The 57,290-nt window shown below is 71.1% G+C and carries 46 protein-coding genes and 1 riboswitch (1 of these 47 running past the window's edge); of the genes, 22 read left to right on the top strand and 24 right to left on the bottom strand.

Going from position 1 to position 57,290, the window contains the following annotated elements; genetic code table 11:
- The first annotated feature begins 104 nt into the window (after positions 1 to 104).
- From RS86_RS09410 to RS86_RS09365, 10 genes are all read left to right on the top strand, one after another.
- A complete protein-coding gene (locus RS86_RS09410; RefSeq protein ID WP_045271978.1) occupies positions 105 to 1,667 on the top strand; it encodes a DNA-3-methyladenine glycosylase 2 family protein in 1,563 nt (520 codons plus the stop codon).
- Entirely contained in the window at positions 1,664 to 2,170 is a 507-nt protein-coding gene (locus tag RS86_RS09405) for a methylated-DNA--[protein]-cysteine S-methyltransferase (RefSeq protein ID WP_045271977.1), read from the top strand. The genes RS86_RS09410 and RS86_RS09405 overlap by 4 nt, the downstream gene beginning before the upstream one ends.
- A 108-nt stretch (positions 2,171 to 2,278) precedes the next feature.
- Entirely contained in the window at positions 2,279 to 3,658 is a 1,380-nt protein-coding gene (locus tag RS86_RS09400) for a serine hydrolase domain-containing protein (protein WP_045271976.1), read from the top strand.
- The gene (locus RS86_RS09395; RefSeq protein ID WP_045271975.1) at positions 3,655 to 4,707 is read left to right on the top strand and encodes a dipeptidase; all 1,053 of its coding nucleotides are present in this window, start codon (positions 3,655 to 3,657) and stop codon (positions 4,705 to 4,707) included. Before RS86_RS09400 ends, RS86_RS09395 begins: the two co-directional genes overlap by 4 nt.
- A gap of 149 nt (positions 4,708 to 4,856) precedes the next feature.
- Entirely contained in the window at positions 4,857 to 6,914 is a 2,058-nt protein-coding gene (locus RS86_RS09390; protein ID WP_200892781.1) for an ABC transporter ATP-binding protein, read from the top strand.
- On the top strand, positions 6,911 to 7,861 hold the full coding sequence (locus tag RS86_RS09385) for an ABC transporter permease (protein ID WP_045271973.1): 951 nt from the start codon (positions 6,911 to 6,913) through the stop codon (positions 7,859 to 7,861). The genes RS86_RS09390 and RS86_RS09385 overlap by 4 nt, the downstream gene beginning before the upstream one ends.
- Positions 7,858 to 8,763 (top strand): ABC transporter permease, encoded by a 906-nt coding sequence (locus RS86_RS09380; protein ID WP_045271972.1) that lies wholly within the window; start codon positions 7,858 to 7,860, stop codon positions 8,761 to 8,763. Before RS86_RS09385 ends, RS86_RS09380 begins: the two co-directional genes overlap by 4 nt.
- A 185-nt stretch (positions 8,764 to 8,948) precedes the next feature.
- Positions 8,949 to 10,802 carry an ABC transporter substrate-binding protein gene (locus tag RS86_RS09375; protein ID WP_045271971.1) on the top strand — a complete coding sequence of 618 codons (1,854 nt, stop codon included), beginning with the start codon at positions 8,949 to 8,951 and terminating at the stop codon, positions 10,800 to 10,802.
- Between the two features lie 63 nt (positions 10,803 to 10,865).
- Positions 10,866 to 12,119: an erythromycin esterase family protein gene (locus RS86_RS09370; protein ID WP_052680187.1), complete on the top strand. Its 1,254-nt coding sequence runs from the start codon at positions 10,866 to 10,868 to the stop codon at positions 12,117 to 12,119.
- Entirely contained in the window at positions 12,116 to 14,194 is a 2,079-nt protein-coding gene (locus RS86_RS09365; RefSeq protein ID WP_045271970.1) for a prolyl oligopeptidase family serine peptidase, read from the top strand. Before RS86_RS09370 ends, RS86_RS09365 begins: the two co-directional genes overlap by 4 nt.
- On the opposite strand, the gene RS86_RS09360 is transcribed toward RS86_RS09365, so the two are convergent.
- The 4 genes from RS86_RS09360 to RS86_RS09345 are packed head-to-tail and all read right to left on the bottom strand — an operon-like array spanning position 14,178 to position 19,000.
- Positions 14,178 to 15,788, bottom strand: coding sequence for a PucR family transcriptional regulator (locus tag RS86_RS09360; protein WP_045271969.1), 1,611 nt, complete (start codon positions 15,786 to 15,788; stop codon positions 14,178 to 14,180). The genes RS86_RS09365 and RS86_RS09360 overlap by 17 nt on opposite strands.
- A gap of 19 nt (positions 15,789 to 15,807) precedes the next feature.
- The gene (gene menC, locus RS86_RS09355) at positions 15,808 to 16,935 is read right to left on the bottom strand and encodes an o-succinylbenzoate synthase (RefSeq protein ID WP_045271968.1); all 1,128 of its coding nucleotides are present in this window, start codon (positions 16,933 to 16,935) and stop codon (positions 15,808 to 15,810) included.
- Positions 16,932 to 17,840 (bottom strand): GNAT family N-acetyltransferase, encoded by a 909-nt coding sequence (locus RS86_RS09350; protein ID WP_200892780.1) that lies wholly within the window; start codon positions 17,838 to 17,840, stop codon positions 16,932 to 16,934. Before RS86_RS09350 ends, menC begins: the two co-directional genes overlap by 4 nt.
- Entirely contained in the window at positions 17,837 to 19,000 is a 1,164-nt protein-coding gene (locus RS86_RS09345; RefSeq protein WP_045271967.1) for a M20/M25/M40 family metallo-hydrolase, read from the bottom strand. Before RS86_RS09345 ends, RS86_RS09350 begins: the two co-directional genes overlap by 4 nt.
- Positions 19,001 to 19,625: 625 nt before the next feature.
- Here RS86_RS09345 and RS86_RS09340 point away from each other — a divergent pair.
- The 3 genes from RS86_RS09340 (at position 19,626) to RS86_RS09330 (ending at position 24,333) form a co-directional block, all read left to right on the top strand.
- The gene (locus RS86_RS09340; RefSeq protein WP_045271966.1) at positions 19,626 to 21,569 is read left to right on the top strand and encodes an ABC transporter ATP-binding protein; all 1,944 of its coding nucleotides are present in this window, start codon (positions 19,626 to 19,628) and stop codon (positions 21,567 to 21,569) included.
- Positions 21,566 to 23,374: an ABC transporter ATP-binding protein gene (locus RS86_RS09335; RefSeq protein WP_045271965.1), complete on the top strand. Its 1,809-nt coding sequence runs from the start codon at positions 21,566 to 21,568 to the stop codon at positions 23,372 to 23,374. The genes RS86_RS09340 and RS86_RS09335 overlap by 4 nt, the downstream gene beginning before the upstream one ends.
- 113 nt (positions 23,375 to 23,487) lie before the next feature.
- Positions 23,488 to 24,333, top strand: a complete 846-nt coding sequence (locus RS86_RS09330; protein WP_045271964.1) for a hypothetical protein — start codon at positions 23,488 to 23,490, stop codon at positions 24,331 to 24,333.
- Positions 24,334 to 24,511: 178 nt separating this feature from the next.
- Here the strand turns inward: RS86_RS09330 and RS86_RS09325 are convergent, their stop codons facing one another.
- Positions 24,512 to 24,964 (bottom strand): GNAT family N-acetyltransferase, encoded by a 453-nt coding sequence (locus tag RS86_RS09325; RefSeq protein ID WP_045271963.1) that lies wholly within the window; start codon positions 24,962 to 24,964, stop codon positions 24,512 to 24,514.
- A 230-nt stretch (positions 24,965 to 25,194) separates the two neighbouring features.
- Here RS86_RS09325 and RS86_RS09320 point away from each other — a divergent pair, with 230 nt between their 5' ends.
- On the top strand, positions 25,195 to 27,417 hold the full coding sequence (locus RS86_RS09320) for an NADP-dependent isocitrate dehydrogenase (RefSeq protein WP_045271962.1): 2,223 nt from the start codon (positions 25,195 to 25,197) through the stop codon (positions 27,415 to 27,417).
- Between the two features lie 145 nt (positions 27,418 to 27,562).
- Here the strand turns inward: RS86_RS09320 and RS86_RS09315 are convergent, their stop codons facing one another.
- Positions 27,563 to 29,041, bottom strand: coding sequence for a L,D-transpeptidase family protein (locus RS86_RS09315; protein WP_160299683.1), 1,479 nt, complete (start codon positions 29,039 to 29,041; stop codon positions 27,563 to 27,565).
- Positions 29,042 to 29,324: 283 nt separating this feature from the next.
- On the opposite strand from RS86_RS09315, the gene RS86_RS09310 reads away from it, so the two are divergent.
- From RS86_RS09310 to nagB, 3 genes are all read left to right on the top strand, one after another.
- Positions 29,325 to 30,476: an ROK family transcriptional regulator gene (locus RS86_RS09310; RefSeq protein WP_045271961.1), complete on the top strand. Its 1,152-nt coding sequence runs from the start codon at positions 29,325 to 29,327 to the stop codon at positions 30,474 to 30,476.
- Between the two features lie 5 nt (positions 30,477 to 30,481).
- Positions 30,482 to 31,399, top strand: a complete 918-nt coding sequence (locus RS86_RS09305) for an ROK family protein (RefSeq protein WP_045272104.1) — start codon at positions 30,482 to 30,484, stop codon at positions 31,397 to 31,399.
- Between the two features lie 64 nt (positions 31,400 to 31,463).
- Positions 31,464 to 32,243: a glucosamine-6-phosphate deaminase gene (gene nagB / locus RS86_RS09300; protein ID WP_045271960.1), complete on the top strand. Its 780-nt coding sequence runs from the start codon at positions 31,464 to 31,466 to the stop codon at positions 32,241 to 32,243.
- Between the two features lie 148 nt (positions 32,244 to 32,391).
- Here the strand turns inward: nagB and RS86_RS09295 are convergent, their stop codons facing one another.
- The 6 genes from RS86_RS09295 to RS86_RS09270 form a co-directional block, all read right to left on the bottom strand.
- Positions 32,392 to 32,805 carry an NUDIX hydrolase gene (locus RS86_RS09295; protein ID WP_045271959.1) on the bottom strand — a complete coding sequence of 138 codons (414 nt, stop codon included), beginning with the start codon at positions 32,803 to 32,805 and terminating at the stop codon, positions 32,392 to 32,394.
- A complete protein-coding gene (locus tag RS86_RS09290) occupies positions 32,798 to 34,216 on the bottom strand; it encodes an FAD-binding oxidoreductase (RefSeq protein WP_045271958.1) in 1,419 nt (472 codons plus the stop codon). The genes RS86_RS09295 and RS86_RS09290 overlap by 8 nt, the downstream gene beginning before the upstream one ends.
- Positions 34,217 to 34,223: 7 nt before the next feature.
- Complete coding sequence (locus RS86_RS09285) at positions 34,224 to 34,625, bottom strand: YrdB family protein (protein ID WP_045271957.1); 402 nt, start codon at positions 34,623 to 34,625, stop codon at positions 34,224 to 34,226.
- Between the two features lie 10 nt (positions 34,626 to 34,635).
- Positions 34,636 to 36,648, bottom strand: a complete 2,013-nt coding sequence (locus RS86_RS19880) for a sigma-70 family RNA polymerase sigma factor (protein ID WP_052680185.1) — start codon at positions 36,646 to 36,648, stop codon at positions 34,636 to 34,638.
- Between the two features lie 465 nt (positions 36,649 to 37,113).
- Positions 37,114 to 38,289, bottom strand: a complete 1,176-nt coding sequence (gene nagA / locus RS86_RS09275; protein ID WP_045271956.1) for an N-acetylglucosamine-6-phosphate deacetylase — start codon at positions 38,287 to 38,289, stop codon at positions 37,114 to 37,116.
- On the bottom strand, positions 38,286 to 39,884 hold the full coding sequence (locus tag RS86_RS09270; protein WP_082076707.1) for a beta-N-acetylhexosaminidase: 1,599 nt from the start codon (positions 39,882 to 39,884) through the stop codon (positions 38,286 to 38,288). The genes nagA and RS86_RS09270 overlap by 4 nt, the downstream gene beginning before the upstream one ends.
- 85 nt (positions 39,885 to 39,969) lie before the next feature.
- Positions 39,970 to 40,052, top strand: a riboswitch (ZMP/ZTP riboswitch).
- Between the two features lie 35 nt (positions 40,053 to 40,087).
- On the opposite strand from RS86_RS09270, the gene glyA reads away from it, so the two are divergent.
- Entirely contained in the window at positions 40,088 to 41,377 is a 1,290-nt protein-coding gene (gene glyA, locus RS86_RS09265; RefSeq protein ID WP_045271955.1) for a serine hydroxymethyltransferase, read from the top strand.
- A gap of 129 nt (positions 41,378 to 41,506) precedes the next feature.
- Entirely contained in the window at positions 41,507 to 42,388 is an 882-nt protein-coding gene (locus RS86_RS09260; protein WP_045271954.1) for a bifunctional methylenetetrahydrofolate dehydrogenase/methenyltetrahydrofolate cyclohydrolase, read from the top strand.
- 72 nt (positions 42,389 to 42,460) lie between these two features.
- On the opposite strand, the gene RS86_RS09255 is transcribed toward RS86_RS09260, so the two are convergent.
- A complete protein-coding gene (locus RS86_RS09255) occupies positions 42,461 to 43,009 on the bottom strand; it encodes a hypothetical protein (RefSeq protein WP_045271953.1) in 549 nt (182 codons plus the stop codon).
- A gap of 82 nt (positions 43,010 to 43,091) precedes the next feature.
- On the opposite strand from RS86_RS09255, the gene RS86_RS09250 reads away from it, so the two are divergent.
- A complete protein-coding gene (locus RS86_RS09250) occupies positions 43,092 to 44,471 on the top strand; it encodes an anaerobic C4-dicarboxylate transporter (RefSeq protein ID WP_235281728.1) in 1,380 nt (459 codons plus the stop codon).
- Between the two features lie 34 nt (positions 44,472 to 44,505).
- Here RS86_RS09250 and RS86_RS09245 read toward each other — a convergent pair whose 3' ends face one another.
- Entirely contained in the window at positions 44,506 to 45,594 is a 1,089-nt protein-coding gene (locus RS86_RS09245) for an N-formylglutamate amidohydrolase (RefSeq protein WP_045271952.1), read from the bottom strand.
- A 36-nt stretch (positions 45,595 to 45,630) separates the two neighbouring features.
- Positions 45,631 to 46,215, bottom strand: a complete 585-nt coding sequence (locus tag RS86_RS09240) for a TetR/AcrR family transcriptional regulator (protein WP_052680184.1) — start codon at positions 46,213 to 46,215, stop codon at positions 45,631 to 45,633.
- 67 nt (positions 46,216 to 46,282) lie between these two features.
- Between RS86_RS09240 and RS86_RS09235 the strand changes: the two genes are divergently transcribed.
- Entirely contained in the window at positions 46,283 to 46,759 is a 477-nt protein-coding gene (locus RS86_RS09235; RefSeq protein WP_045271950.1) for a DUF4188 domain-containing protein, read from the top strand.
- A 30-nt stretch (positions 46,760 to 46,789) separates the two neighbouring features.
- On the opposite strand, the gene RS86_RS09230 is transcribed toward RS86_RS09235, so the two are convergent.
- From RS86_RS09230 to RS86_RS09190, 9 genes are all read right to left on the bottom strand, one after another.
- Complete coding sequence (locus RS86_RS09230; protein ID WP_045271949.1) at positions 46,790 to 47,992, bottom strand: HupE/UreJ family protein; 1,203 nt, start codon at positions 47,990 to 47,992, stop codon at positions 46,790 to 46,792.
- A 25-nt stretch (positions 47,993 to 48,017) separates the two neighbouring features.
- Entirely contained in the window at positions 48,018 to 48,749 is a 732-nt protein-coding gene (locus tag RS86_RS09225) for a DUF6882 domain-containing protein (RefSeq protein ID WP_045271948.1), read from the bottom strand.
- Between the two features lie 37 nt (positions 48,750 to 48,786).
- Complete coding sequence (locus RS86_RS09220; protein ID WP_052680183.1) at positions 48,787 to 50,034, bottom strand: MFS transporter; 1,248 nt, start codon at positions 50,032 to 50,034, stop codon at positions 48,787 to 48,789.
- Between the two features lie 254 nt (positions 50,035 to 50,288).
- Positions 50,289 to 51,092, bottom strand: a complete 804-nt coding sequence (locus tag RS86_RS09215; RefSeq protein ID WP_045271946.1) for an HpcH/HpaI aldolase family protein — start codon at positions 51,090 to 51,092, stop codon at positions 50,289 to 50,291.
- A complete protein-coding gene (locus tag RS86_RS09210; protein WP_045271945.1) occupies positions 51,077 to 51,862 on the bottom strand; it encodes a fumarylacetoacetate hydrolase family protein in 786 nt (261 codons plus the stop codon). Before RS86_RS09210 ends, RS86_RS09215 begins: the two co-directional genes overlap by 16 nt.
- A gap of 139 nt (positions 51,863 to 52,001) precedes the next feature.
- The gene (gene hpaD / locus RS86_RS09205) at positions 52,002 to 53,165 is read right to left on the bottom strand and encodes a 3,4-dihydroxyphenylacetate 2,3-dioxygenase (RefSeq protein ID WP_045271944.1); all 1,164 of its coding nucleotides are present in this window, start codon (positions 53,163 to 53,165) and stop codon (positions 52,002 to 52,004) included.
- 35 nt (positions 53,166 to 53,200) lie between these two features.
- The gene (gene hpaE, locus RS86_RS09200) at positions 53,201 to 54,739 is read right to left on the bottom strand and encodes a 5-carboxymethyl-2-hydroxymuconate semialdehyde dehydrogenase (RefSeq protein ID WP_045272100.1); all 1,539 of its coding nucleotides are present in this window, start codon (positions 54,737 to 54,739) and stop codon (positions 53,201 to 53,203) included.
- Positions 54,740 to 54,782: 43 nt separating this feature from the next.
- Complete coding sequence (locus RS86_RS09195; protein ID WP_045271943.1) at positions 54,783 to 55,448, bottom strand: GntR family transcriptional regulator; 666 nt, start codon at positions 55,446 to 55,448, stop codon at positions 54,783 to 54,785.
- A complete protein-coding gene (locus tag RS86_RS09190) occupies positions 55,448 to 56,971 on the bottom strand; it encodes a fumarylacetoacetate hydrolase family protein (protein ID WP_045272099.1) in 1,524 nt (507 codons plus the stop codon). Before RS86_RS09190 ends, RS86_RS09195 begins: the two co-directional genes overlap by 1 nt.
- Before the next feature lie 184 nt (positions 56,972 to 57,155).
- On the opposite strand from RS86_RS09190, the gene RS86_RS09185 reads away from it, so the two are divergent.
- A protein-coding gene (locus RS86_RS09185) for an MFS transporter (RefSeq protein ID WP_045271942.1) crosses the window boundary here: on the top strand, positions 57,156 to 57,290 show its start. Its footprint extends 1,245 nt past the window's final position; the window shows 135 of its 1,380 coding nt (coding positions 1-135); the start codon lies at positions 57,156 to 57,158; the stop codon falls past the right edge of the window.

Here is a 57,290-nt window from a genome sequence, read left to right as displayed (position 1 = left end):
GCCGTCCTCCGGGTCGCGCTGCGTGAGCGCGGCCCGGAACGGGCGCACACTGTCGTGTCCGATTTCCGCGAGCCTGCGGGTTTCGGACGTGCCAGAGTGGGGGCATGAGCTTCCCCGGAATGACCTTCGACGAGCGGTACCGCGCGATCGACGCGCGCGACACCCGCTTCGACGGGCAGTTCGTCACGGCCGTGCACTCGACCGGGATCTACTGCCGCCCGAGCTGCCCGGCCCGCACCCCCAAGCCCGAGAACGTCACGTTCTTCCCCACCAGCGCCGCCGCGCACGAGGCCGGCTACCGCGCCTGCAAGCGCTGCCTGCCGGAGGCCGCCCCCGGTTCTCCGGAGTGGAATCTGCGGGGCGACGTCGCCGCGCGTGCGATGCGCCTCATCGCGGACGGCGTCGTCGAGCGCGAGGGCGTTCCCGGACTCGCTGCACGACTCGGATACTCCTCCCGGCACCTCACCCGGCTGCTCGCAGGAGAGCTCGGAGCAGGACCGCTCGCGCTCGCCCGCGCCCACCGTGCGCACACCGCCCGGATGCTCCTGGTCGGCACCGACCTGCCGATCGCCGACGTCGCGTTCTCCGCGGGATTCGCGAGCGTGCGCCAGTTCAACGACACCGTGCGGGAGGTGTTCGGCCTCGCGCCGGGCGAGCTGCGCGCCCGGCGACACGGCCGCGATGCGCTGGCCGCCGCGACCGCGGTGCCCGGTGAGATCGACCTGCTGCTGCCGTATCGCAAGCCGTTCGACGCGGAGGGCCTGTTCGCGTGGATGCGCGCGCGGGCGCTTCCCGGCGTCGAGGAGGTGGGGGAGCGCCGCTTCTCACGGCACCTGCGGCTCGGCGGCGGGCCCGGTTGGTTCGAGCTGAGCCTCGACGACGCCGATCGCCTGCACCTGCGCGCCCGTCTGGCGCAGCTCGGCGATCTCGCGCCCCTCGTCGCCCGCGCACGGCGGCTGTTCGACCTCGACGCGGATCCGCTGGCCGTCGACGCCGCGCTCTCCGCGCATGAGCACCTCGCGCCGCTGGTCGCCCGTGTCCCCGGCATCAGGGTGCCGGGAGCGGCGGATCCGCACGAGATGCTCATCCGCGCGATGATCGGGCAGCAGATCACGGTCGCTGCGGCGCGCACCGCATTGACGCTGCTCGCGCAGGAACTCGGGGAGCGGGTCGGATCCGTCGACGACGCCCAGGGGGAAGGGATCCTGTTCCCCACCATGGCAGCGATCGCCGAGCACGGGCACGAGGTGCTGCGAGGTCCCGCGGCGCGGATCAGGGCCGTCACCGGTGCCGCGGCGGCCCTCGCCGACGGCTCCCTGCGGCTGACGCTCGGCGACGACGGCGAGGCGCAGCGCGCCGCGCTGCTGGCGATGCCGGGGATCGGGCCGTGGACGGCGGACTACGTGCGGATGCGCGTGCTCGGCGATCCCGACGTGTTCCTGCCCGGCGACGTCGCCGCCCGTGCGGGCGCCGGCGGCGCGGGGCTCCCCGCCGAGGCCGGGCCCCTGGACGCGTGGGCCGCGCGCACGGCGCCCTGGCGCAGCTACCTCACCGCGCACCTCTGGCGCGCGGTCCCGGCGAAGACGACGAAGACCACGAAGACTCCGAAGACCACGAAGACCACGAAGACCACTCAGACCATCTCGATCACGGAAGGCTCGAAATGACCGCCATCATCCAGACCATCGACACCCCAGACGGCCCGTTCACGATCCTCGCCGACGAACAGGACCGCGTGCTCGCTTCCGGATGGACCACCGACCACGAGGCGATCCTGCATCGCATCGCCGAGAAGAACCGTCCGGCGGAGGTCGCCGAGGGCGCCACCGCCGCGGCGGACGCCGTCGCCGCGTACTACGCGGGCGACCTCGCGGCGATCGACGCGGTCGAGGTGCGCCAGTTCGGCACCGAGATGCAGGGCGCCGGATGGGAGGCGCTCCGTCGGATCACCCCCGGCGAGCCGCTCACCTACACCGAGTTCGCCGTCGCCCTCGGCAAGCCCGGCGCCGTGCGCCCCGCCGCCTCGATCTGTGCGCGCAACGCACCGGCCCTGTTCGTGCCCTGCCATCGCGTGCTGCGCGTCGACGGCACCCTGGGTGGCTTCGCCTGGGGCGAGGACGTCAAGCGCCGCCTGCTGGACCGGGAGGCCGCGCACGCGATCGCCGCGTGAGCGGTCTGGCGACCCGCACCATCCGAGCGCATCGGACTGGTGCCGATCGACGAATCGGACGGCCGGGCCGCGCTCTAGCCTCGAGGTGAGTCGACGTCGAGGAGGACCATGCCGCAGCTCGCCACCGTCCAGGCCTGGGTCCAGGAGCACATCCCCGCGCTGATGGCGAGGCACCGTGTGCCGGCCGTCTCGCTCGCGATCGGCGTCGGCGACGAGACGTTCGCCTACGCCGCGGGGGTCCTCCATCGCGGCACCGACGTCGCGGCGGACACCGGATCCATCTTCCAGATCGGGTCCATCACCAAGGTCTTCACCGCGACGCTGGTCATGCAACTCGTCGAGGAGGGCCTGCTCGACCTGGACGCGCCGGTGCGGCACGTGCTCCCCGACTTCCGCGTCGCCGATGAGGAGTCCTCCGCCGCGATCACGCCACGGCACCTGCTCAGCCACACCGCCGGCTTCGAGGGCGATGTCTTCGTCGACACCGGCGAGGGGGACGATGCCCTGGCGCGGTACCTCGGGGTCCTCGCCGAGACGCCGCAGCTCTTCGCCCCCGGCGAGATGTTCTCCTACAACAACGCAGGGTTCTCGACCCTCGGCCGCATCGTCGAGGTGCTCCGCGGGGCTCCGTACGAGAGGGTGCTGCGCGAGCGACTGCTGAACCGGCTCGGGCTGCGGCACGCCGCCGTGGACGCGTCGGAGGCGATCCTGCACCGCGCGGCCGTCGGCCATCTCCGGCAGGACGACGGCGAGTTCGCGCCGACGACCGTGTGGGCCATGGAGCGGGCAGGAGGGCCTGCGGGATCGCGGTTGGCGATGAGTGCGGGTGATCTGCTCGCGTTCGCCCGCCTCCATCTCGCGGGCGGGCTCGCTTCCGACGGCTCCCGCCTGCTCTCCCGTGCGACGGTCGAGGCGATGCGCACATCGCAGATCGTGCTTCCCGACATCGACCAGGGCGCCGCCTGGGGTCTCGGCTGGGAGCTGTTCGCCCGCGAGGGGCGCACGATCCCGGGCCACGACGGCAACACGATCGGTCAGTCCGCGAGCCTGCGAGTGCTGCCGGAGCAGGGTGTGGCCGTCGCGGTTCTCGCGAACGGCGGGGAACCGCATCCGATCTTCACGGCGCTCGTCGACGCCGTGCTGGAGCAGTTCGCCGGGATCGCTGCGGCACCCGCCCCGGCCCCGGCCGGCTCCCCGCCCGCGCACGCCGACCGCTTCGTCGGCCGCTACGCCTCGAGCACGGCCCTGACCACGATCAGCCGGACCGCGGAGGGGCGGGTCTGGCTCGACCGCGTCCCGCACGGCGTCGTCGCCGATCTCGGCGACCTGCCGTTCCGGACCGAGCTCGTCGGCTGGCGTGGCGACGTGCTGCTCCCCGTCGAGGCGGAGGGCGGGGTCCGCCAGCCGGTCGCCTTCCTCGGCGACGACGGCACGGGCAGGGCGCTGTTCCTGCATACCGGCAGGGCGGATCGGCGGGTGGACTCATGACCGCGCTGTCCTTCGCGGGAGCGCTGCATCGCCGTGCCGTGGTCGCGGACGCCCACAACGACTTGCTCTGCGCGGTCGTGGCGCGCCCGCCCGAGCGCTGGGGGAGCTTCTTCCGGGAGCGCTGGATGCCGCAGCTCGAGGCGGGCGGGGTGGACCTGCAGGTGCTCCCGGTGTTCATCGAGGATCCGTACCGCCCAGAGGCCGCCCTGCGGCGCACCCTGCTCATGATCGAGGCCGCGCATCGTCTCGCCGAGGAGAATGCCGGACGCGTCGCACTGTGCCGCACCGGTGAGGATATCGACCGGACGATCGCGGACGGGCGCATCGCCCTCGTGCTGGCGCTCGAGGGCATGCCGGGTCTCGACGCCGACGTCGAGCTGATCACGACCATGCACCGCCTCGGCGTGCGCGTCGGCTCACTGACCCATTTCGGCCGCGGCGCCTTCGCGGACGGGTCCGGCGAGGATGCCGCCCGCAGCCGGCTCACCGGCGCCGGCATCGCGGCGGTGCGCGAGATGGAGCGAGTCGGCATGCTCGTCGACCTCAGCCACCTCGGCGCCGCGGGCGTCTCGCACGTGCTGGAGATCGCGGCGCGCCCCGTCATCGCGACGCACTCCTCGGCGCGGGCGCTGCGCGACCACCATCGCAATCTCTCGGACGAGCACCTCGCCGCGATCGCCGCGGGCGGCGGCGTGATCTGCGCGAACTTCTTCGCGCCGTTCCTGGACGACGAGCCCGCCACGATCGACCGGCTCGTGGATCATCTCGAGCACATCGCGGCGATTGCGGGGAGCGAGCACGTGGGCCTCGGACCGGACTTCGTGCGGGAGGTCATCGGCGAGACCACGCCGCCGTGCTGCGTGGTCACCGAGGTGCAGGGCGTCCCCGCCGACGTGTACCTTCCCGGGCTCGAGGGGCCGGAGGGCCTGCCTCTCGTCACCGAGGCGCTGCTGCGCCGAGGGTGGGCCGAGGCCGATGTCCTCGGCGTGCTCGGCGGCAACCTGCAGCGGCTGTTCCGAGGGCAGCTCGGACGGCCCTCGGTCCGCTGAGGCTGCTCCGGGCGGCGCGAATCGTCCCAGAGGACGAAGGGGGAATGCTCCGTTCGATCGAGCGGACGAACCGGGCGCGACCGCGGTGTCGCAGGATCATGGAAGAACAGGGCCGGTCGCGTGGAGCGGCGGGCGCAAGGGAGCGCGCAATGCTGACGATTCGAGACCTCTCGGTCGAGATCCGCACGGGAGAACGGACCGTGCGTCCGATCACCGGCGTCGACCTCGACCTCGCCCGCGGCGAGACCCTCGGCATCGTCGGTGAGACCGGATCCGGCAAATCGATGACAGGCCTGTCGATCATGGGGATGCTGCCGAGCGGATCCACGATCACGAGCGGCTCCATCCGCTTCGACGGCGAGGAACTCGCAGGGATGGATCCGCACGCGTACCGGGCGCTGCGCGGACGCCGGATCTCGATGGTGTTCCAGGACTCGCTGACGGCGCTGAACCCCACCCAGCGCGTGGGCGACCAGGTCGCTGAGCCGCTGCTGCTGCACGGCCTCGCGCGCAGATCGGAGGCGCTGCGCCGGGCCGAGGAGATGCTCGCGCTCGTCGGCATCCCGCGTCCGTCCGAGCGCATGCGCGACTATCCGCACCAGCTCTCCGGCGGCATGCGTCAGCGCGTGATGATCGCGATGGCGCTCATCGCGGAGCCCGATCTGCTGATCGCCGACGAGCCGACGACCGCTCTCGACGTGACGATCCAGGCGGAGATCCTGGAGCTGCTCGGCCGGCTCAAGGAGCAGCTCGGCATGGCGATGATCCTTGTCACGCACGACATGGGCGTGGTGGCCCGGCACGCCGACCGGGTCGGCGTCATGTACGCCGGACGACTCGTGGAGACCGGACCGACCCGTTCCCTCTTCAGGAGCACGAGGCATCGCTACACCCGCGCGCTGCTCGACTCGATCCCGTCGCTCGCCCAGGACCGCGGTCTCGAGCTGTTCTCGATCCCCGGCTCCCCGCCGGATCCCGCCGAGATGGTTCCGGGATGCCGGTTCGCGCCGCGCTGCGCGGCCGCCACGGAGCGCTGCCGGACCGAGCGTCCGCCGCTCGAGGGCGACGGCGGGCATGTCTTCGCGTGCTGGAACCCTGTCATGGGGGCGACGGCGGTGGCCCAGCGGCGCGCGCTTCCGCTCGCGCACGCCGTGCCGGCATCGGCGGAGCCCCGGCTCGAGGTCGTCGATCTCGTGCAGGAGCATCCCGTCTCGGGCTGGGCGCCGAAGGGGCGACGGCGCACCGTGAAGGCGGTCTCCAGGGTGAGCTTCGCGGTGCGGGCGGGGGAGACTCTCGGCCTCGTCGGGGAGTCCGGATGCGGCAAGTCGTCGCTCGGGCGCATGCTCGTCGCCATGGATCGGCCCACCGCCGGTGAGGTGCGTCTCGAAGGGGCGAAGGTCTCCGGTGTGCGGCGGCGCGAGCTCGGCGCCCGCAGGGCGAAGCTGCAGATGATGTTCCAGGACTCCGGCGCCGCCCTCGACCCGAAGATGACGATCGGCACGATCCTGCGCGAGCCCCTCGCGATCCAGGGCGTCGGCACCCCGGCCGAGCGCACCGAGCGCGCGATCGCGCTGCTCGACAGCGTCGGTCTCGGCCCGTCCATCCTTGAGCGGTATCCGCACGAGCTCTCCGGCGGGCAGCGTCAGCGCATCGGCCTCGCCAGGGCTCTCGCGCTCGACCCCGACGTCCTCGTCGCCGATGAGCCGGTGAGCGCCCTGGACGTCTCGATCCGCTCGCAGGTGCTCAACCTCATGCGCGCCCAGCAGCGCGAACGCGGGCTGAGCAGCGTCGTGATCTCGCACGACCTCGCGGTCATCCGCTACCTCTCCGACCGGGTCGGGGTGATGTACCTCGGCAAGATCGTCGAGGTCGGCGCGACCGACGACGTCTACGAGCGGCCCGCGCACCCGTACACGGCCGGTCTGCTCGCGGCGGTGCCGATCGCGGATCCGGATGCTCCGGCGCCGGCCGGTGCCGAGCGCGTGCGCGGGGAGCTGCCCAGTCCGCTGGATCCTCCCAGCGGCTGCCGGTTCCGGACGCGATGCCCGCTCGCGACCGAGCTGTGCGCGACGGTGGAGCCGACGCTGGAGGCTGTCGGCACCGGTCACGACGTCGCCTGCCACTTCCCGCTGCAGCCGAAGACCGCGGAGAAGGTCGGTGTCCAGACCGCGGATGCGGACCGGACCGAGACGGAGGCGACGGCATGATCTCCTACCTGCTGCGGCGGATCCTGATCTCGCTGCTCGTGCTGATCGGCATCTCGATCGTGATCTTCGTGATGCTGCATCTCATCTCCGACAGTCCTGGTCGGGTCGTGCTCGGGCCGCAGGCCTCGGCGGCCGCGGTCGAGGCGTTCAACCGCGAGAACGGCTTCGATCGCCCGCTCTTCGCGCAGTACGTCGACTACGTCGTGCAGTTGCTGCACGGCGACCTCGGGCGCTCCTACAAGCTGAACGAGGAGGTTTCGGTACTGTTCGCACAGAACGCCGGACGCAGCGCCGTGCTCTCGCTGTCCGGCCTCGTGATCGCGTTGCTCATCGCGATCCCGCTCGGCATCCTGCAAGCGGTCCGGCGGAACACCGTCGTCGACCGCGCAGCCACCGGCATCGCCTACCTGCTCTATGCGACGCCGTCTTTTCTCGTCGCGCTCCTGCTGATCGCGCTACTCAGCCAGCTCGTGCCGCTCTTCCCCGCGGAGGCCTCGCAATCCACCTCGCCCTGGGTCGTGTTCACGGATCCGCGCGCGATGGCTCTGCCGCTGATCACGCTCGCCCTCACGAACGTGGTCGTCTTCTCGCAGTACCAGCGCTCCGCGGCGCTCGAGCAGCTCGGCATGGACTACATCAAGGTCGCCCGCGCCAAGGGAGCCCCGGAGCGGGTCGTGCTGATGCGGCACCTACTGCGCAATGCCTGCATCCCGCTCATCACGCTCGTCGGCGTCATGATCCCCACGCTGCTGGCGGGCAACCTCATCGTCGAGTCGGTGTTCAACTACCCCGGGCTCGGCCTCCTGTTCCTGAACAGCCTGCACCGCGAGGACTATCCGGTGCTGCTGGCGTACACGCTCATCGGTGGCGCGCTCACCGTGCTGGGCAACCTCCTCGCCGACCTCGTGGTCGCACGCGCGGACCGACGGATCGAGCTGAGCAGATGACCACCGCACACCCGGAGATGTCGGAGAAGACCGACGTCATCGTCCAGACCGCGACGGCGGCGCGCCCCCTCGCCGCCGGCGCCGTCCTGCGCGCGCTGCGGCGCAGCCCGATGGCCGTGGCGGGAGCGTCGATGCTCGTGCTGCTCGTCCTGTTCAGCTTCGCGGGGCCTCTGCTGTATCCGACGAACCAGACCGACGTGAACCTGCTCGACGCGCTCCTGCCGCCCGGCGAGGGCTACCCGCTCGGCACCGATCCGAACGGTTTCGACGTGCTCGGCCGGCTCATGCTGGGCGGGCAGGTGTCACTCGAGATCGGTCTGCTCGCCGCGGTCTTCGCGACGACTCTCGGCACGGTCTACGGCGCGGTGGCGGGTCTCGCAGGCGGCGTCGTCGACGGGATCATGATGCGGTTCGTGGATGTCCTGCTCGCGATCCCCTTCCTGTTCTTCGTGCTCATCATCGCGGCGCGCTTCACGGCGACGCCCCTCACGCTGAGCCTGGTCATCGGAGGCTTCTCCTGGCTCGTGTCTGCGAGGCTCATCCGCGGCGAAGTGCTGTCATTGAGGGTGCGCGAGTTCGTGCAGGCCGCGCGCCTCATGGGCGCGAGGGATCGCAGGATCATCTTCACGCACCTCATCCCGAACACGTTCGGCGTGATCATCGTGAACCTCACGTTCCAGGTGGCCGATGCGATCCTCGTGATCGCGGCGCTCGGATTCCTCGGCTTCGGGCTGAGCTATCCGGTCACCGACTGGGGCAGCCAACTCTCGAGCGGCGTCGTATACATCACCGCGGGGAACTGGTGGCTCATCTACCCCGCCGGCCTGTGCATCGTGCTCGTCGTGCTCGGGCTGAATCTGCTCGGCGACGCCCTGCGCGACGTGCTCGACCGGCGCCGATGACTCCGCGCGGGGGTGTGTCCGACCAGACAGGAGCGCCGCGCGGAAACTGTCCGGATCTCTGAACGGGCCGCGTCGGGCGTCCTGCACTCTCGAAGCACCGGATCCGACCCGCGGCGGGCCCCGGATCCCGAACACCCGAAACGGCCCGCCCGACGAATCCCGACCACCCGAAGAAGGAGCACAGCATGAACGCGCAGGTTCCCCGGAGGCGAAGAAGCCTCCTGATCGCGCTCACGGTCGCGGCCGCGCTGATCACGACCGGCTGCACGGCCGGCGCCGCGAAGGTCGACCCCTCCCAGTACCGCACGATCCCGGCGGCGAGCGGCAAGAGTGTCGACGGCGGCGTCGTCACGATCGCGATGACGCCCGGTCTCGCGCCGAACTACATCTTCCCGTACCCGCCGGCGGAGGCGAACGGCGCGGTGATCGGCAACGACCTGATGTGGCGGACGCTGTATCGGGCCGATGCCGATGGCAAGAGCAATGCGGACACGAGCCTCGCCACGGCGCCGTCCTACAGCGACGACGACCGCACGGTGACGATCTCGATGAAGAAGAACAGCTGGTCCAACGGCAAGCCGGTCACCGCCGGCGACGTGGTCTTCTCGCTCGGCATCCTCAAAGCCGCCGTCGCCCAGAGCGCGGCCAACTGGGCGTTCTACACGCCGGGGCAGTTCCCGGACGGGGTGACCGCGACCGCGCAGGGATCCGACACCGTCGTGCTCACGCTCGAGAAGGCGTACAACCCCGCCTACCTGGAGTCGCTCCTGCAGCAGCTCGTCGTCATCCCCTCGGCGGACTGGAGCATCGCGACGACGGGAGGACCCGTCCTGGACTACACGGATCCCGCGAACGCGAGCGCGATCTACACGTTCCTCACCGGTCAGTCCTCGGACCAGGCCACGTTCGCCACGAACCCGCTGTGGCAGGTCGTGAACGGCCCGTACTCGCTCAAGAGCTTCGAGCCGACGACCGGCTCGTTCTCGCTCGCGCCCAACAAGGCCTACGCCGGGCCGGGGAAGCACACGCTCACGCAGGTGGACTTCAAGGCGTTCACCTCGGCCGCAGCGATCTACAACCAGTACCAGGCCGGCACGATCACGGTCGGTCGCCTCGACTCGAGCTACTCCGCCAAGATCGAGGACCTGCGCAAGAAGGGCTACAACGTCTACGCGGCCCCGGCCCCCGCGCGGTCGGATCCGCTCGTGATCAACTTCGCGAACACGACCGGCGGCTTCGACAAGATCATCGCTCAGCCCTACATGCGCCAGGCCCTGCAGCACCTCGTCGACCAGCCCGGCTACATCAAGAGCCGCGGCGTCTACAACGGCGCCGCGAGCGAGAACTACGCCACCGTCGGTCTCGGCTCGGCATTCCCGCCCGACTTCGGCGACAAGGCGCCGTACCCGTTCGATCCGAAGGCGGCGGAGAAGCTGCTGACCGCGCACGGCTGGAAGGTCGACAAGGCAGGCACGACGTGCGAGAAGCCGGGATCGGGATCCGATCAGTGCGGCGAGGGGATCGCGCAGGGACAGAAGATCTCGTTCACGCTCGCCTCGGCGAGCTCGCCGAGCTACGTCGGAGCGCGCGACCTCGCGTTCTCCTCGGAGGCGAAGAAGATCGGGATCGACGTGAAGGTCGTCTCGAAGTCGCTCAACTACATGTACGAGAACTACACGAACCCCGGAGCACCGGCGAACACGAACGAGTGGGCCATGCAGGACACGGGCCCCCTGGTCATGACCTCGTATCCCACCGCGAACGGCGCCTTCAACACGGACGGCAGCTTCAACCTCGGCAGCTACAGCGACACCGCGGCGGACAAGGCGATCGAGGCGAGCGTGTTCGGATCCGATCCGAAGGCGCTGAGCGCGGAGACGACGCTCCTGTCGAAGGATCTGCCCGTGCTGTTCCTGCCCACCCCCGACAACCTCATCGTGTGGAAGAGCGCTCTCTCGGGCCCGCCGGACACGTTCGAGGGACTGCTGAAGTTCATCTACTCCCCGGAGCAGTGGTACTTCACCGAGAAGCAGAAATAGCGGATCCGTGGACGGGGCCGGTCGGATCAGGCCGGTCCCGTCGCGGTGAGAGGATCATCCCCGATGCGTGAAACCCCCCTGACGTACCTCCGCCCGTTGGCGGCCCCTGGCGAGCCCTGGGATCCGGAGTCGGTGCGGGCCCTCGTCGGCGACGCGCGCATCGTGCTGGTCGGCGAGGGCGCGCACGGGATCGATGATTTCGCCCGGCTCGGCGACGGGTTGTTCCGCACGCTCGCGACCGAGCTCGGCTTCACGGCCTTCGTGCGCGAGTCGGGTTTCGCGGAGGGGCTGGCCGTCGACGCGTGGGTCCAGGGCGGTCCGGGCGAGGTCGAGGACGTCGCCCGGACGGGGATCACCTACGGCTTCGGCGCATCCGAGGCCGTCCGGAGCCAGCTCGCGTGGATGCGCGCCGAGAACCTCCGCCGCCGCAGTCCTGGGCGTGTACCGCTGCACTTCTGGGGCATGGACCTGCCGGGATCGTCGACCTCGCCGGGCGTCGCAGTGCGGGTGTGCCTTGAGCGCATTCCCGCTCACGACGGCGACGAGGAGTTGCGGCGCATCACCGACCTCGGCGGGCGCACCGAGGCGGCGATCGCCTGGGACGGCCTGGACGACGCGGCGCGGGCGACCCTCCGCGATGGCATCGCCGACCTGTGTGCACGTGTCGACCGCGAGGGCGACGACGTCGCGCGGCGCAGCGCGGCGACCCTCCGCGCGTTCCTCGCGGAGCTCGCCTGGGACGGCGCGCCCGGCGCCTATCCGCGCGAGCAGCTCATGGCCGACACCGTCGCGTGGATCGCGGAGCGCGAGGAGCGGATCCTGGTCTTCGCGCACAACGCCCACGTGCGCCGCGAGCCGCTGCACGGCCGCCCCGCCATGGGCACGTTGCTGCACGACGGATTCGGCGACGCGCTGCGCGTGATCGGCATGACCTACGGCCACGGCCCCGTCGTGTCGTTCGCGGAGCGCTCGTCGCGGCCCTTCGACTGGGAGACGACGCTCTCGGAGCGCGAGCCCGCCCCGGACTCGCTCGAACACGCCCTGGACCGGCTCGGCGACGTGCTCGTCGACCTTCGTGCGGCGCCCTCGGGGCTGTGGGACGACGTCGCGGGCACGCACGCGGGCGGAGGGATGGATCCCCTCGCCGACGTGACCGTCGCATTCGACGCGGTCGCCCATCGGCACAGGGCCTCGCTCGTGCCGGGCCATCTCGACCGGCTGCGGGCGGAGTTCGGGCCGGGCGTCCCTGAGCTCGACGCCGTGCCGCACCGTTCCGAGACCACGGTCGCCACCGTCTCACAAAAGGATCTCGGATGAGCGCCGCACCGGACACCCGCACGCAGGACACGGTCGAGATCGTCGCCGGCATCGCGGTGCCGGATCCCTACCGCTGGCTCGAGGACGACGCCGCGGTGCCGGGCGAGGTCGCCGACTGGCAGCGGGCGCAGGCCACGTATGCCGAGGAGACCATCTGGGCGGGACGCGACCGCGACGCCGTGCGCGCCGTGGTCGAGCGCAGCCACGCGGGCGCCTGGCCGGAGCTGCCCCGCAGCGGCGGCGCGCACTGGTTCCGGGTCGAGGGGCGGAAGCTGCAGGTCGCGGACGAGCCCTACGGCCCCGGGCGGAGCCTCGTGGATCTCGCCCGCTTCGACGGGCCGGGACGCACCGCGGTGCTCAGCTGGTTCGCCCCCTCGCCGGATGGCACGGTGCTCGCTCTCGGCGTGTGCACGGACGGCAGTGAGCACAACAGGGTGGAGCTCGTCGACGTACGGACCGGCACTCGCCGCGACGACGCACCACCGGAGCTGCTGCACAGCTCCTGGGGCGGCGGGATCTCATGGTTCCCCGACAGCACGGGCTTCGCGTTCCTCGGCCTCGGCGGCACCGCCCACGACTTCCGCCAGGTCGTCTACCGGCGCAGCCTCGGCGATCACGGGCCCTCCGCGATCGAGGACGTCCCGGTCCCGGAAGGCTCCCGCGAGTACACCAGGATCCAGTTCTCCGCAGATGGACGCTGGGCGGTCGCGGCACACCGCGTAGGCACGCCGTTCCCGGTCGCCGTGCGAGATCTCACCGATCCCGGCGCCGGCTGGCGGCCGTTCCTCGCGTCAGGGCCGGAGACCGTCGTAGGGCACATCGTGGGCGACAGGTACGTCGCCGTCACCGATCTGGACGCGCCGCGGCGCCGGCTCGTCGCGATCCCCTTGGATGCCGCGGATCCGGCGGATCCGTCCTGCTGGACCGAGCTCGTGGCGGAGAGCGACACGGTGCTGCGCGCGGTACTCCCGGTCGGTGACGCGCTCTACCTCAGCGAGTTCCACCGCACCGCCGCGCGGGTGCGGATCCTGGACGCGGACGGAGCCCCACGGGGCGTGGTTCCTCTGCCAGGGGAGGGCGCGCTCGCCGCCCCGTTCTTCCCACTCACCGGGCTCTCCGCCGAAAGCCGGGACGGATCCTTCCTCTTCGCCTTCTCGACGCTCACCACGTCGTGGGGCGTCTACCGGCATCGCCCCGGCGGCGCGCTCGAGATCCTGCAGGAGCCGGAGATCGCGATCGACGCGACCGCGGAGATGCGCGAGGCGATCGCCGAGGACGGCACCCCGATCCCCTACCACGTCGTCCGTCCGCACGGCTCCGCGGGCCAGGCCCCCGCCCTGATCACCGCCTACGGCGCCGCGGGCATCCCCACTCTTCCGCAGTACCAGCCGGATCTGGCGGCGTTCCTCGCCTCGGGCGGCACCGTCGTGCAGGCGTACCTGCGCGGAGGCGGAGAGTTCGGCAGCGCATGGTTCCGCGCCGCGGATCGGGAGCATCGCGGCACCCGCGACGGAGACCTGATCGCCGTGGCCGAGCACGTGCTCGCCGAGGGCGTCGCGGCCCCGGGCCGGCTCGCCCTCACGGGAGGCTCCGACGGCGGCCTGATGTGCGGCAATGCGATCACCGCGCGCCCTGAGCTGTGGGCCGCGGTGCTGCCGCGCGCCCCGCTGCTCGACCTCGTCGGCGGCTTCCGCAATCCCTATCTGGAGTTCGTGATCCGCAAGGCCTGGGGTGATCCAGAGGATCCGGTCGACGTCGCCCGCATGATCTCGCTCTCGCCCTACGAGCGGGTGCGCCCGGCGGAGTATCCGTTGCTCTACGTCGAGGCGGGGGCGAACGACCCCCGTTGCCCGCCGTGGCAGGCGCGCAAGTTCGTCGCGCGGATGCAGGCGGCCCAGCGCGGGGAAGCGCCGATCCTGCTGCACGTGTACGAGAACGCGGGACACGGATCCGGAACCGGGCACGACGTGATCGTCGCGCAGGACGCGGCCTGGCTGGCGTGTCTCCTGGGATCGCTGGGCCTGCCGGACCCCGTGGTCGCGGATCCGGCGGCGGAGTTCAGCGCTCGGGATTGATGGCGCGCAGCCGCAGCTGCATCATCGCGCCGAAGCGGGCATTCGGATCGTCGAGGTCGATGCGGCCGACCTCGGCCACGCGGCGCAGCCGGTAGCGGAACGTATTGGGGTGCACGAACTTCGCGGCGGCGGCGACGCCGACGTCGCCGAATGCGTCGAGCCAGGCCTCGAACGTCTCGGTGAGGCTGCTGCCGTGCGTCTCGTCGTAGGCGAGCAGGCGCGCGAGCGGTCCGGACGGGATGTCCCGCGCGGGGCCGGTGAGCTCGAGCAGCAGGGCCTCGGCATGCACCTCGTCGAGGCGGGCGACCTGCCGGTCCACGATCCCGGCGCGCAGCACCCGCAGCGCGCGGTCCGCGCTCGCCCGGGACCGGGGGAGGAGCGCAGTCTCCGCCACCACGACCCCGACGCCGATGAGCGGCCGCAGCGCCGAGCGCATCCTGGCCAGGAACTCCGTCGCGACGCGCACGGCGCTGTCGCCCTCATCGTCGGCGTCGGCTGCGGACGCGAGCGGCAGCACTCCGTAGGCGACATCGCCGACGAGGCCCGAGACGGAGCGCGGGTGCGCGAAAGACAGATGCACGGCGAACGCGTCGGCCACGCGCTTGCGTTCCGCGGCGAGGTGCGCGTGCGACAGCTGTTCGGCGGCGGGGTCGTGCAGCGTGAGCGCGAGCACGACACCGGTCTCCTCGCGGAGGCCGAGGCGGTGCACGGCCTCTCCCGCCGAGGGGCCGCCTCCGAGCGCGGTGCGCAGCAGGTCCGCACGCAGTCGGCGCTCGACGTCGGCGTCCGTGCGCTGCCAGACCATGTGCATGGCCACGAGCTTCGCGGCGTCGTGCAGGGATGCGCTCCGCTCGGCGGTGAGCGAACCCGCGGTCCAGATCGTGCCGAGCACCTCGTCCCCCGCGCGCACGGCGATCGCGGTGCGCACCTCGTCGCCGTCGGCTCCCATGGCGACCTCGACGGGCCACTCGCTCCGGGCGATCTGCGCGAGCGTTCCGCTCTCCTCCAGCGCACGCGCATCCTGAGACGGCAGCGGCCGCGCGCGGATGCCGGGAGCGCGCTGCTGCTCGGGGCCGTTCGAGAAGGCCAGCAGCTGCGCGTTGCGGTCCTCGATCGTGACCGGCGACTCCAGGAGCGCCGCGATCGCGTCCGCCACGGCGAACAGGTCGCCTGCGAGGATTCCACCGAACGTGACCGGCCGCGCCTCGTCCGGGTCCCCCGGCGTCATGAGCGAGCGGAGCATGCCGGCCAGGTGCGCCCAGGTGGTGCTCGGGTTCAGCGCGAGCACCACGACGCCCGTGGCTTCGGCTTCGGCGCGCAGGACGTCGTCGGCGGCGAAGGGCGCGCGCACGACGAGCGCGGTGACGCCGGCCTGCGCGAGCAGGGGGAGCAGGCGTCGCACGAGCGCCGGATCCTCGACGCCGACCCCCATCACGAGCGAGTTGCGCGGGGCGTCCGGCTCGTCGCGGGGGTCGTGGATCACGATCGCCTCGACCGTGCGCTCCCGGACGACCGTGCCGCACACGACGGTGAGCAGGGTGGTGTCCAGCGCCTCGAGCACGCGCACCAGCGTGACCTGCGGACGATGGTTCATCGGGGGCACCTTCGCGACGCTAGCACGCGCCGGAGACGGCCCCCGCGAGCGGGATCCAGGCGCGGGAGACGGTCACCTCATCGAGCACGGCCGCATCCGGCGTCACGCCGATGCCGGCGCCCGTCGGCACGGTCATGTGCCCGTCCTCGAGGCGGAACGGCGGCGTCATATCCGTCTCGTAGTAACGCTCGGAGGCCGAGGTGTCGCCGGGCAGGGTGAAGCCGGGAAGGGCGGCCAAGGCGAGGTTGGCGGCGCGGCCGATGCCCGTCTCGAGCATTCCTCCGCACCACACAGGCACGCCGTGCGCGACGCAGAGGTCGTGGATCCGGCGGGACTCGAGGTAACCGCCGACGCGACCCGGTTTGATGTTCACGATGCGGCAGGCGCCGAGCTCGATCGCGTGCGCGGCGTGCGCGGCGGACAGGATCGACTCGTCCAGGCAGATCGGCGTGCTGATCCGCCGGGCGAGCATCGCATGCCCGCCGAGGTCGTCGGCGGAGAGGGGCTGCTCGAGCAGGGAAAGGTCGAACGCGTCCAGCTTCGCAAGGTGCTCGATGTCGGCTCGGCCGTAGGCCGCATTCGCGTCGACCTGGAGCAGGATGTCTCCGAAGCGCTCACGCACGGCGCGCACGGGCTCCAGATCCCATCCGTGCTCGATCTTCAGCTTGATCCGGACGTATCCGTCGGCGAGATATCCGTCGACAGCGTCGAGGAGCGCGGGGATGGTCGGGGTGATGCCCACCGAGACGCCGCACGCGACCCGGTCCTTCACCGCCCCCAGGTGGTAGGACAGCGGCACGTCGCGTGCGCGGAGGTCCGCGTCCAGGATCGCTGTCTCGAGGGCGGCCTTCGCCTGGCGGTGTCCCTTGAACGGCGAGAGGATCCCGGCGACCCGGTGGGGATCCAAGTCGCCGCGGCCTCCGAGCGCCGGCACGAGCACATCGGCGAGCAGCGCGGCCGCGGCCGGTGTGTACTCCGAGCTGTAGAGAGGCAGGGCACTCGCGCCGCACTCGCCCCAGCCCTCGCCGTCGGCGCCGACCGCTCGCACGAGCACCGCCTCGCGCACCGTCTCGGTGCCGAACGAGGTGCGGAACGGCGACACCAGCGGCATCCGGATGGTGTGGATCTCCACGCCTTCGAGCTTCATGACTTCTCCTGTCCGTCGATGATGTACCAGCCCGCGCGGTCGAAGCCGCGCACGGTCGCGCCTTCCGCGAGCAGCCCGCCCATGACGTCGCGCAGCGCGATGCGCCAGTCGGCCGCGCGCCGCGGATCCGTTTCGCGCATGCTCTCGATGTCGGCCGGGACGCCGACCAGCACCGTGCCTGCGCCGAGCGCTCCGCGTCGCGGCGCTTCGGAGTCGTCGGGCCGCAAGGCGATGCCCGCGCCCGCCGCGCGGGCCGCTGCGGCGTCGACCAGGTGCGGGCGGTGCGCTGCCGCGCCGACGACCTGCGGGGAGCGCAGCTCCCACCGCACGAGGATCCGGTCCGTCTCGTCGCCGCGGTTGATGCTGTCGTCCAGGGAGCCGTAGAGCCGCGGCAGATACGTGCCGACCGAGGCGGCGAGCTTGCCGAGGTTGAAGTGCGCATTGCGGCGGATGAGGGGATCGTAGGTCCAGGTGATCGTGTCGATGTCGCGGCGCAGGGCCCAGGCGCGCTGGTGCAGTTTGAGGGCGAAGCCGAGGTGGCGCCCTCGCACGCGCGGCATCGTCCCGGCGATGTGGCTGTGCAGGGTGCGTGCGGCGGGTGGGCCGAAGAAGCCGAAGCAGGCGCCGACGAGGTCCCGCCCTTCGACGGCGTCGTCGAAGGCTCCTGCGACGTAGTTGCCCGCCTGCACGAGAGCGCGCAGCATGTCGGCGGTGACCGGAGGGTTCGTCGCACCCGTGTCCCAGATGCCCTCGTACAGTGCCCGCACGGCCGCGAGGTCGCGCATGTCGTCGAGCAGTCGGATGTCGACGCCCGACGTCGCCTCGGCGGCCGCGGCCGCCCGGTCGGCGCCCTCGGCCACGTTGTCCTGTTCTTCCGCGACGACGGAGGAGGTCGCGCTCATCATGCGGAGGCCGTGATCGAAGCGGACGCGGTCTTCGCGGATGCGGTCGGATCCGGTCGGTCGAACGGTGCGGAGCGGATGTCCTCGATGAGACCGGCGAGCAGCCGCGTCCGCGGTTCCAGCTCGGCGATCAGCACGTGCTCGTGCGCAGCATGCGCTCCGGCGCCGACCGCGCCGAGGCCATCCAATGTCGGGGTGCCGACGCCCGCGGTGAAGTTGCCGTCCGAGGCCCCGCCGACGCTGATCCCGGTGAGCGGAGGCAGTGCGAGCCGATCCGCGACCCGCTGCGCCCGCCGGAAGAGTTCGGCAGAGGAGTCCGCGGCGAGCGGGGAGCGGTTGATGCCGCCATCGACCACGACGCGGGCGCCGTGGATCCGCGGCGTGAGCGCGAGCATCCCCGCGTGCACGCGCTCCTGTTCCGCGGCGGAGAGGGCGCGCACGTCGACCGAGAACGAGGCCTGTGCGGGGACCGTGTTCGTCGTCGTGCCGGAGGTGGTGCGCGTCGGGGTGACGGTGGTGCCCGCTTCGGCGTCGCCGAGCAGCGCCACGGCCTGCACCTGATGTGCGAGCTCGAGGGTCGCGTTCACGCCCTGCTCCGGATCGAGCCCGGCGTGCGACGCGCGCCCGTGCACCGCGATCTCGTAGCGCGAGACGCCCTTGCGCGCGATCTTGAGCGCCCCCTCGGGGCCCGCCGCCTCGAGTACGAGGGCGGCGACCGAGGCGCGAGCCTCGTCCTCGATGAGCGCTCTCGAGGTGGTCGAGCCTGGCTCCTCGTCTCCTGTCACCAGCACCGTGATCCCGGCGAGGTCGGTCAGCTGCGCGAGCGCGTGGAACGCGATCACGAGGCCGGCCTTCATGTCGAAGCATCCGGGGCCCGCCAGAGTCTCGTCGTCGGCGCAGGCAGGCAGCTCCTCGAGCGAGCCGACGGGCCAGACGGTGTCGTGGTGGCCGAGCACGAGGATCCTCGGCCCGCCCGGGAAGCGCCAGCGCAGGTGCGTGCGTCCGTCGATCACGATCCGCTCCGGTGCCGCGCCCAGATGGGTCGTGCCCAACTCGGCCACGGCGTCGGCGCTGCGAGCGACCGCGGCGAGGTCGTCGGACGGCGACTCGCAGCGGACGAGGCGCAGGATCTCCGCGACCATCGTCTCGACGGGTTCCGGCATAGCGGCTCCTTAGGAATCGGATCGTGCTCCCATCCTGGTGAGGCCGGTCCCGCGTCCGACTGTCCGCTCCGCCGAAACCCGATGCCTCGGTTGATCCGATCCGACGATCGGCCGCCGCGCCCGCGACCGCCCGTGTCGTCCACGCCCCCTCCTGTCACCCGCGCCCCCTCGTGTGGGCGAGCACAGGAGGGGGCGCCGGCACGCAGAGGGGGCCTCGACGTGCCGGGCGGATGCGGGCGGATCCGGCGGATCGGGAATGACGCGGGGACGGTGCGCGCTGTGTTCAAGAACGGAGAATCAGCCGGGCGCGGACGTGCAGCTCGGTCTCGCGAGGAGCGTGAGATCGGTTTCGGGAAAACGCTTGCGCTCAGGCGGCTCATAAACATAGGCTGGACGGCTGTCGCGTCAACCGACCCGGCGGCCGTCGAACCGAGGAGGACACCATGCCCACGATCAACATTGCGTCGTCGATCAGCGCTGTCACCGGTTCGCTCTTCCTTCCCGCCGAGGACTGACCGCTCCGGTCCTCCTCGGCCCACACCGGCCGCTCATCGCACGGATGCATCGCATCCGCTCCTTCTTGTCCCCTGTCATCCCCTGATGCGATACGTCACTGCTGAGAATCATGCCTAAAGAATCCTCGTCATCGTCCACCGTCCCTCTCTCCACGCCCCGTGCGCTCGCGCGGCTGGCTCCCTTCGTGAAGCCGGTCGCCGGTCGCCTCATCGGCGGCGGGCTCTCCGCGCTCGCCGCGGCCGTGATCGCGCTGTGCATCCCGCTGCTGCTGCAGGTCGTACTGGAAGGCCCCATCGCGACCGGCGAGATCGGCGCCATCATCTGGGGCGCCGTCGCTGTGACCGTGCTCGCCCTCGGCGAGGCCCTCATGGTGTGGCTGCGCCGGCAGTTCGTGCTCAACCCCGCCACGCAGGTGGAGTACCGGATGCGCACGCAGCTGTACTCGAGCCTGCAGCGCCTGCCGGTCGCGTTCCACGACCGCTGGCAGTCGGGCCAGCTGCTCAGCCGCATGATGCAGGACATCGGCCTCATCCGCCGCTGGCTCGCGTTCGGCCTCGTGCTGCTGGTCGTCAACTTGCTCACGATCGTGATCGGCGCGGCCCTGCTGTTCCGCTGGCACTGGCTGCTCGGCACGATCTTCCTCATCACCGCGGTGCCGCTGTGGATCTCGGGCTTCCTGTTCGAGAAGCGCTACGGCGTGCTCACCCGGCGCAGCCAGGACCAGGCCGGCGACCTCGCCACGAGCGTCGAGGAGAGCGTGCACGGCATCCGCGTGCTCAAGGCGTTCGGGCGCGGCAAGCACGCGCTCGTGAAGTTCGCGCGCCAGGCGGAATCGCTGCGCGAGACCGAGCTGAGCAAGGCCCGCTCGGTCGGCTGGATCTGGTTCTGGCTCGTGCTCATGCCCGAGATCGCGTTCGCGCTCAACCTCGTCGCCGGAATCTGGCTGATCGCGCAGGGCGCGTTGAACGCGCCGGAGCTGTTCGCCTACTTCGCGATGGCGACCGTGCTTCGCTGGCCGATCGAGTCGATCGGCTTCCTGTTCTCGTTCATGCTCGACGCGCGCACGGCCACCGATCGCGTGTTCGAGATCTACGACGAGCAGAACACGATCACGGATCCGGAGAGCCCGGTCAGCATCGCGGAGCCCCGCGGCGAGCTCGCGTTCGAGGGCGCCCGCTTCCGCTACCAGGACGCCCGCCCGCACGAGCGCGACCTGCTCGACGGCATCGACCTCGTGCTGCGCCCCGGCGAGACCATGGCGCTCGTCGGCATCACCGGATCCGGCAAGACCACGCTCACGACCCTTCCGACGCGCCTGTACGACGTGACCGGCGGAAAGGTGACGCTCGACGGCGTCGATGTGCGCGACTTGACCCTGGCCGAGCTGCGCACGCACATCGCGATGGCGTTCGAGGACGCGACGCTGTTCTCGGCCACCGTGCGCGAGAACGTGCTGCTCGGCAGGGCCGATCTGGACGTGCACAGCGCCGAGGCGGAGCGGGTGCTCCGCGAGGCGCTCGACGTCGCCCAGGCCGGCTTCGTCGACACGCTCCCCGAGGGCGTCGAGACGATGATCGGCGAGGAGGGGCTGAGCCTCTCCGGCGGACAGCGTCAGCGGCTCGCGCTCGCGCGCGCCGTGGCGGCCAAGCCCAAGGTGCTGGTGCTGGACGACCCGCTGTCGGCGCTCGACGTCGACACCGAGGCGCTCGTCGAGGAGGCGCTGCGCCACGTGCTCGCCGAGACCACGGCGCTCATCGTCGCGCACCGCCCGTCGACCGTGGCCCTCGCCGACCGTGTGGCGCTGCTGCAGAACGGGAAGGTGACGGCCGTGGGCGCGCACTCGGAGCTGCTGCGCACGAGCGCGCACTACCGGCACGTGATCTCGAGCCTCGAGGCCGAGGAGGCCGCACGCACCGGGGCGATCCCCGTGGTCGCCGGCGCCTCCGTCGCCGAGGCCGCCACCACGGCTCCCAAGGCCGCTCACGGAACACCGCCGTCATCCGACGGCGCGGCGAACGATACCCACGCCGAGAACGAGGAGGTGCAGGCATGAGCGTCATCGGAACCCAGGACGAGGACCGCTCCGACCTCACGAACGAGGAGAGCAAGGCGATCCGTCGCCGCTCGCTGCGGCTTTTCGGATCCCTGATCGCGCCGCTCAAGGTGCAGATCACGCTCACCGCCCTCGTGCTGGTGATCTCCACGGCCGCGCAGGTCGCCGGTCCGGCGCTCGTCGCCTACGGACTGAACACGGCGCTGCCGGCGGTGCTGAAGCACGCGGACTGGATGCCGACCATCATGGTCGGGGTCGTGTTCCTCGTCGTCGGCACGGTCGGATCCGCGCTGATCGGCTGGTACGCCGTGCTCACCGCCCGCATCACGCAGGCGGTGCTGCTGGACCTGCGCAAGCGCATGTTCCTGCACACCCAGCGGCTGAGCCTCGAGTTCCATGAGAGCTACACCTCGGGCCGGATCATCTCGCGCCAGACCAGCGACCTGGACTCGATCCGGGAGCTGCTCGACGGCGGTCTGAACCAGCTCGTGTCCGGGCTCCTCTACGGGCTCTTCACGTTCATCGCGCTCGTGCTCGTGGACTGGGAGTCCGGCGTCGTCCTGGTGCTCGCCGGCATCCCGCTGATCTACCTGATGCGCTGGTTCTATCAGCGCTCGCAGCTCGTCTACCGCGAGTCGCGGGTGATCAGCGCGAAGGTCATCGTGCAGTTCGTCGAGACCATGACCGGCATCCGCGCGGTGAAGGCGTTCCGCAAGGAGCCTCGCAACGACGTGTCGTTCCAGGAGGTCGCCGGCGACTACCGCGATGTCAACCGCCGCTCGATGCTGCTGTTCGGCACGTTCGAGCCCGGGCTCATGGCGGTCGCGGCGCTCACCCTCGGCGTGGTCGTGGTGTGGGGCGGCACCCGCATGGCGAGCGGCGACATCGGGGTCGGCATCCTGCTGGCCGCGGTGCTGTACGTGCGCAACTTCTTCGCGCCCATGCAGGAGATCGCGATGTTCCTGAACTCCTTCCAGTCCGCCACGGCGGCGCTGGAGAAGGTGTCGGGCGTGCTCGACGAGGTCCCGACCGTTCCGGATCCGATCAAGGCGGTCGATCTCTGGGAGTCGAAGGGCCTCGTGCGCTTCGACGAGGTCGAGTTCGGCTACGCCCAGGACCGGGTGATCCTGCCCGACTTCTCCCTGGACATCCCCGCGGGGCAGACCATCGCCCTGGTCGGCACGACCGGCGCGGGCAAGTCGACCCTGGCGAAGCTCGTGTCGCGCTTCTACGACCCTACAGCGGGCGCCGTGACGCTCGATGGGGTGGATCTGCGCGATCTGCACCCGAAGGACCTCCGCCGTGCGATCGTCATGGTCACGCAGGAGGCGTACCTGTTCAGCGGCACGGTCGCCGACAACATCGCGCTCGGCAAGCCCGACGCGACGATGGAGGAGATCCGGGCCGCGGCGAGGGCCGTGGGCGCCGATGCGTTCATCGACTCGCTCCCCGACGGCTACGAGACCGACGTGAACAAGCGCGGTGGACGCGTCTCGGCGGGGCAGCGACAGCTGATCTCGTTCGCGCGCGCCTTCCTCGCCGACCCGGCGGTGCTGATCCTCGACGAGGCGACGGCATCGCTCGACATCCCGTCGGAGCGGCTGATCCAGGACGCGCTGCAGACGCTGCTCGCGGACCGTACCGCGATCATCATCGCGCACCGTCTGTCGACCGTGGCGATCGCCGACCGGGTGCTCGTCATGGAGCATGGCCGCATCATCGAGGACGACGCCCCCGACGTCCTCATCGCCGGCACGGGCAAGTTCGCCCAGCTGCACGCCGCCTGGCAGCAGACGCTGGTGTAGGGACACGGGCGTCGCGTTTTGCAGGACGTCTGCACTTCTGCAGGATGGATCCGGAGGATCTGTCCTGTGGAAGTGCGAATGCCCTGTGGAAATGTGATCGGTAGGCTCGAGGCGTGGATCCCTTCTGGGCGGTCGCCGCGGAACTCTGGTGGATCGCGCCGGTCATCGCCGGCGCCGGAGCGGTGATCGTGCTGGGTGCTCGCCGCGGTGCGGCTGCCGGAGGACGTCGGCTCGGCTACGACGCCGCACGCCTCGATCTGCAGTCCGCGCAGCGGGCGGCTGCTGAGGCCCGTGTCGCGGTGCGCGTCGCCCGGGCGGAGCTCGCCGGCCGCGTCGCCGGGCGAGCGGCAGGGTCCGCTCATCCGGTCGAGGTGTCCGATGCCCGCCGCGCGCTCCGCGACGCCGAGGCCGGCGCGAAGGCGGCGTCGGCGTCGGTGCGCGCCCGGCGCGCGCAGGTGGAGGCCGCACGGGCCGACCTGGCCCTGAACGCGGATCCGCAGCGTCGCCCGCTGCCGCGCGCGATCGCGGCCCACGACGCCGTGGTGGCGCGCTGGATGGCCTACGAGACGGATCCCGCGAAGCTCATCGCATACCCGACCATCGGCGACGCCGGCGATCCGTCGACCGCCGCGTTCCTGCTCGCGCTGGACGAGGCCCGCCACTCACGCCCCGATCCCGCCCGCCGGATCGCCCCGGCCGAGTTCGGCGCCTACCGCGACGCGGTGACCCGGCTGGAGCGTGCGTTCGACACCGCCGAGCGCGATGCCCACGCCCGCGCCGAGGGCCGGGATCCTGAGCGCGAGCGTGCATCGCGCGCGACGGGCTGGCAGGACACCGCCCAGCAGGTGATCTCGATGTCGGCCGACGCCCTGGACCGCGCGGCCGATGCGGCGGCCTCGGCGATCGCGGCGTGGAACGCGCGCGAGCGCGGGCCGAAGCAGCGCAAGGAGCGCGACTGAGCGCACGCGGCGCGCTCCACGCGCCGAACCACAGGGCGGCGAGTCCGGCGGGGCCTGCTCCGCGGGGAGGAGAAGACGACGGGGCTTCGATGGGGGAGGGGATTCGAAACCCCGCCGCCGATCACAGCGTACGCGCGTCGCGGGCGCCCCGGTGCTCAGATGTGGGGCGTGCCGGACCTCAGAAGCGGATCTCCGCGATCACCTCGGCGTACTCCGTCTCTCCGACGGGCGTGAAGCCGACCCGCTGGAAGAACGCCTCCGGACCGCCGGTGCCCGCCTCGTAGATCACGTTCAGGTGCCCGAAGCCACGAGTACGGGCTTCGGAGATCAGGCTCTGCACGGCGAACCGGCCCACGCCGCGCCCCTGGTCGTCGGCGTCGACGTTGATGCGCCACAGGACGGAGCGGAAATGCTCCTCGGGGGCATCGGGGTCGAAGTTGGCGCTGACGAAGCCGACGACCTCCTCGTCGTCCAGCACGACCCGCTGCCAGCTGGTCTGCGGGTTCATGACGGTCGCGGCGATTCCGTAGGAGACGGGCGCGAGGTACTGCTCCTGCCCGGGCTTCAGGGAGAGATTGTTGACGGCGACGATCGTCGCCGCGGACAGTTCGACCAGTCGCAGTTCCGTCATGGTCCCCAGGCTAACCCCTGGACGGCGCTCGTGGCGGAGCGCGGCGAAACGTGGGGAGAAGTTCACCTTCCGCCGGGTGGATCCAGGGCGAGGGGAGCAAGGGGGAAGGGAGCGCTCGGGAATCGACGAACGGCAGGTATCTTGGTATCGAGATAAATCTGCGCGATACCGCGTGCGCATCCACGCGAGGTCGCTGTCTGAAACCCTTCCTGCGTGAAACGGAGACCCCGGTGACCGACGACGCCATCATCTACACCTACACGGACGAGGCGCCGGCGCTGGCCACGGCCTCTCTGCTGCCGATCGTCCAGGCCTACGCCCACCAGGCGGGCGTCGACATCGAGACCCGCGACATCTCGCTCGCCGGCCGGATCCTCGCCGCCTTCCCCGAGCGCCTGAGCGCCGGCCAGGCCGTGGGCGACGCGCTCGCCGAGCTCGGGGGCCTTGCGACCACGCCCGAGGCAAACATCATCAAGCTGCCGAACATCTCGGCGTCGATCCCGCAGCTCAAGGCGGCGATCGCCGAGCTGAAGCAGCAGGGCTTCGACATCCCGGACTACCCGGACGACGCGACCACGGTCGAGGAGAAGGACGTCCGTGCCCGCTACGACCGCATCAAGGGATCCGCGGTGAACCCGGTGCTGCGCGAGGGCAACAGCGACCGGCGCGCGCCGCTCGCGGTGAAGAACTACGCGAAGAAGCACCCGCACCGCAACAAGGCGTTCGCCGAGGGCTCGCAGACCCATGTCGCGACCCTGGGGCATGACGACTTCAAGGCGAACGAGAAGAGCTGGGTCTCGCCGGGCGATGACGTGCTGCTGACGATCCAGCACGTCTCCGCGGACGGCCAGGTCGCCGTCCTCAAGGAGAACCTCAAGGTGCTGCCGGGGGAGATCGTCGACGCGACCTTCCTGAACGCGGCGGCGCTGGACGCCTTCCTCGCCGAGACCCTCGCCGAGGCGAAGGCGGAGGACGTGCTGTACTCCGTGCACCTCAAGGCCACGATGATGAAGGTCTCCGACCCGATCATCTTCGGCCACGTCGTGCGCGCCTACTTCGCGGACGTGTTCGCCCAGTACGGCGACAAGCTGGCCGCGGCCGGCCTCACCGCCAACGACGGCCTCGGATCCATCCTCGCCGGGCTCGCGGACCTGGAGGGCGGCGAGGAGATCGCCGAGGCCTTCTTCCGCGCCATGGAGAACGGTCCGCGTCTCAGCTACGTGAACTCGGACAGGGGCATCACGAACCTGCACGTGCCGAGCGACGTGATCGTCGACGCGTCGATGCCCGCGCTGATCCGCAACGGCGGCAAGCTGTGGGGCAAGGACGGCGGCGAGGACGACACGCTCGCGGTCATCCCCGACTCCTCCTACGCCGGCGTCTACCAGGCCACGATCGAGGACGTCATCGCGAACGGTCCGCTGGACCCCGCGACGATCGGCACCGTGCCGAACGTCGGCCTCATGGCCCAGGCGGCCGAGGAGTACGGCAGCCACGACAAGACCTTCGAGATCGCCGCCGACGGCCGTGTGCAGGTCGTGAACGCAGCAGGCGAGGTCGTCCTCGAGCACGAGGTGCACGCGGGCGACATCTGGCGTGCGACGCAGACCAAGGACGTCCCGGTCCGCGACTGGGTGAAGCTCGCGGTGAGCCGCGCCCGCGCGACCGGCGCCCCGGCCGTCTTCTGGCTCAACCCCGCGCGCTCGCACGACGCCGCGCTGATCGCCAAGGTGACCGAGTACCTCAAGGACCACGACACCGACGGCCTGACGATCGAGATCCTCACCCCCGAGGACGCCACCCGCTACTCGCTCGCGCGCATGCGCAAGGGCGAGGACACCATCTCGGTCACCGGCAACGTGCTGCGCGACTACCTCACCGACCTGTTCCCGATCCTCGAGGTCGGCACCAGCGCGAAGATGCTGTCGATCGTGCCGCTCCTGGCCGGAGGCGGGCTCTTCGAGACCGGCGCGGGCGGATCCGCCCCGAAGCACGTGCAGCAGCTCGTCGAGGAGAACTACCTGCGCTGGGACTCGCTGGGCGAGTTCTTCGCCCTGGCCGCGTCGTTCGAGCACTTCGCCGACCGCACCGGCAACGCGAAGGCCGCGATCCTGGCGAAGACGCTCGACGCCGCGACCGGCACGTTCCTCGAGAACGACCGTTCGCCGGGCCGTGCCCTGGGCACGATCGACAACCGCGGCAGCCACTTCTACCTGGCCCTCTACTGGGCGCAGGAGCTGGCTGCGCAGACCGAGGACGCCGCGCTCGCCGCCGCGTTCGCCCCCGTCGCCGCCGCGCTCGCCGCGGACGAGGAGCGCATCGTGTCCGAGCTCACCGCGGTGCAGGGCAGGCCCGTGGAGATCGGCGGCTACTACCGTCCCGACGGTGCTCTCGTGGCCAAGATCATGCGTCCCTCGGCGACGCTGAACGCGGTCATCGACGGCCTGAACTGACCGGATCGACGAAGGGGGCTGGCGCCGCGGCGCCAGCCCCCTTCGTCGTTTCCCCCGGCGAGCGCGCAGACCGCACACCGGGGAACGCGAAGGGGCCCGCCGCGCGATGCGACGGGCCCCTTCGCAGGCGGGATCGGGATCCGGATCAGTAGTGGACGTTGACCTCGGTGCCCTGCGGGCTCCAGTCGAACAGCCACTCGGCGCGCCACTCCGGCATTCCGACGCAGCCGTGGCTCATCGGGGTGCCCCAGTTGTCGTGCCAGTACACGCCGTGCAGGGCCTCGTCGCCGTTGAAGTACATGACCCACTTCACGTTCGGCTGGTAGTAGAACGGCGCCTTGGTCAGGTCGGTGTTTCCCATGTTCTGGCTGTCGAGCTTCCAATTCACCGTGAAGGATCCGGTGTGGGTCGCGAAGTCGCCGCGACCCGAGGAGATCAGCCAGGAGTCGACCACGTTGCCGTTCTCGGTGACCGTCAGCGTCTCGGTGCTGAGGTTCACGTCGACCTTGCGCAGCAGCGAGGTCGAGCTGAACGGGGTGTCCTTCACGGGCAGGGCGAAGCTGCCGTTGCCCTTCGAGATCTGCGAGGCGAACGCCGCAGCAGTGCCCGACACGTCGCCGAGCTGTCGGCCTGCGACGCCGGGCGTGATGTCGTCGAGCGCCTCGCCCGACGAGTTCACGACCGTCGTGGCGTTGACCGGCGCGCGGTCGACCTTCGCCGCGAGCGTGTCGACGGTCTTCTGGATCGCCGCCTGATCCGCGGTGATCGTGAGCTTGCCGTTGTCCGGCTTGAGGGTGATCCAGCCGGCGGCGGTCGCCGCATCAACGGGGACCGTGCGCTCGGTGCCGACGTAGAAGCCGATCGCGGAGAGCATGGTGTTGAGCTGAGCGACCGTGGCGGCAGCGGTCTTGTCGCTGATGGCCGGTGCGACCGGTGCGGCCTTCGCCTCGAAGGCGAGGGAGCTCTGCCCCTTCTCGGCCGCCGCGGTGATCGCCGCGGTGAGGGCCTTGAGGTCGATGCCGGATCCGTCCTTCGCGGGCGTCGCCGCGTAGCCGGTGCCGTGGAACGCGACCGTGGCGTCGGTGGCGTCCTGGTAGACCGTGGGGACCTGCGCGCGCAGCGCGTGCTCGGCGGCGCGGTCGTCGAGGGTGATGGTGCCGGCGATCGGCGCCGACATCCAGCTGGTGATGTTCCACATCGGATGGTCGGCGAAGGCCTTGTCGGCGAGCTTCGTCGCGTCGATATGCACGCCCAGGTCGGATCCGGTGACGTGCTTGTCGCCACCGTCGCCGGTCAGCGTGACCTGCATGGCGCCGAGGTGGTTGCTGACGGCCTCCGCAGCGGCGCCGGGGGTCATACCGCCGACCTGCACACCGGCGATCGCGGTGCCGGGGGCGATGAGGATCGTCGACGCGGCGCCGAGGCCCAGCGCGAGCACGCCGAGGCCGATACCGACCCATCGTCCGATGTGGCGCTTCTTGCGCGGAGCGTCCTCGGAGGGCGCCCACTCCGCGTGGCGGTCGCCGGCGCCGTCTCCGGTCGCGGCCTCCGTGGTCGCGTCCGTGCCGTCGACGATCGAGTTCTCCTCTGTCGGAGCCCCCGCCGCTGTTACCAGATCCGTCACGTGCACACCCCCCTTGCCCTTGAGCGTTGTCAGTCTTTCAAGGATACGGGATGCCATATCACAAAACGGCAACGGAAGCACATGGACGGGCGGGTGCGGCCCGGATCGGCGGTCGGGGGAGTCTGCTGTCGGGCGCCGCGCGCGGGAAACATGCGGAGCGTCGGCCCGGATCCGGTAACGTTCGGATAACCCCGCATCGCGCCGCGCGTGACCGGGCTTGATTTTCACTCCGTTCGTAAGGTGTACTAACAAACATGGTCCCACGGATGAGCAGCGTCAGCCGATGAATGCGGAGAGCGGCGACTCCAGCCCGCACCGCTTCGGGTCGGCGCGCAAGCTGCGCACGAGCACCAAGGTGCTTCCGGAGCATGCGCGCGGGCACAACCGCGCGCTGGTGCTGCAGACGCTGTACCACGCGGGTGCGATGAGCCGGGCCGACCTCTCCCGGGAGACCGGTCTCACTCGCGTGACGATCTCGGACCTCGTCGGCGAGTTCATCCATGACGGCATCGTCGTCGAGAAGGGCATCCGCGAGACGACCGGTCCGGGCAAGCCGCCCATCCTCATCGACATCGATCGCGACGGCCATCGCATCGTGGGTCTCGACCTGTCCGGCCCCGGCGTGTTCGAGGGCGCGCTCATCAGCCTGGACGGCGTGGTGCTCGAGCGGCGCGAGGTGCCGCGTCCGAACGGCGGCACGGCCGCCTATGAGGCGGTGCGCTCTCTCGCGGAGGAGCTCGTGGGGCTGTCCACCGCGCCGGTGCTCGGCATCGGCGTCGGCGCCCCCGGCATCGTCCGCCCCGATGGGATGGTGCTGAACTCGCCCAACCTGGACTGGGTCGACTTCCCCCTGGAGCGACTGCTCAGCGCGGCCCTCGACCTCCCCGTGCTGGTGCGCAACGACGCGAACGCCGCGGTGCTCGCGGAGTACACGTTCGGCCAGGCGCGCCCCGACATGCTGCTGATCAAGATCGGCCGCGGCGTGGGCGCGGGGCTCATCTCCGACAGCCAGCCGCTCGTGGGCAGCCGCTTCGCGGCCGGCGAGATCGGCCATGTCGTCGTCGGCACCGACGGCGGGCCGCGCTGCGCGTGCGGCAAGGACGGGTGCCTCGAGGCGTGGCTGAGCGCATCCCGGCTGCGCGCGCGCATCGCCGAGGACCCGATGTCCGAGGAGCAGGTCCTGCGCGAGGCCGGAACCCGGCTCGGCGTCGCGATCGCACCGATCGTCGCCGCGCTCGACCTCTCCGAGATCGTGCTGTCCGGTCCCGCCGACCTGCTCGCGGGAACGCTCATCGACGCGGCGACCCGCACGCTCACCGAGCGCACCCTGGAGGGCGTGTTCGACGACGTCGCCATCCGGCTGACCGCCCAGGACGACATCGTGCTGCGCGGGGCCGCGGTCATGGTCCTGTCCGGCCAGCTGGGCGTTTCGTGAGCCGGATCCGCGTCGGCCTGGACGTCGGCGGCACCAAGATCGACGCGCTCGCCCTCGCGGCGGACGGGGCGATCCTCGCGCGCACGCGCATCCCCACGGGGTGGGGCGATCACGCGGTCGTGTCCGCCGTGCACGACGCGATCGAGGCGCTGGCCGGCGAGGGCGGATTCCCCGTCGCGGAAGTGGCGTCCGTCGGCATCGGCATCCCCGGCCTGATCGACGCCGACGCAGGGCGCGTGCTGCACGCGGTGAACCTCGGGGTGACCCAGCTCGACCTCGCCGACGCCGTGCGCGTCCGGCTGCCCGTGCCCGTCTCCGTCGAGAACGACGTGAAGGCCGCGGCCCTCGGCGCCGGATCCCTGCGCGGGGATGCGCATTCGATGGCCTACCTGAACCTGGGCACAGGGGTCGCGGCGGGGATCGTGATCGACGGCGTGCTGTGGCGCGGCGCCCACGGCACGGCCGGCGAGGTCGGACATCTCTCGGTCGACCCGCGCGGACGGGTGTGCGGCTGCGGTCAGCGCGGCTGCATCGAGACCTTCTGCGGGGGAGGCGCCGTCAGCAAAGCCTGGGGGCGCGGCGGCGAACTGCCCCTCCGCGACGTCTTCGATCTCGCGGAGCGCGGCGACGCGTTCGCCCTCGAGCTGCGCGAGGGCGTGGCCTTCGGGGCGGCATCCGCCGTGCGCAGCCTGGTGCTGAGCGCCGACGTCGAGACGGTCGTGATCGGTGGCGGGGTCACGGCCCTCGGCGACCGCCTGCTCGACGACATCGTTCGCCGGCTGCGCCAGGAGGGCGCGGAGTCGCCGTTCATCGGCTCGTTGCATCTGGATGAGAGGATCGAACTGCTGCCGGCAGGATCCCCGGCGGCAGCGCTCGGCGCCGCCCTGGTGGGAGCCGCGCGGCTGCCCGCCGAGCTCGTCTGATCGCCGCGCCGCGCCGAACCCGCATCTTCGAATCCACGTCACAGACACACACGAGGGAACATCCATGGCCGAAGTCGTCATCGTCGAGAACTCCACCGCCGCCGGCGAACTGGTCGCCGCAGAGATCGCCCGGCTCATCAGCCGACGCTCGGACGCTGTGCTCGGGCTCGCGACCGGATCCACTCCGCTGCCGGTCTACTCCGCCCTGCGCGCCCGGCTCGACGGCGTCGACGTCTCGCACGTGCGCGGTTTCGCCCTGGACGAGTACGTCGGCATCGATCCCTCCCACCCGGAGAGCTACCGCTCCGTGATCACCCGCGAGGTCGTCGAGCCCCTGGGGCTCACGCCGGCCCTCGTGCACGTTCCGGACGGATCCGAGGACGGCATCGAGCACGCGGGTGCGGAGTACGACGCGAAGATCCGCGCGGCGGGCGGGGTGGACGTGCAGCTGCTCGGCATCGGCACCGACGGCCACATCGGCTTCAACGAGCCGGGGAGCTCGTTCGCCTCGCGCACCAGGGTGAAGACGCTCACGGAGCAGACGCGCAAGGACAACGCGCGCTTCTTCGACGCGCTCGACCAGGTGCCGCGGCACTGCATCACCCAGGGCCTCGGCACGATCCTGGAGGCCCGCCACCTCGTCCTGCTCGCCTATGGCGAGGGGAAGGCGCAGGCCATCGCGGACGCCGTCGAGGGCCCGCTCTCGGCCTTCATGCCGGCTTCGGCGATCCAGCTGCACCCGCACGCCACGGTGGTCGTGGACGAGGCGGCCGCGTCGAAGCTCAGGCTCGCGGACTACTACCGCTACACCTTCGCCAACAAGCCGGCCTGGCAGGGGATCTGACCGCCCTTCGTCTCGCCTTCGTCTCGCCTTCGGCTCGCTCAGGGACCGGATCATGGATCGGTCCCTGAGCGAGCGCAGCGAGACGAAGGGCGCTCAGCGACCGGATCATGGATCGGTCCCTGAGCGAGCGCAGCGAGACGAAGGGCGCTCAGTGGCCGGAGAGGAGCCCCGGCCACGCGATCGGGAGCAGGTGCTCCTCGCTGAGCGGCGCGAGCGGCAGCGACTCCGCGTCGGCGGGGGTGATCCAGCGCAGTTCGGCCAGCTCGGCCTGCACCTGCACGTCCTCTGGCTCGGCGGTCGTCGCGAACGCGGTCGCGACGACGCGGTGACCCGGCTCGTTCGCCGCCGCGGAGACGAAGACGCCGAGCGGGCGCAGGGCGTCCTCGTCGATCCGCAGGCCGAGCTCCTCGTGCAGCTCGCGCGTGAGGGTCTGTGCGGCCGTCTCGCCCGCTTCGGGCTTGCCGCCGGGCTGCATGAACCGCTCCGTGCCCTGTTTGCGCACCACCAGCACGCGTCCCGCGGCGTCGGTGATGATGGCGGCGGAGACGTGGATGTCAGGCATGGGGTTCCTCTGCGTTGTTCGGCGCTGCGGCGTCGGGCTCGGTGGTGCGGTGCGCGAAGACCCTTCCCGGTGCGAGGACTCCGGCCGGATCGAACGCCCGCACGATATCGCGCTGCAACTGCCACTGGTCCTCGCCGAGCTCCTCGGCGAGCCAGCGTCTCTTCAGCGTCCCGATGCCGTGCTCGCCGGTGAGAGTGCCGCCCAGCCGCATCGCGGCGCGGAACAGATCGTCGGCCGCCTGCCAGATGCGCGCGGGGATCTCGGGGGTCTGCACGATGAAGTTCGGGTGCAGGTTGCCGTCGCCGGCGTGCGCGACCGTGGGGATCTCGATCCCGTACTCCCGCTCGATGCGCGCGATCTCGTCGAACATCGCCGGCAGCGCGCTGCGCGGCACCGAGACGTCCTCGATGAGAGTGGTGCCCAGCGCGGCCATGGCGGTGTGCATCGACCGGCGGATCCGCAGGAGCTCTTCGCCGCGGACGGGGTCGTCGGTCACGGTCACCGTGCCGCCCGCCGCGCGCAGCACGGCCGCGATCTGTTCGGCCTCGACCGCGGCCGAGCGGCCGTCGGTCTGGATCGTCAGCTGGGCCACGCCATCGGCCGGCGGGTCCAGCTCGAGCAGCGCGTGCACGGCGGCGAGGCAGCGCGCGTCCATGAGCTCCATGATCGCGGGCTCCGCTCCCGAGGCGGTGACGGCTGCGGATCCGCGCGCCGCGTCGCGCACGGCGGGGAAGGTCGCGACGATCGTGCACGGTGCACCCGGCACGACCCGGCGCAGCTTCAGCGTGGCGCCGACGATCACGCCGAGCCGGCCCTCGGATCCGATCACGAGCGACGTGAGATCGAGGCCGGTCACGCCCTTCACGCTGCGGTGCCCCAGATGCAGCAGGCGGCCGTCGGCGAGCACGAGATCGACCGCCAGCACGGCGTCGCGGACCGCGCCGTACTTCGCGCACAGCAGCCCGCCCGCGCCCGTGGCGATGTTGCCGCCGATCGTCGAGATGTCGCGACTGGCGGGATCCGGTGGCCACCAGAGTCCGTGTTCGGCGAGGACCGCATCGAGCTCGGCGTTCAGGATCCCGGGCTCCACGACGGCGAGGAGGTCGTCGGGGCGGATCTCGAGCACCCGCCGCATCCGCAGGGTGGACAGCACGATCTCGCCGGTGCCCGCGATCGCGGCACCGGCGAGTCCGGTGCCGGCGCCGCGTACGACGACGGGCGTGCCGGTCTCCTGCGCGATGCGCAGGGTCGCCTGCACGTCGGAGGTCGACTCCGCGTGCACGACGGCGAGGGGCGCGGTCGGGGACGCGTGACCCGACCGGTCGGCGCGTGCGGCCTCGAGCGCGGCGTCGGTGGTGTCGACGCGGTCGCCCAGCGCGGTGCGGAGCCGATCCAGCACGGCGGCGTTCATCGCGGCCTCAGGACAGGGAGCGGCGGCCGGCCATGAGTCCGGTCGCGATCGCCACGACGGCGAACCCGAGTCCGATCCAGGCCTGGCCCATGGTCCACCAGGCGACGGTCACGGCCGCGTAGAGGAGCAGTTCGACCGCGGCGCGCACGAACGGGTGCACGACCAGCACGGGCCGCGGCGAGAGGAACAGGGCCCACAGCAGCAGCGTGACCACCGGTGCGCCGATCGCGGCGACGAGGTTCCACGGGAGCGTCCATGCGGCGAGGCCCCACAGCACGAGCGAGGCGAGCGCGGCGACCAGGACGATCACGCGGACGACGTCGAGCGCGGTCGCGCGAGGGAGCACACCCTGTTGCAGGGGGAGCGACGTGGTCGCTCCGGGATTCTGGGCGGGGGTGTCGGCGGACATGCCGACAATTCTACGCGCCAGGAGCGGGGGCGACGGCGGGCTCCGTCGGGGCGGGGGCGTCCGTGGCCGCGGTGTCGCTCGCCGGAGCAGCGGGCTCAGGGGCGGAGGTGGAGGGCTCGGTCTGCGCGGGAGCGGGGTCGGTGGGCTCTGCCGGGGCCGGGGCGGGCTCGGTGGGCGCGGGCTCGGTCGCCGCAGCGCCGGTCCCCGGGGTCTCGGCAGGCGGCGGAGTGATCGCCGGAGCCGGCGGCGGGGTCGGCGTCGGGTCGGTGACGGGCTCTCCGGGGATCGGCTCCGGTGGGTTGAGCCAGCACTGAGGCCAGCTCACGGGCGCGAACCTGCCGAGATCGAATACGGCGGATCCGCCCGTCTTGTCTCCGAGGAAATACGTGAGCGTGACCTTCGTCCCGCCGTTCACCTGTCCGTAGGTCGGGAAGAAGGTGACGAGACCCTTGCCGTTCGCGTCGAGGGTGGTGACGCCCGTCGAAGCCACGTCGGCAGAAGGACGCAGGGTCGCGCCCGGAACACCGGTGACCTCGATCGACACCTCCACGTTGTCGTGAAGCACCGAATGGAGGATCCTGCACGAGAGCGTGGCCGTTCCGAGGACCGGTGCCGTGGCCGGCGGGAGCGACGGTTCGGGATCCGTGGGACCGGGGCCCGTCCCGGGGCCCGTGCCGTCGCCGGGCTTGCCCGGCTCCACGGGGGTGGTCGGCTCCACCGGTGCGACGGGAGCGGGATCGCTCGCCGGCACGTTCTTCGGGACCTCGACCGGGACGCTCACGATCGGCTTCGGCTTCTCGGGCAGCGGAGCGGGGTCGAGGGCAGGGGCGGGCACGGGCGGCACGACGGGAAGATTGACCGGCGGGGACATCTGCGCGACGATGCCGGACTCGCCCTGATCCGAGGCGGAGGGGGCCGAAGTGGACGCGGGGTTCGCCGTGAACCCCGGCACGACGGCCGCTGCGACGATCGCGCCCGCGATCACGAGCGCCGCCGAGCCTGCGCCGACGAGGGCGCCGAAGCCGGCGACGACTCCTCCTGCGGAGCCTCCGGAACCGGCGGAGCCCGCCGCGCCTGCGGTGCCGTGCGCCGCTGCGCCGGCCGCGCTCGCCGCACCGTGACCGGCCGCCCCGACGCCGGCCGAACCGGCCACGACGGCGCCCTGGACGACGCTCGAGGGCATCGCGGCGAGGGCGACGATGGGGGCGGACCCGCTCTGCAGCATCGCGAGGTAGGCGCCGGACCCGCCGATGCCGAGCACCAGGGGCAGCAGCACGAAGGCGAGGCGGTGCGAGACCTCCTTGGCCTCGGCCGCGACGATCAGGCAGCGCGCGCACTCGCCGAGGTGGTTCTCGAGCTTGGCGCGGTCGCGCACTCCGAGGTTGCCGCGCGAGTACGCGCCGAGGCGCTCGATGGTCCACTCGCAGACGGATCCGGCCTCGGCGGTGCTCAGGTGCGCCTGGATCCAGGCCTCGCGCAGGCCCTCGCGCGCGCGGAAGGCCAGCTGAGCCGTGGCGCCGGCGGTCATGCCGAGCAGCGGCGCGATCTCGGCCGGCTTCATCTGCTCGATCTCGGAGTACCAGAGCACCTCCTGCCAGCGCGAGGGGAGGCTGCGGAAGGCCTGTGCGGAAAGGCTGCGGTCGAGCGCGTCGTTAGCGGCCTGGTCGGTCGAGGTGGGGTCGGCGACGGTGTCGAGCTCGTCGATCGGGGCCTCGCGGCGTGCGCGGCCCCAGCCGGCCGCGGCGTTGCGGATGCTGGTGAACAGGTAGGCACGGAAGGAGCCGGTCGGGCCGCCGCCCTTCTGGATGGCCTGGTAGATCCGGGCGAACGACTCCTGGACGAGATCGTCCGCGTCGAACGTGCTCGTCATCGACCGCGCCACCGTGATGCCCGATGCATAGTGCCGTCGCCACAGCTCGGCGTAGGCGCCTGCGTCTCCCGACCGGGTGCGCAGCACGAGGTCGGAGTCGCTCCGCGCCGAGTCGGGCGCGGCATCGCTCGGTGAAATGGTGTGGTCGGTCATCTCTCGGTTCTCAGGTCGGAAGCGTGCTCATCAGAAGAGACGCAAACCCCTGGTTCTTATCACGCGGGAATCTCCATTCTTCACCCTCGAGGGGGGAATGCGCCAGGGCGCGAACGAAATCACCGGTGGTCGGCAGGGGCCGCGCGCGTCGGACTCGGTTCCGAGGCGCGTGAGACAGCGTCTCAAAACTTTTCTGAAGAATTCTTGCGAACTCGCGTAATGGATCCTGAACGCCGCCATCTCTCCTGTCAGAGACAGTCTGCGTAGGCCACCGGGGGGCGGCGAGCACAGGCTCCGGCGGATGGGGATCCGCCGGCGGGGTCGGCCCGGCACCTCGGGGGAGGAGTTCCGGGCCGACCCGCTCTGACATGGGGAATCCTCTGATCGGGTACCGGAGGGTTGGGGAGACTGCGGGAGGGGACCGCCGCTGGGGAGCGGCGGCCCCGCCCGAGTCGAGGACGCGGGTCAGCGCCGCAGCGGCGCACCCGTCCACACGGCCGCGACATCGAGGTCCGAGGTCAGCAGCACCGCATCGGCGAGGCGACCCGGTTCGAGTTCGCCCAGCTCGTCGGCCACGCCGATCGCCCGCGCAGGGGTGCGCGTCAGAGCGAGCACCGCGTCGGTCAGCGGGACGCCGGCCTCGATCGCGCGGCGCAGCGCCACGTCCTGCGTGAGCGTGGACCCGGCGATCGATCCGCTGTCCACCCTCGCCACGCCGTCGAGGACGGTGACGTGCAGGGATCCCAGCAGGTAGTCGCCGTCCGCGGATCCTGCCGCCGCCATCGCATCGGTGACCAGCGCGACCCGTCCTGGCGCCTCGTCGAACACGAGCTTGATGACCCGCGGGTGAAGGTGGATGTTGTCGGCGATCGCCTCGAGGGTCACCCGCTCGTCGTGCGCGGCCGTGAGCACGGGGCCGGGGTTGCGGTGGTGCACCGGGCGCATCGCGTTGAACGCGTGCGTGAGGATCGTCGCACCCGCATCGAACGCGGCGCGCATCATGTCGTCGTCCGCGTCGGTGTGTCCGACCGCGGCCGCGGCGCCCGCGGCGACGACGAGGCGGATCGCCTCCAGTCCTCCGTCGAGTTCGGGGGCGACGGTGACCTGGCGCACGGTGCCGCGCCCCGCGTCGAGCAGGCGCTGCACATCGGCGGCGGCCGGTGCGCGCAGCAGCTCTGGATCGTGCGCGCCCATGTGCCCCGGGTCGAGGAACGGCCCCTCCAGGTGCGAGCCGAGCAGGTCCTGATCCGTCTGCATGAGATCGGCGATCATGCCGACGCGCTCGGCGAGCTCGTCGAGTGTCGCGGTGATCAGCGAGACGACCGCGCGGGTCGTGCCGTGTGCGCGGTGCATCGCACGGGCGGTGCGGATCGCCTCGACGCCGTCGTCGAAGGCCGCGCCGGCACCGCCGTGACCGTGGATGTCGACGAAGCCCGGGGTCAGGATCGCGCCATCGCCCGCCGCCTCGCGCGCATCCACGACCGCGTCCGCGGGCGCCCAGCCGGAACCGGTGCCGCGCGCCGCGACGATCCCGTGCTCGATCCGGACCCAGCCGTCGTCGACCGCAGAGCCCCCGGAGACGATGCGGGCGGAATGGATGACGAGCGACCCCTGCGCGGAGCTCTCGGTGCGGACGGTCATGCGGTCTCCTCGGTGCTCGGGGCGGATGCGGGGTGGATGCGGGCCTGCGGGACGCCTTCGTCGTGCTCCGGGTCGTCGTCCAGCGCGGCGCGGTCGACGGCGATGCCGGAGGCCTCCCAGGCGGGGACCAGCTGCGCGACCCTGGCGCGGAACGAGCGCCAGGAGCGCTCTGCTCCATTCTGCTCCGACCAGCCGATCTCCGCCTGTGCGGCGATGCGCGGGAATGCGAGTCCGTCGGCCTCGGCGAGCGTGGTGACGGACTCGGTCCACAGCGGCGCCTCGACGCCGAGGATCGACGCGGCGGGAACGCCGTCGAGCACCGTCGCGGGATCCCAGTCGTACGAGGTGCGCAGCGCCACGATGCCGGCCCAGGCCAGCCCGCGCGGGTGGTCGGCGCGGGGCTTCATGTCGAGGTAGGCGCGGTCGGACGGCGACAGGATGAGCGCGCCGCCGCGCTCCACGAAGCGACGGGCGTGCGCCGCGTGGTCGCCCTGCGGCACGGCGGATCCCCAGTACTGCCCGATCATGCCGGTGACGAGGCCGTCGACGGCGCCCGCTTCGTGCCAGGCGACCGGGGTCTTCCCGGTCGCCGCGGCCAGGCGTCCCGCCCGCTCGAAGAACAGCGCGAAGTCGGCGGCGGATGTGCCGAGGCACTCGTCGCCCCCGATGTGCAGGTACGGGCCCGGCATCAGCTCGGCGACCTCGGTGAGAACGTCGCGGATGAGGTCGTAGGTGCGCTCCTCATGGATCCTCACCGAGGAATGCCCCACGCCCCAGGCCGCGTAGTGCACGCCGTGCACCGGCAGCGGCTGGTTCAGCGCGGCCGCCTCCGTGATGTTCGCCTCCGTGATCGCCGGGAGCTCGACGAGGTCGGGATAGCCGAGTCCGATCGCGTGGGTGTGGCCCGGCAGATCGATCTCGGGGACGACCGTCATGTGCCGGGCGGCGGCGTACGCGACGATCTCGCGGATGTCGTCCTTCGTGTAGAAGCCCCCTGGGCCGCCGGTCGCGTCGCCGCCGGACCCGGCGCCGGTGAGCTGCGGCCACGCGTCGATCTGGATGCGCCAGCCCTGGTCGTCCGTGAGGTGCAGGTGCAGGTGGTTGTACTTGAGCGAGACGGCGCGGTCGATCCAGCGTTCGACGTCGGCGACGCCGAAGAAGTGGCGGGCGACGTCGAGCATGACACCGCGGTAGCGGAACCGCGGTGCGTCCTCGATGCGCACCTCGGGGACGGACCAGCCGGACTCGCCGTCTGCGCTTCCGGGGCGCTCGCCGCGTCGCAGCAGCTGCAGCAGCGTGCGGGTGCCGTAGAAGAGGCCGGCGGCGTCGTGCCCGGTGATGCGGATCCCCTCGGCGTCGGCGTCCAGCGTGTAGCCCTCGACGGTTCCTCGCGTCGCGTCGATCCCGAGTGCGATCTCGGTGGTCCCTGTATCGCTCAGCACATCTCGGCCGAGCAGCGCTTCCAGGTCCGCGTGCAGCAGCGCGACCGTGTCGGGGTCGCCCGTGAGGCGCACGGACCGGAGCGGGACGTCTGCTTCGCCGAGCTGGACGGAGGAGGGGAACGGAATGAGCGACGGTGCATCATGCAGGACCATGAACAAAACGTACCGTGCCCGGGCGGGGGTGCGGAGACGCCCCGGCGTCATCGCCCTCCGGATCCCCATCCCCATCCGCTAGGCTCGTGGATGTCGCGACTGGCGTCTGGGTGGGTCACCACCGGGGAGCGACCGTCATGGATTCGACCGCGCGCCTGGGCCGATGAGCACCCTTCTCTTCGTAACCGTCAAAGGAGCACGCCATGACCGACCGTTTCTTCAACGCGCCTCTCTCCGAGGTGGATCCCGAGATCGCCCAGGTCCTCGACCGTGAGCTGAAGCGTCAGCAGACGTTCCTCGAGATGATCGCCTCGGAGAACTTCGTCCCTGTCTCGGTCCTGCAGTCGCAGGGTTCCGTGCTGACCAACAAGTACGCCGAGGGCTACCCCGGCCGCCGCTACTACGGCGGCTGCGAGGAGGTCGACGTCGCCGAGGAGCTCGCGATCGCCCGCGCCAAGGAGCTGTTCGGCGCCGAGTTCGCGAACGTGCAGCCGCACTCCGGCGCGACCGCGAACGCCGCCGTGCTGCACGCGATCGCCCGCCCCGGCGACACCCTGCTCGGCCTGTCGCTGGACCAGGGCGGCCACCTCACGCACGGCATGAAGATCAACTTCTCCGGCCGGCTCTACGACATCGTCGCCTACGGCGTGAACCCGGAGACCTCGACCATCGACATGGACGAGGTGCGCCGCCTCGCCATCGAGCACAAGCCGAAGGTCATCATCGCCGGCTGGTCCGCCTACCCGCGCACCCTCGACTTCGCCGCGTTCCGCGAGATCGCCGACGAGGTCGGCGCGCTGCTCTGGGTCGACATGGCCCACTTCGCGGGTCTCGTCGCTGCGGGCCTGCACCCGAACCCGGTGCCGCACGCGCACGTCGTCTCCTCGACCGTGCACAAGACCATCGGCGGCCCCCGCTCGGGCTTCATCCTCACGAACGACCCCGAGATCGCGAAGAAGATCAACTCCGCCGTCTTCCCCGGCCAGCAGGGCGGTCCGCTCATGCACGTGATCGCCGCCAAGGCGACCGCGTTCAAGATCGCCGGCACCCCGGAGTTCAAGGAGCGCCAGGAGCGCGTGCTGCGCGGCGCCGCGCTCATCGCCGACCGCCTCTCGCAGCAGGACGTGAAGGACGCGGGCATCGCGGTCCGCTCCGGCGGCACCGACGTGCACCTCGTGCTCGTCGACCTGCGCGACGCCGAGATCGACGGCAAGCAGGCCGAGGATCTCCTGCACGACATCCACATCACGGTCAACCGCAACGCCGTCCCGAACGACCCGCGTCCGCCGATGGTCACCTCGGGTCTGCGCATCGGCACCCCGGCGCTCGCGACCCGCGGCTTCGGCGACGCCGAGTTCACCGAGGTCGCCGACGTCATCGCCCTCGCGCTGCAGCTCGGTGTGGATGCGGATCGTGCCGAGGTCGAGGCGCTGCGCGCCCGCGTGGACGCGCTCGCAGCCGCCTTCCCGCTCTACCCGGACCTGCAGCAGTAAGCGCACGGCCCGATTCCTGACCGCGAGACTCCATCTCGGCGACGAGAGTGCGCTCGAGAGGCGCTGTCTCATCGCCGAGTTGCAGTCTCGCGGTCATAAGAACCGCGGAGGGTATCAAGGAGTGTTGACATGACCGCGAAGATTCTGGACGGCAAGGCCGCTGCGGCGGAGATCAAGGCGGAGCTCGCAGAGCGGGTCGCCGCGCTGCGGGAGAAGGGCATCGTCCCCGGCATCGCCACGGTGCTGGTCGGGGCGGACCCCGCCTCGCAGCTGTACGTGGGGATGAAGCACCGGCAGTCCGAGGCGATCGGGATGAACTCGATCCAGCGCGAACTGCCCGCCGACGCCACGCAGGCCGAGGTCGAGGCTGTCATCGACGAGCTCAACGCGGATCCGTCGTGCCACGGCTACATCGTGCAGCTGCCGCTGCCGAAGCACCTGGACACGGACGCGATCCTCGAGCGGATCGACCCCGCGAAGGATGCCGACGGCCTGCACCCGACCAACCTCGGCCGGCTCGTGCTGAACGTGAACGCGCCGATCCGCACGCCGCTGCCCTGCACGCCCCGCGGCGTGATCGAGCTGCTGCTGCGCAACGACTACGACCTCAAGGGCAAGCACGTCGTGGTCGTCGGCCGGGGCGTCACGATCGGACGCCCGATGGGACTGCTGCTCACGCGCCGTGACATCAACGCCACCGTCACCCAGGTGCACACGGGAACGCCCGACATGTCGCCGTACCTGCGCGAGGCCGACGTCATCGTCGCCGGTGCCGGCGTCAAGCACCTCATCACCGCCGCCGATGTCAAGCCCGGCGCCGCGGTGCTCGACGTGGGCGTGACGCGCGAGACGGATCCGGAGACCGGCAAGAGCAAGGTCCACGGAGACGTGGATCCGGCGGTCGCCGAGGTCGCCGGCTGGATCTCGCCGAACCCGGGCGGCGTGGGCCCGATGACGGTCGCGCTGCTCATGACGAACGTGGTCGAGGCCGCGGAGCGCACCGCGGCCTGAGCCCGCACGAACGAAACGGGCGGATCCGACGACAGGTCGGATCCGCCCGTTCTGCGTACGGGGACCCGAAGGTCAGCCGAGCTCGTCGAGCATGCGGCGCTGCTCGGGAGTGAGCCCGTCCTTGAGCTCCTCACGCCCTGCGGCGGTCGCCGGCGAGGAGGCGGTGGACGAAGCGGACGGAGCGGACGAAGCAGGGGAGGCGGATCCGCGGCGGGACCCGGAGATCTTCGCCCCCGCGGCGTCGTACAGCTCACCGGCCTTGCGGGACAGCGCGTCGTCGATCTGGTCGTAGACGACCCAGCCGATCAGCAGGATCACCGGCGGGAGGATCCAGCCCCAGACGTTTCCGGCGCGCACGCCGCTCAGCCAGACCGTGAGCAGCCAGATCAGGAACTCGACCACGAACACGGCGAGGTACTGCACGACCTTGGTGCCGCCGGCCGACAGGGAGGTGGCGGCCTTCTTCAGCATCGGCTTGAGGAGGAGCGTCGCCAGGGTCAGGATCACGGACGCCCACAGCGCATGCAGGCCCACTTTCGCCGGCGTGAGCCAGCCGATCACGAGCAGCACGACGACGTTGAAGACGTAGAGCGACGCGAACCGCACGATCAGATTCTTCATGCGTCCAGACTGTCATGCGACCCGGCGGGCGGGTAGGGGCGCCGCGCCGGACAGGGGGTGCGCGGCCGGCCGGAGGACCAATATGCTGGCCGCGTCCGCGACCCTCGAGGAGACGCACATGCAGATCGCCCTGTTCATCGCAGAACTGCTCGTGGTGCTCGGCTGCATCGTGATGGGCACGCGCTCGAGCGGCGTGGGCCTGGGCCTCTGGGGGGGGACGGGCGTCGCGATCCTGGTCTTCGTGTTCCGGGTCCCGCCAGGGTCGCCGCCCGTGGACGCGCTCCTCATCGTGCTGTCCGTCGTGCTCGCCTCCTCGATGATGCAGTCCGCCGGGGGGATCGACTGGATGGTGTCGGTCGCGGCGAAGCTCATCGCGCGCAACCCGAAGCAGATCACGCTGGTCGCACCGCTGATCTCGTTCCTGTTCTCGGTCGGGGCGGGGACGTCGAACATCCTCTATCCGCTGCTGCCCGTGATCCAGGACCTCTCGTATCGCAACGGCATCAGGCCGTCGCGCCCCCTCTCGCTGTCGGTGGTCGCGACCGGCGTCGCGCTCGCCTGCAGCCCGGTCTCGGCGGCGATGGCCGCGATGGTGACGCTCACCGATGTCGCGCCGTGGAACTTCGAGCTCGTGGACATCCTCAAGGTGACGATCCCGGCCGCCGTCGTCGGCATCGTGGTGTCGAGCTTCGTCGTGAACCGTCTCGGCAAGGAGCTCGCCGAGGATCCGGAGGTGCAGGCGAAGATCGCCCGTGGTGAGCTCGCGCCACCGCGCACCGGCGCCGCCGAGGTCAAAGCCGACGTGACCGTGACCTCCGCCGGCCGCAACGCGGCGATCATCTTCCTGCTCGGCGTCGCCGTGATCGTGCTGTTCGGCCTGTTCAAGGCGCTCCGCCCGCTCGACGCCTCGGGCGACCCCGTGAGCATGACGCCGATCATCGAGATCGTGATGTTCGTCGCCGGAACCGTGATCCTCCTCGTCTCCCGTCCCAAGGTCGGCGAGATCCCGACGATGACGGTGTTCAAGGCCGGTATGGTCTCGGCGATCGCGCTGTTCGGCCTGGCGTGGCTCACCGACACCTTCCTCGGCGCGCACGCGAAGCTCATCTCGGAGGGGGTGGGAGGCCTCGTCACCGCCGCCCCGTGGATCTTCGCGCTCGGCGTCTTCCTGGTCTGCGTCCTCACCACGAGCCAGTCCACGGCCACCCGCACGATCGTGCCGATCGGCCTCGCGGCGGGGATCCCGCTCGGGCTGCTCTCCGGCATGTGGGCCGGGGCGTTCGCCGGCATCTACCTGCTGCCGACCAACGGATCGCAGATCGCCGCGGCGAACTTCGACACCTCCGGCACGACGAAGCTCGGCACCAAGCTCGTGGATCACTCATTCTTCGCGCCCACGCTGATCCTGGCGGTGACGACCATCGGGTTCGGCGCGCTGTTCGGCGTGCTCTGGGGCGGGTGATCCGCGCCCGTCCGACGACGGGCCCCGCTACGGATCAGCCTGCGCGGTACAGGTCCCAGGAGCGACGGCAGGCCGCGGCGAGCCGGTCGACGTGGGCGGGATCCTCGGTGATCCAGTCGGTGCCTGGCCGGTGCAGCTGTGCGGTCGCCTCGTCGCCGAGCAGGAACTCGCGGAGGAACTCGGCTTGCACGGCATCGAACTCCGCGCCCGCTCCGGCGGCCTGGTCCGCGAGCGCGCGGAACCGGGCACCGGCGGCGAGGATCTCCTGGCTGCCGAGGTAGGGCCGGTTCAGGGCGACGTCGCCGGGGTCGGCGGCTTCGAAGCCGACGCGGTGCGCCTCGGCCAGAGCGCGCAGACGCGCGGGAGCCATGGTCGGCGGGTCGGCGGGATCGCGCTCCTCGCCGCGGGCGTCGCCGCGGTTGGAGAGCGCGACGATGCGGGGCAGCCGGTCCTTCTCGGCGCGGGGGACGACGACGGCGCCGTCCTTCGTGGTCGTGGTGTTCATGGTGTCGTGGAACGACAGCCGCGTGAGGCGGCCCCCGGCGCGCAGGCGCTCCGCGACCATCCGCTCGGTCAGTTCGTCGCGGGTGCGCTCGTACACCCCGAGACCGCGCTCGGCGACCTCGACGAACGCGTCGACGAGACGGTGCAGCCCCGCCTCGGTGTCGGGCACCTCGATGATCGGGAAGAACGAGAACGTGACGGGGCGGATCGCATCCGCCCCGGAGAGGTCCACCTTCTGCCAGGGGCCGGCCGCGCGCACGCGCTCGATCGCGGCGGTCAGATCGGCGGCGACGTCCGCGGGCCTCGCGCGGTTGGGATCGCGCACGAGCCGCGGATGCGGGTTGATCACAGCGACCACCCGCGGATCCTGCGATGCCCAGCGCCGCACGATCGCGGCCGTCGCGACGTCGGTGAAGTCGTACTGCAGTCGTCGGGTGAGCGCGGGGGAGAGGAAGTCGGCGAGCTCCGCGGGGATCGCGGCCCCGGCGTGCGGACAGCTGACGAGCAGGTCGGCGTCCCGGAGCGCCTCGTCAAGGGAGCGGCGGCGCGGATCCGCATAGACGACGATGTCGTCGGGGGTGAAAGTGCGGCCGGCGGGGATGAGGTCGAGGGCGCTCATGCGGCTCATGCTACCCAGCCGCCCGCCGGGTGAGCGTCAGCGGCCGGGGTGCACCGCGGCGATCGCGTCGAGCACCGTGGCGTACACCGCGTCGGTATCGATCCAAGGCGGGGCGACGCCCGCGAGCTCGAGGCTGACCGCGCCGTGCACCTGCGCCCAGACGGCCAGCGTGCTGCGCAGGTCGACGCCCTCGTCGACCCGGTCCGCGCCGGTGAGGGTGCGGGCGAGGGGGAGGAGCGCGTCCAGCTCCGGATCAGGCTCTGGATCGCCGCCGCCGGCGACGCCGTGGGGTGCGCCGGCGATTGCGCCGCTGAACATGAGCCGATAGCGGTCGGGATGCTGCAGCGCCCACGCGCGATACGCCTCGCCGAGGGCGCGCAGGCCCCGCGGTTCCGCCTCGCGCTGCGCCAGGGCGAACGAGGCGAACGAGTCCGCGACCACGGCGGTGATCAGATCCGCCTTGCTGCCGAACAGCGAGTAGACGGCCGACGTCGAGGTCTCGGCTCCCCCTGCCACCTCGCGCACGGAGAAGCGCTCCGGACCGTCCCGGTCGATCATCGCCGAAGCGACCTCGATCAGTCGGGAGCGCAGATTCGCGTCGTGTGTGATGGGTCTTGCCATGTCAGCGATCCTATCGTAACGTCGTTCTGTAACAATGTTCTATAACAACGTTCGAGAGGAAACGGCGATGAGCGAGAAGGTCTTCCCCGGTCGGTACACGGCGGCCGTGGACCGCAGCGACATCACGGTGTTCGTCATCGGGATGCGGGCGAACAAGTGGTGGCAGCTGGGTCGCGTGCAGCGCGTGGCGCGGCAGATGCCGAAGATGCTGCGGCATCTCGCCGAGCATCCGGAGGCGGGCATGCTCGGCTGCGAGAGCTGGCTGGGACGCACGACGATCCTGCTCTCGTACTGGGAGAGCCCGGAGCACCTGCAGCGTTTCGCGGCGGACCGCGACGCCCCGCATCTGCAGCCGTGGCGCGACTTCATGCGCACGCTGCTCGGATCCGGCAGCGTCGGCGTCTGGCACGAGACGTACCAGGTGCCGGCGGGGGAGATGGAGGCGGTCTACGCCGACATGCCGCTGTTCGGACTCGCCGCCGCCACGGCGCACGAACCCGTCGGTGCGGGCAGGAACACGGCACGCCAGCGGCTCGGTCGCTGAGAAGCCCTCGGTCGTTGAGAAGCCCTGGGTTCAGGGTGTGCCGGGCAGTCCGAGCGCCCGCATCGCGAACCAGAGCAGGCCGAACAGGAGCACCACGGCCGTGACGACGACGCCGAGTGCTGTCGCCGTCCGCGGCATGCGGCGGCGCAGCAGCAGGAGCGGCGGGAACACGACGAGGATGACGGACAGCTGCACCGCCTCGATCCCCAGGTTGAAGACGAGGAGCGACCACAGCAGGGTCCACGACCACGGCTCCTCGATCTTCAGTGCGGTCGCGAAGCCGAGGCCGTGGATGAGGCCGAAGCCGAACACGATCCCGAGGCGCAGCAGGGCGGCCTGCCGGCTGGGCGGGGGTGCCGGCTCTCCCCGCCGTCGCGCCGCGCGCCGGAGGCGCTCCTCCCACAGGTGCCAGCCCGCGACGGCGGCGATCGACAGCGCGATCGCGGGCTCCACCACGTTCGCGCCGATGTGCACGAACCCGAGTGCGGCGAGCAGGAAGGTGATCGAGTGGGCCACCGTGAAGCAGGTCGCCGCGAAGACCACGTCGCGCAGGCGTCGCGAGCTGATGATGAGCGCGAGGAGGAACAGGATGTGGTCGATCCCGGTCAGCAGGTGCTCGGCGCCGAGGAGGAAGAACTCGGCGAAGCGCTCCGTCCACGGCTGCGCGGTCGAGAACTGCGGATCGGCGGCGTCGAGGGCGGCGCTGCCGCTGCGGCCGCCGAGCGCGTAGGTCACGATCGTCTTGGTGTCGGTGACCATGCCCTCCGAGTCGGGGAACAGGGCGCTCCGAACGACGAACCCGCCGCCATGCCCGGCATCGCAGGCGTAGTGCACCGCGAAGCGCGCGTAGTCGGTCGCGTCCCTGCTGTGGAATGCGGCGGGGCCATCGGCGTGCGGCAGACATTCCGAGCCGCCGTCGACCGCGACGTGGAAGCGCGCCGTCGTGTAGGCGATGATGGCCGCGGCATGGTCGGCGAGAACCTGATCCTCGGCGCCCTGACCGGGGTGCCCGATGGCATCGGCGAAGAGCGCGGGATCGCCCTGCGCCTTGGCGGCGGACGCGCTGAGCAGCTCGTACTGCAGATCGAACTCGACGCGGACATCGGTCGGGCCCGCCGCGGTCAGATCGGCATAGGCGACCGTGGTCACATGTGCGGCGGCGGGACCGGCGGAGAGCAGAAGTGCGACGGCGACGAGCGCGAGGACGACCGCGACGCGCGGGACCGAGCGCATCGACGGGCGCTTCGGGTCGCCCGGATCAGGCCTGCGGGACCTGCCCGAGCTGCGACTCGACGCCGGCGATGCGGGCGTACTCGTCGAAGCGGAACGTGGCGCTGCCGCTCGCGTCGCTGACGACCGCTGCCGAGTAGGCCTCGTCGGCCCACTGCATGTTCCAGCCTGCGAGCCTCGCCAGATCCCACACCGAGGAGCGGGCATCGGAGAGCGTCAGCTCGGACAGGATCCGCGGCAGCGCGACGACGGCGTCGGAGACCGTGAGCGGAGGAAGGGGAGCGTCGAGCAGGAACACGGCCCGCGTGCCGCTGCCGACGGGTGCGGAGTAGTACGGCGAGCGTCCGGTGATCTCCTCGGCGATCGCGCCGATCTGGTGCGCGGCGCCGGCGATCCAGCCGTCCAGGTCCGCGTCGGCCTCGGCCGGGAAGGGCAGCTCCGCGTTCGAGAGCTCGTCGATCGAGTACGTCGTGCCGTAGTCGCGCAGGCTCGCGACCGACGGGTCGGATCCGCCCTGGGGGTGCGCCCAGGCCCACATCAGCGAGCGGGGTCCCGGGGCGATCGTGGCGACGAGCGATGCACGCGCGACGAGTCGGCGGTTCGGATCCGTCTCCGAGGTGAAGGTGAGGGTGCCCGCCGCGAGATCGGCGTCCCAGCGGTGCTCGCCCAGAGCGGCGGTCGCCGCGACCAGCTGGTCCTGACGGAGGGCGGCGAACAGCGCGGCGCGGTCGGCGAGAGGCGCGAGAGCGGGGAAGGTCATGCCCTCATCCTGCCGCGGACGCCTATGAATGCGCCAGTCAGACGCCGTCCGAGACGGGCTCGCGTTCGGCCGGAGCCGTCGCCCGTCCCATGCGCCAGATGCTCGGGACCAGCATCGTGCCCAGGGCGATGACGGCGTAGACGATCGCCGAGCCCACCATGAGCGCCGTCACGTCGGCGCGCGCGATCAGCCAGCCGAACGCGAGGGTGCCGATCGGCATCGCGACGAAACTGCCCAGCATGTCGTAGCTGGACACCCGGGAGAGCTTCTCCTCCGGGATCTGCTCCATCATCGTGACGTTCCAGCCGGTGCTGAACACCTCGACACCCGCACCTGCGACAAAGGCCGCGGCGACCAGGAGCAGCACGGAGGGGTGCACCCCGAGGAGCGTGAGCGGGATCGCCAGCGCGCTCATCCCCAGCATGCCGAGCCGCAGCGGACGCCGCAGCGGCAGCCAGAGCAGCAGCAGCGTCATCACCAGCACGCCGGCACCTTCCGCGCTGACCACCCATCCCCACCCTGCGATGCCGAGGAGTGGATCGTTCTTCGCGATGTACGGACCAGCGACGCCCCAGGCGCCCGCATGGATCGCGTTGAGGACCATGAACGCGAGCACGACGATCCAGAGCCACGGGCGGGACCAGAACTCACGCCACCCGTCGTGCAGATCGTGGAACAGTCCTGCACGCTGCCCGCGGACCGGTGGCGGAAGGCGCACGAGCGCCAGGAAGACGATCGCGAGCGCCCAGCCGGCCGCCTGGATCACCATGACCCAGGCGGGACCGGCGAGGGCGACGATGCCTCCCGCGACCACCGGGCCCGCGATCGTGGTGGCGGACCGGGCGAAGGACAGCAGGGCGTTCGCCTGCTGCAGATGACCGGGCGTGGTCAGCTGCGGGATCAGCCCCTGCATCGCGGGCATCACGAACGCGGCGGAGGCGCCGTTCAGCGCGGCGAGGCCGGCGAGCAGCGGCACGGTGGCGGTGTGCGTGAAGAGCAGGGCGGCCGTGGTGCCGATCGAGAGGATGTCCACTACATAGCTGGTCTGGATCACGAGCGCGCGCGGCAGCCGATCCGCGACGACGCCGCCGAGCAGCAGGAAGACGATGTTCGCCACGGTGAACGCGGTGAGCACGATCGAGAGCGCACCGGCGTCGTTGTCGATGCTCAGCACCGCGAACGCGAGCGCGATCGACGACATCGAGCCCGTGACGAGCGTGAGGGTGCGCGCCAGGAAGAACCAGCGGAACCCGCGGTCCTGCAGAGCTGCGAGGGCCTTCTTCACCCGCCCCATCCTGGCAGGTCCGTTCGGTCCGGCCGGTCCTGCTCCGCTGTCGAAGCGCGCAGATGGCTCCATATTCGGCGCGGATACAGCCATTTGCGCACTTTGTTTCCGGGGTGCGGCTCACCGGGCCCGGCGGAGGGCGGAGGCGACTCTGCGGGCCAGTTCCTCCGGACGCCTCAGCAGCGGGGCGGTCACCTCGATCACGATCCAGCCCGCGGCGCGCAGCGCGGCGATCTGAGCGCTCTGAACGGGGGTCAGTAGCTCACGGCGGGGCCGGAGGCCGGCGCCGGGAGGAAGCGCTTCGCGAGGGCCTCGGAGGCGCGGGCGAGCAGGGCGACGTCGGCGCCCACGGCGACGAACGAGGCGCCGGCGGCGATGTACCCATCGGCCGCGATCGGGTCGAACGCGTTCACGCCGACCGGCTTTCCGGCGGCGGCCACCGCGGCGAACACGTGCTCGACGGCCGCGACGACGTCGGGGTGGGTCTGCTGCCCGAGCAGGCCCATCGACGCCGACAGATCGGAGGGGCCGACGAACACCGCATCCACGCCGTCGACGGCGGCGATCTCGGCCGCCGCCGCCACGCCCGCCGAGGTCTCGATCTGCACGGTCAGGGACACGTGCTGCGCGGCCTCGAGGAGGTAGCCCTCGACGCGGTTCCAGCGGGCGCTGCGAGCCAGGGCGGATCCGACGCCGCGGATGCCCGCGGGGGGATACCGGGTCGCCGCCACCGCGGCGCGCGCCTCGTCGGCTGACGAGATCATCGGCACGATGAGGTTCTGCGCGCCGATATCGAGCACCTGCTTGATGGTCACAGGGTCGTTCCAGGGCACGCGCACGAGGGGCGTGATCGGGTAGGCGGCGACGGCCTGCAGCTGCACCTGGAGCGAGTCCAGCGTGTTGGCGGAGTGCTCGCCGTCGATGAGCAGCCAGTCCAGACCGCTCCCGGCCGCGATCTCCGTCACGAGCGGGCTGCCCGTGCACGACCACATCCCGATCAGGGCGCGGTCGGCACCGGCCAGGTGCTCGCGGAAGGTCGGATTCAGACGAAGCGGCATTCGATCGTTCCCATCGGTCCGTAGTCGCACAGCACCTCGTCGCCGCGCGCCACCCACATCGGGCGCGTGAACGATCCTGCCAGGATGATCTCGCCTGCCTCGAGACGCGCGCCGTGCTGATGGAACTTGTTCGCCAGCCACGCGACGCCGGTGGCCGGGTGACCCAGCACGCCGGCGGCGACGCCGGTCTCCTCGATCTCGCCGTTGCGCGACAGCACGCCGGGCACCCAGCGCAGGTCGATCTCGTCGGGACGCTTGTGCACGGTGCCGAGCACCATGGCCCCGTAGGCGGCGTTGTCGCTGATCGTGTCGACGATCGTGCGGCCCTCGAGCTCGATGTGCGAGTTCAGCACCTCGAGCGCCGGCACGGCGTAGTCGATCGCGGCGAGGGCGTCCTCGAGCGTGCAGTCGGGGCCGGAGAGCGGCGCCTTCAGCACGAACGCGAGCTCGACCTCGATGCGCACGTTCGAGAAGTGGTCGACCGGGATCTCGGATCCGGAGGGGTACACGGTGTCGTCGAACATCACGCCGTAGTCGGGCTCCGTGATGCCGGTGGCCTGCTGCATGGCCTTCGAGGTCAGGCCGATCTTGCGCCCCACGAGCCTGCGCCCTGCGGCCACCTGCGCGTCGCGCCAGACGCCCTGGATCGCGTACGAGTCCTCGACGGTCGCCTCGGGGTGACGCGCTGTGATGCGCGGGATCACGGCGTGCGTGCGGTCGGCCTCGGCCAGCTCTGCGGCAAGCGCGGTGATGGTGGATTCGGGGAGCATGGGTCGATCCTTTCGTGCAAGGGGGTCGTTGAGCGAGCACCGGCGAAGTCGGCGGGAGACGAAACGCGGTGTTCTGCAAGTGCGCCGCGTTTCGTCTCGGTCGCTGCGCGTCCTCGCTCAACGACCCCGAATGGCCGGACTACAGCTGGTGGCCGAGCTTGTACTCGCCCTGCTTCCACTCCGGCATGGCCTCGTCGTCGGCGGGCCGGGTGTAGCTGAACCCGTCGGCGCCGATCGTCACGGCCATCTCGCTGGAGTCGGTGCGGGCGACGACCGGCTGCGGGTTGCCGTCCAGGTCGAGCACGAGCGATGCGTCGGTGTACCAGGACGGGACGACGGGGTTGCCCCACCAGTCGCGGCGCTGGTTGTCGTGGACATCCCACGTGATCACCGGGTTGTCGGGGTCGCCCGTGTAGTAGTCCTGCGTGTAGACCTCGACGCGGTGGCCGTCGGGGTCGCGCAGGTACAGGTAGAACGCGTTGCTCACGCCGTGGCGGCCAGGTCCCCGCTCGATCGCGTCGGAGCGGCGGAGGGCGCCGAGCTTGTCGCAGATCGCGAGGATGTTGTGCTTCTCGTGCGTCGCGAAGCACACGTGGTGCATGCGGGGGCCGTCGCCGCCGGTCATGGCGGTGTCGTGCACGGTGGGCTTGCGGCGCATCCAGGCGGCGTAGACCGTGCCCTCGTCGTCCTGGATGTCCTCCGTGACGCGGAAGCCGAGGTCCTGCATGTACTTCACGGCGCGCGGCACGTCGGGCGTGACCTGGTTGAAGTGATCAAGGCGCACGAGCTCGCCCGGGATGTGCAGGTCGTAGCGCCAGCTCATCCGCTCGACGTGGTCGGTCTGGAAGAAGAACTCGTACGGGAAGCCGAGCGGATCCACGACGCGCACCGAGTCGCCGATGCCCTTCACGAAGCCGTCGGGGTTGCGGCGCACGTCGCAGCCGAGCTCGGTGTAGAACGCGACCGCGAGGTCGAGATCCTCCGGCGTCCGCACGCGGTACGAGAACGCGGCGACGGCCGCGACCGGGCCCTTGCGCAGCACGAGGTTGTGGTGGATGAACTCCTCCGTGGAGCGGAGGTAGATCGCCTCGTCGTCCTCCTCGGTCACGTACAGGCCGAGCACGTCGACGTAGAACACCCGCGAGGCGGCGAGGTCGGTGACGACGAGCTCCATGTACGCGCAGCGGAGCACGTCCGGCGGCGGAGAGGAGGGGGTGGCGACCGGGTTGTCGGTCGTGATGGGCGCCTCCTGGCTGGTGAAGAAGCCGGAGGAGGTGGGCGTCATGTCTGCACGATTGGTCATGTCAGCGTCCTTGCGTGATGAGTTTCGGGATCCGGTCAGCGGGGGTCCGGGTCGTCGAGGTCCTGCTCGGCGGGCGGCGTCTGCTTGCCGAACACCGGGTTGTGCGGGGCGCCGAGCGTGATGTGCACGCTCTGCTGGTCGGTGTAGAAGTCGATCGAGCGGTAGCCGCCCTCGTGACCGAGTCCGGACGCCTTCACACCGCCGAACGGGGTGCGCAGGTCGCGCACGTTGTTCGAGTTCAGCCACACCATGCCGGCTTCGACGGCGCCCGCGAAGTTGTGCGCGCGCTTGAGGTCGTTGGTCCAGATGTAGGCGGCGAGGCCGTAGCGCGTGTTGTTCGCGAGGGCGAGCGCCTCCTCGTCGGTGTCGAAGGGGGTGATCGCGACGACCGGGCCGAAGATCTCCTCCTGGAAGATCCGGGCATCAGGGGCGACGTCGGCGAACACGGTCGGCGCGACGTAGTTGCCCGTGGGGAAGCCCTCGGGGCGTCCGCCGCCGGCGACGAGGCGGCCTTCGCCCTTGCCGATCTCGACGTAGCTCATGACCTTGTCGTAGTGCTCCGGGTGCACCAGGGCGCCGACCTCGGTCGTCGGGTCGTGCGGCAGCCCGACCTTGACGCGCTTGGCCTGCGCCGCGTAGCGCTCGACGAACTCGTCGTAGACCTCGCGCTGCACGAGGATGCGGGATCCGGCCGTGCACCGCTCGCCGTTCAGCGAGAACACGCCGAAGATGCAGGCGTCGATCGCGGTGTCGAGGTCGGCGTCGGCGAACACCACGGCGGGGCTCTTGCCACCGAGCTCCATGGACAGGCCCTTCAGGAACGGCGCGGCGTTGCCGAAGATGATCTGGCCGGTGCGGCTCTCGCCGGTGAACGAGATGAGCGGCACGTCGGGGTGCTTGACGAGCGCGTCGCCGGCGTCCTCGCCGAGGCCGTTGACGAGGTTGAAGACGCCCTTCGGGAGTCCTGCTTCCTCGAAGATGCCCGCCCACAGGGACGCGGACAGCGGCGTGAACTCGGCGGGCTTCAGGACGACCGTGTTGCCGGTCGCGAGCGCGGGGCCGAGCTTCCACGACTCGAGCATGAACGGGGTGTTCCACGGCGTGATGAGACCCGCGACGCCGATCGGCTTGCGGTTGACGTAGTTCATCTGCTTGCCGGGCACCTTGAACGCGTCGTCGGCCTGCGCGACGATCAGGTCCGCGAAGAAGCGGAAGTTCTCGGCGGCGCGGCGGGCCTGGCCCAGCGCCTGCGTGATCGGGAGGCCGGAGTCGTACGACTCCAGCTCGGCGAGGCGCGCATCGCGGGATTCGACGATGTCGGCGATCCTGTGCAGCACGCGCGAGCGCTCGCGGGGGACCATGCGCGGCCAGGGGCCCTCGTCGAAGGCGCGCTTGGCGGCGGCGACGGCGCGCTCGATGTCGGCCTTCTTGCCGGCGGCGGCGAGCACATAGGTCTCGTTCGTGACGGGGTTGAGCACCTCGAAGGTGTCGCCGTCGAGGGAGTCGACGAACTCGCCGTCAATATAGTGCTGGATCTTCTCCGGCAGATCTGCCGGGGCGTAGGCGTCGGTCATCATCGTCCTTCCGGGGTGGTTCTGAATGGCTTCGGTGGTGCGGTCAGAGGATCTCGGGGTGCAGCGCCGCGAGGAACGCGTCGCGCGTGCGCCAGCGGTGGTTGCGGGCGGCGAGCTCGATCTCGAGAGGATCGGCACCCGTGCGGATCAGCTCCACGATCTGGATGTGCTCCTCGACGGAGTGCTCGGCGCGTCCCGGGACGAAGGCGAACGTCGACTCGCGGATGCCGCTCAGGCGCGCCCAGCCGCGGTGCACGAGGTCGAGGATGTGCGGGTTCGGGCACGGTTCGTAGAGCACGGAGTGGAACTGGCGGTTCAGCTCGGTGAACCGGTGCGCGTCGAAGTTCTCGAGGAGGCGCGTCATCCGGTCGTTGACCTCGAGCGCCTGATCCAGTGCCGACGCGTCCAGGAGCGGGGCGGACAGCGACGTCGCCGCGCCCTCCACCAGGCCCAGGGTCTGCATGGTGTGCGCGTACTCGCTCTCGTCGACGAGCGTGACCCGCGCGCCGACGTTGCGCTCGAACGTGACGAGCCCTTCGGCCTCGAGCCTGCGGATCGCCTCGCGCACCGGGACCACGCTCATGCCGAGCTCGTCCGCGATCGTGCCGAGCACCAGGCGGAAGCCGGGACCGTAGGCGTGGGAGGCGATGCGCGCGCGGATCCAGGCGTACGCCTGCTCCGACTTGCTGCCGGCGAGGATGTCGGTCATCAGTCGTTCTTCGTCTCGCTGCGCTCGCTCAGGAACCGGTCGGCCTGCACGGCGTCGTACTTCGCGCGCCAGGCGGCGTTCATCGGGAAGAGCCCGTCCACCGGGTGGCCGGCCTCCACCTGCTCGGCGATCCAGGCGTCCTCGTCCTCCTGCGCGAGGGTGGCATCGACGACCTCTTCGACGAGGGCGGGCGGGATCACGATCACGCCGTCGCTGTCGCCGACGATGATGTCGCCCGGCTGCACCGTGGCACCGCCGCAGGCGATCGTCACGTCGACGTCCCACGGGACGTGCTTGCGGCCGAGCACGGAGGGGTGCGCGCCCTGCGAGAACACGGGCAGGCCGATCTCCGCGACCGCCGCGAAATCGCGCACGCCGCCGTCGGTGACCACGCCGGCGGCGCGGCGGGCCTTGGCGCGCAGCGCGAGGATGTCGCCGAGCGTTCCGGTGGTGGCGTCGCCGCGGGCCTCGATCACGATGATCTCGCCCTCGTCGACGGCGTCGAAGCAGCGCTTCTGCGCGTTGTAGCCGCCGCCGTGACTCTTGAAGAGGTCTTCACGGGCGGGGACGAAGCGCAGGGTCTTCGCGGTGCCGACGATCTTCGCTCCGGGCAGATTGGCCGAGACGCCGTCGATGAAGCACGCGTGCAGGCCGCGCTTGCGGAGCTGGGCGCTGAGGCCGGCGGTCGGCGCCGCGATGAGCTTGGCGCGGAGCTGCGGGTCGAGCCCGGAAGCTGCGGGCGTCGCGGCGGGCGCTTCGACGGGCTCGGCGGCGGGGGCAAGACCCGCGTCTTCGCGCGAGCCCCAGGCCTCCGCGCGCTGAAGGTCGTCCACGGCGGGGAGGGATCCGAGAGCGCCGTCGAAGGCGACGGTGCCCTGCGTGACGGTCGTGCGCAGTCCGCCGGAGGTGAGCGTCTTGGAGGAGTGCGGGGCGTCGACCTCGACCACGACCACGTCTCCGGGGACGATCACGCTGGATCCGGCAGGGGTGCCGGTCAGGATGATGTCGCCGGGCTCGAGCGTGAAGTGCTGGGAGAGGTCGGCGATCAGCTGCGGGAGCGGGAACAGCAGGCCGCTGGTCTCGTCGTCCTGGCGCAGGTCGCCGTTCACCCAGGCGCGCACGCGCAGCTCGGCGGGGTCGACGTCGGCCGCCGGGATGAGGTCGGGGCCGAGCGGGGTGTAGCCGTCGCCGCCCTTGGAGCGGACGTTCGAGCCCTTGTCGTTCGCGCGCAGGTCGTACAGGCCGAGGTCGTTCGACGCGGTCACCCAGGCGACGTGCGACCAGGCGTCCTCGACGCTCACCCGGTGCGCGGCGGTGCCGATGATGAGCGCGATCTCGCCCTCGAAGGCGAGCAGCTCGGTGCCGGCTGGGCGCTCCACGACGCCGTCGGTGCCGGCCACGGAGGAGGACGGCTTGAAGAAGTAGGAGGGGGAGGCAGGGGTGCGTCCGCGCTGGTCGGCACGTGAGCGGTAGTTGAGGTGGATCGCGATGATCTTGCCGGGCCGGTCGATCGGTGCGGACATGGGCGCCTCCTCGCGCAGTGGGTGCCAGAGAGGGTGCTCCTTGGCTTCGTATTCGAAATCGTATATCATCGGGTCGAGCCCGGCAAGCATGGGATCGGGATCCGTCCGCAGGATCCTGAACCCTCGTGACGGGCACGACGACGATGTCGGCCAAGACGACGACGTCCCATGCAAAGGAGACAGCATGTCCGCAGAATCCTCCCCGGGCTTCACGCCCACAGGAACCATCGCCTCAGCGGCGGACCGGCGGCGGGTGGTCTTCGCCACCGTCATCGGCACCACGGTCGAGTGGTACGACTTCTTCATCTACGCCACCGCG

Source organism: Microbacterium azadirachtae (assembly GCF_000956505.1).
In the GTDB taxonomy this organism is placed as follows: domain Bacteria; phylum Actinomycetota; class Actinomycetes; order Actinomycetales; family Microbacteriaceae; genus Microbacterium; species Microbacterium azadirachtae_A.
The sequence above is the reverse complement of the archived record's forward strand: the minus strand, read 5'-3'. Positions and strand labels throughout refer to the sequence as shown.

What these genes read in the sequence shown, in the direction of transcription:
- RS86_RS09410 (WP_045271978.1), top strand. Translation starts at nt 105, where the DNA reads ATGAGCTTCCCCGGAATGACCTTCGACGAGCGGTACCGCGCGATCGAC.
- RS86_RS09405 (WP_045271977.1), top strand. Translation starts at nt 1,664, where the DNA reads ATGACCGCCATCATCCAGACCATCGACACCCCAGACGGCCCGTTCACG.
- RS86_RS09400 (WP_045271976.1), top strand. Translation starts at nt 2,279, where the DNA reads ATGCCGCAGCTCGCCACCGTCCAGGCCTGGGTCCAGGAGCACATCCCC.
- RS86_RS09395 (WP_045271975.1), top strand. Translation starts at nt 3,655, where the DNA reads ATGACCGCGCTGTCCTTCGCGGGAGCGCTGCATCGCCGTGCCGTGGTC.
- RS86_RS09390 (WP_200892781.1), top strand. Translation starts at nt 4,857, where the DNA reads ATGCTGACGATTCGAGACCTCTCGGTCGAGATCCGCACGGGAGAACGG.
- RS86_RS09385 (WP_045271973.1), top strand. Translation starts at nt 6,911, where the DNA reads ATGATCTCCTACCTGCTGCGGCGGATCCTGATCTCGCTGCTCGTGCTG.
- RS86_RS09380 (WP_045271972.1), top strand. Translation starts at nt 7,858, where the DNA reads ATGACCACCGCACACCCGGAGATGTCGGAGAAGACCGACGTCATCGTC.
- RS86_RS09375 (WP_045271971.1), top strand. Translation starts at nt 8,949, where the DNA reads ATGAACGCGCAGGTTCCCCGGAGGCGAAGAAGCCTCCTGATCGCGCTC.
- RS86_RS09370 (WP_052680187.1), top strand. Translation starts at nt 10,866, where the DNA reads ATGCGTGAAACCCCCCTGACGTACCTCCGCCCGTTGGCGGCCCCTGGC.
- RS86_RS09365 (WP_045271970.1), top strand. Translation starts at nt 12,116, where the DNA reads ATGAGCGCCGCACCGGACACCCGCACGCAGGACACGGTCGAGATCGTC.
- RS86_RS09360 (WP_045271969.1), bottom strand. Translation starts at nt 15,788, where the DNA reads ATGAACCATCGTCCGCAGGTCACGCTGGTGCGCGTGCTCGAGGCGCTG.
- menC (WP_045271968.1), bottom strand. Translation starts at nt 16,935, where the DNA reads ATGAAGCTCGAAGGCGTGGAGATCCACACCATCCGGATGCCGCTGGTG.
- RS86_RS09350 (WP_200892780.1), bottom strand. Translation starts at nt 17,840, where the DNA reads ATGATGAGCGCGACCTCCTCCGTCGTCGCGGAAGAACAGGACAACGTG.
- RS86_RS09345 (WP_045271967.1), bottom strand. Translation starts at nt 19,000, where the DNA reads ATGCCGGAACCCGTCGAGACGATGGTCGCGGAGATCCTGCGCCTCGTC.
- RS86_RS09340 (WP_045271966.1), top strand. Translation starts at nt 19,626, where the DNA reads ATGCCTAAAGAATCCTCGTCATCGTCCACCGTCCCTCTCTCCACGCCC.
- RS86_RS09335 (WP_045271965.1), top strand. Translation starts at nt 21,566, where the DNA reads ATGAGCGTCATCGGAACCCAGGACGAGGACCGCTCCGACCTCACGAAC.
- RS86_RS09325 (WP_045271963.1), bottom strand. Translation starts at nt 24,964, where the DNA reads ATGACGGAACTGCGACTGGTCGAACTGTCCGCGGCGACGATCGTCGCC.
- RS86_RS09310 (WP_045271961.1), top strand. Translation starts at nt 29,325, where the DNA reads ATGAATGCGGAGAGCGGCGACTCCAGCCCGCACCGCTTCGGGTCGGCG.
- nagB (WP_045271960.1), top strand. Translation starts at nt 31,464, where the DNA reads ATGGCCGAAGTCGTCATCGTCGAGAACTCCACCGCCGCCGGCGAACTG.
- RS86_RS09295 (WP_045271959.1), bottom strand. Translation starts at nt 32,805, where the DNA reads ATGCCTGACATCCACGTCTCCGCCGCCATCATCACCGACGCCGCGGGA.
- RS86_RS09290 (WP_045271958.1), bottom strand. Translation starts at nt 34,216, where the DNA reads ATGAACGCCGCCGTGCTGGATCGGCTCCGCACCGCGCTGGGCGACCGC.
- RS86_RS09285 (WP_045271957.1), bottom strand. Translation starts at nt 34,625, where the DNA reads ATGTCCGCCGACACCCCCGCCCAGAATCCCGGAGCGACCACGTCGCTC.
- RS86_RS19880 (WP_052680185.1), bottom strand. Translation starts at nt 36,648, where the DNA reads ATGACCGACCACACCATTTCACCGAGCGATGCCGCGCCCGACTCGGCG.
- nagA (WP_045271956.1), bottom strand. Translation starts at nt 38,289, where the DNA reads ATGACCGTCCGCACCGAGAGCTCCGCGCAGGGGTCGCTCGTCATCCAT.
- RS86_RS09270 (WP_082076707.1), bottom strand. Translation starts at nt 39,884, where the DNA reads ATGGTCCTGCATGATGCACCGTCGCTCATTCCGTTCCCCTCCTCCGTC.
- glyA (WP_045271955.1), top strand. Translation starts at nt 40,088, where the DNA reads ATGACCGACCGTTTCTTCAACGCGCCTCTCTCCGAGGTGGATCCCGAG.
- RS86_RS09260 (WP_045271954.1), top strand. Translation starts at nt 41,507, where the DNA reads ATGACCGCGAAGATTCTGGACGGCAAGGCCGCTGCGGCGGAGATCAAG.
- RS86_RS09255 (WP_045271953.1), bottom strand. Translation starts at nt 43,009, where the DNA reads ATGAAGAATCTGATCGTGCGGTTCGCGTCGCTCTACGTCTTCAACGTC.
- RS86_RS09250 (WP_235281728.1), top strand. Translation starts at nt 43,092, where the DNA reads ATGCTGGCCGCGTCCGCGACCCTCGAGGAGACGCACATGCAGATCGCC.
- RS86_RS09245 (WP_045271952.1), bottom strand. Translation starts at nt 45,594, where the DNA reads ATGAGCGCCCTCGACCTCATCCCCGCCGGCCGCACTTTCACCCCCGAC.
- RS86_RS09240 (WP_052680184.1), bottom strand. Translation starts at nt 46,215, where the DNA reads ATGGCAAGACCCATCACACACGACGCGAATCTGCGCTCCCGACTGATC.
- RS86_RS09235 (WP_045271950.1), top strand. Translation starts at nt 46,283, where the DNA reads ATGAGCGAGAAGGTCTTCCCCGGTCGGTACACGGCGGCCGTGGACCGC.
- RS86_RS09230 (WP_045271949.1), bottom strand. Translation starts at nt 47,992, where the DNA reads ATGCGCTCGGTCCCGCGCGTCGCGGTCGTCCTCGCGCTCGTCGCCGTC.
- RS86_RS09225 (WP_045271948.1), bottom strand. Translation starts at nt 48,749, where the DNA reads ATGACCTTCCCCGCTCTCGCGCCTCTCGCCGACCGCGCCGCGCTGTTC.
- RS86_RS09215 (WP_045271946.1), bottom strand. Translation starts at nt 51,092, where the DNA reads ATGCCGCTTCGTCTGAATCCGACCTTCCGCGAGCACCTGGCCGGTGCC.
- RS86_RS09210 (WP_045271945.1), bottom strand. Translation starts at nt 51,862, where the DNA reads ATGCTCCCCGAATCCACCATCACCGCGCTTGCCGCAGAGCTGGCCGAG.
- hpaD (WP_045271944.1), bottom strand. Translation starts at nt 53,165, where the DNA reads ATGACCAATCGTGCAGACATGACGCCCACCTCCTCCGGCTTCTTCACC.
- hpaE (WP_045272100.1), bottom strand. Translation starts at nt 54,739, where the DNA reads ATGACCGACGCCTACGCCCCGGCAGATCTGCCGGAGAAGATCCAGCAC.
- RS86_RS09195 (WP_045271943.1), bottom strand. Translation starts at nt 55,448, where the DNA reads ATGACCGACATCCTCGCCGGCAGCAAGTCGGAGCAGGCGTACGCCTGG.
- RS86_RS09190 (WP_045272099.1), bottom strand. Translation starts at nt 56,971, where the DNA reads ATGTCCGCACCGATCGACCGGCCCGGCAAGATCATCGCGATCCACCTC.